We start from the raw sequence: 56,622 nt of genomic DNA on the forward strand, positions 1-56,622 counted from the left end.
AAGGTGTCCGACCAGTACCGCGAAGCCCGTCGCGACGAGATCGCGCAGGCGGCCATCCGCTGCCTCGAGCGCAATGGCGTCCGCGACACGTCGATCGCCGACATCGTCGCCGAGTCCGGACTCTCGACCGGCGCGATCTACTCGCACTTCTCGAACAAGGCCGAGCTCGCGCGCTACATCGTCGGCCGGTTCCTGATCGTGCGACTCGACGCGCTCGAAGCGCGCGGCCGCGCCGGCGAGGTCCTGCCCCCACGCGAGGTGCTCGAGTCGATGCTCGGCGCCTTCGCCGACCATGACCTCTCCCCTGCGCTCGTCGTGCAGTTCTGGGGCGAGGCGATGGTGGATGCCGACCTCAAGCGTGAGATGACCACGACGGCCGCTCGGCTCTTCGGCGCGCTGGCGACCGCGACCCTCCCGTGGGCGCGGAGCCGGACGGCGTCGGAGGATGCCGCCGCGGCGCTCGCACGGGAGTCCGCCCGGTCGCTCGCGGCTCTCGCGCAGGGCTACATCGCGAACACGGCCGTGTTCGGCCCGCGCGAGCCCGCCGAGTACGTCGCGGCCGCGGCATCCATCCTCTCGTCCTGAGGAAGGCAGCCGGTCAGACGGCGACGATCGCGCCGGGCCTGGGTCCGTGGAGTTCGCGGTGCAGGCGCTGCATGCGGTGGTCCAGCGCCGCGGCCGAGTCGGCGGCATCCTTCAGCTCGGCGAGCAGCCCCTCGGGTACCTGGCTCGCGTACTTGTAGTAGATCTTGTGCTCGAGGCTCGCCCAGAAGTCCATCGCGATCGTGCGGAACTGCACCTCGACGGGCACCGCGACGCGTCCGGTCGAGAGGAAGACGGGCACCTCGACGATCGCGTGCAGGCTCTGGTAGCCGTTCGGCTTGGGCTCGGCGATGTAGTCCTTGACCTGCAGCACCGTGATGTCGTCCTGGTGCGAGAGCAGGTCGAAGAGCCGGTAGACGTCGGTCACGAAGCTGCACGTGATGCGGACGCCGGCGATGTCGGTGATGCGGGCGCGGATCGTGTCGAAGTCGGGGTCGATGCCCTTGCGCGCGACCTTGTCGACGAGGCTGTCGGGCGACTTGAGCCGGCTCGTGACGTGCTCGATCGGGTTGTACGCGTGCGTGTGCTCGAACTCCTCGCGGAGGATGCCGATCTTCGTCTCGATCTCCTGCATGCCGAAGCGGTACTCGAGGAGGAACCGCTGCATCTCGTCACGGGCCGAGCGCAGTTCGGATGCGGAGATCGTGAAAGACGGGTCATCCGCGGGTATCGCCATGCCGTCGAACCTACGGGGCTCCCCTAGGCGACTCCTGTGAAACGCTCATGCCCGATCGATGCCGGGCCTGTGCGCGGAGGAGTGGATGCCTGAGCCCAGCGCGCTTGTCGTCCATAGCCCGTGCTCTCGCCGAACGCCCACGAAACGAACGGTGCGAAACACGGGCTCTCGGTCAGAGCACGGGCTATGGACAGGGAGGGGACGGGATGCCGCGGGCGGGCGTCCGGGTCAGGCGGCGACGCGCGCGGCCTGGCGGGCGGCGCCGAGCGCGACGTATTCGCCGGGCTCGGGAACCTCGACGGGGATGCCGAGCACGAGGGGCGCGATGAGGCGCACCGCCTCGGACTGAGCGCCGCCGCCGACGAGCAGGCCGCGCTCGAGCGGCACGCCGAGCCCGCGGAGGGCGTCGAGGCCCGCGCCGAGCCCCGACAGCATGCCCTCCACGGCAGCGCGGGCGAAGTTCTCGCGGGTCGTCGAGGCGAGGGTCATGCCGGTGAGGGACGCGGTCGCGTCGGGGAGGTTCGGGGTGCGCTCCCCCTCGAAGTACGGCACGAGGCCCAGGCCGCCGGCACCGGCCTCGGCGGCGAGCGCGAGGCGCGACAGCTCGGCGTGGTCGACGCCGAGCACACGGCCGATCGCGTCGAGCACGCGCGCCGCGTTGAGGGTCGCGACGAGCGGCAGGAACCGGCCGTCGGCATCGGCGAAGCCCGCGACGGTCCCTGTGGGGTCGATCGTGCGCGTCTCACTCACGGCGAAGACCGTGCCCGACGTGCCGATCGAGACGACGACGTCGCCCGGACCGGCGCCGAGACCGAGCGCCGCACCGGCGTTGTCGCCGGCGCCGGGTCCGACGCGGCGACCGGCCTCGTCCTGGACCCACTCGAGCGGTCCGAGCACGCGCGGCAGCACGGCGTCGTGCCCGAGAGCGGCCACGAGGAGGTCGCGGTCGTACCCATCGGTGCCGGGGTTCCAGTAACCCGTGCCCGAGGCATCCGACCGGTCCGTCACGAGTTCCTCGAGCACGGGACCGCGGGGCGACTCGCCCGCCGGGCCGAAGCCGCGCAGGCGCCACGTGAGCCAGTCGTGCGGCAGCGCGACGGCGGCGACGCGCGCGGCGTTGTCGGGCTCGTTGTCCCGCAGCCACCGGAGCTTCGTGATCGTGAACGAGGCGACGGGCACGAGGCCCGTGCGCTGCGCGAGCTCGTCGGCGCCGAACTCGGCGGTGAGGTCTGCCGCGGCGCCCGCCGAGCGGGTGTCGTTCCAGAGCAGGGCGGGGCGGATGACGCGTCCCTCGACGTCGAGCACGACCATGCCGTGCTGCTGCCCGCCGATCGCCCACGCTTCGACGTCGTCGAGGCCGCCGGCATCGGCGAGCGCCGCCTGGAGCGCGACCCACCAGGCAGCGGTGTCGACCTCGGTGCCGTCCGGGTGCGACGCGCGCCCCTGGCGCACGACGCTTCCGGTCGAAGCATCCATCACCACGACCTTGCACGACTGCGTCGACGAGTCGACTCCCACGACCAGGGTCATCCCTGCATTCCTTTCATCCGACCCTCGCGAGCCGATACATGCTCCGCGAGCCGATACGTCTCAGACGGGACGAGCCGTATCGGCTCGTGCGAAACGTATCGGCTCGCGGAGGGGGTGAGTCGGGTCAGCGAGCGCCGAGCAGGTGCTCGGTCGCGAGCTGCTGGAGCTTGACGAAGCCGAAGCCCTTGCCGCCGAGGTAGGCGGAGGTGTCGAAGTCCTCGTATGCGCTGCGGTCGGCGACGAAGTCGTCGTACGTCTCACCTTCGCCGAAGGTCGGCTGCGAGAGCTCCGTCACGCGGGCGGCCTCGAGCGCGGCCTGCACCTCGGGGTCGGCGCGGAAGGCCGCGGCGCGCTCCTTGAGCAGGAGGTAGGTCTGGATGTTGGCGCGGGCGGAGTCCCACACGCCGTTCTCGTCCTCGGTGCGCGACGGCTTGTAGTCGAAGTGGCGGGGACCCTCGTACGCGGGGCCACCGTTGAGGCCGCCGTTCTCGAGCAGATCGACGAGCGCGAAGGCGTTGTGCAGGTCGCCGTGGCCGAACACGAGGTCCTGGTCGTACTTGATGCCGCGCTGGCCGTTGAGGTCGATGTGGAAGAGCTTGCCGTGGTAGAGCGCCTGGGCGATGCCGGCGGCGAAGTTGAGGCCCGCCATCTGCTCGTGGCCGACCTCGGGGTTGAGGCCGACGAGCTCGGGGCGCTCGAGCGACTCGATGAAGGCGAGCGCGTGGCCGACCGTGGGGAGCAGGATGTCGCCGCGGGGCTCGTTGGGCTTGGGCTCGATCGCGAAGCGGAGGTTGTAGCCCTTCTCGACGACGTAGTCGCCCAGGAAGTTGACGGCCTCGCGGTAGCGCTCGAGCGCGGCGCGGATGTCCTTGGCCGAGTCGTACTCGGCGCCCTCGCGGCCACCCCACATGACGAACGTCTCGGCGCCGAGCTCGGCGCCCAGGTCGATCTGGCGCAGCACCTTGCGGATCGCGAAGCGGCGCACGGCGCGGTCGTTCGACGTGAAGCCGCCGTCCTTGAACACGGGGGCCGAGAAGAGGTTGGTCGTGACCATGGGGATCTTGAGACCCGTGGCCTCGAGCGCGCCCTTCAGGCGGTCGATCTGGCTCTGACGGTCGGCGTCGGACGAGCCGAAGGCGAACAGGTCGTCGTCGTGGAACGTCATGCCATAAGCGCCGACCTCGGCGAGCTTCTCGACGACGTGCACGACGTCCATCGACGGACGGGTCGGGCCGCCGAAGGGGTCCGCACCGTTGTAGTTGACGGTCCAGAGGCCGAACGTGAACTTGTCGGCGGGCGTGGGGGTGGGCATGGCGCTCCTTTGCGAACGACCGGAGGAAATTGTTGTTGAAGACAACGTATATCAGAATGACGGCGGCGTCCAGCCCTGTTCCGCCCGTCTCATCCTGTTTCGTGGCTCTGCCAACAAATAGCCGACACCGGGGCCATCCGTCTCGTAGGGTGGGTACGTGGCCGAAAACGGGGGCTCGATCGAGGGCGTGCGCCAGCGGAACCTGGCGCGGATCCTCCGGATCGTGCACGTCGACGGCCCCCAGTCCCGAGCGACCCTCACCGAGACGACAGGGCTCAACCGATCGACGATCGCCGATCTCGTCGGGGAGCTCGTCCGCAGCGGCCTCGTCGAGGAGCGCGCGCCCGATCCCTCCCGGCGGGTGGGTCGGCCTTCGCCCGTGGTGGCCGGGTCGCGGTCGATCGTCGCCATCGCCGCGAACCCCGAAGTCGACGCACTCGAACTTGCCGCGGTGGGCCTCGACGGCGGCATCCGCGTTCGCGAGCGCATCGAGGTGAACCACCTGCTCACCCCGCCGCAGACCGCGGAGCTCATCGCATCGACCATCGCAGCCTGGCGGGATGGACCACTCGCGGGCGCACGCATCGCCGCGGCCGGGGTCGCGGTACCGGGACTCGTCCGCACCTCGGACGGACTCGTCCGCAACGCCCCGCACCTGCGCTGGATCGACGAGCCGCTGCGAGACCTCGTCGCACAGGCGACGGGACTGCCGACGGTCGTCGGCAACGACGCCACCTACGGCACGCTCGCCGAGCACCTCTTCGGCGCGGCCCGCGGCCTCGACCACGTCGTCTACCTCAACGGCGGAGCCAGCGGCATCGGCGGAGGCCTGATCGTCCACGGCGCTCTCGTGGCAGGTGCCGGAGGCTACGCCGGCGAGTTCGGACAGAACCGCCCGGGCATCGCGGCCGAGACCGACCGCCGCGCCCACGACGGCGTGCTCGAGGACGAGGTCAGCCGTGCGCGTCTGCTGAGCGTCGCCGGGCTGACATCGGCGGACGATGCGACACTGGCGGCGGCACTCGCCGGCTCGGCCTCGCCGGAGGCCGCCGACGAGCTGGCGCGACAGCGCCGCATCCTCGCGACGGCGCTCGCCAACGCCGTCAACGTGCTGAACCCCTCGGCGGTCGTGCTCGGCGGGTTCCTCGCGACGATCTCCGAGCACGATCCGGACGAGCTGCGCGAGCTCGTCGCCCGCCAGGCGATGTGGGCGAACGTCGAGGAGCTCGAGATCCGCTCCGCCGCGCTCGCCCAGGACCGCCTCCTCATCGGGGCCGCCGAGGCGGCCTTCGACGAGCTGCTGCGCGACCCTGCCGGAGCGCTGCTGCGCTGAGTCGGCTCGGATCGCGCTGTCGCGAGTCCGCCGGGCGGATCACTTCGGCGGTGCGGTCGTTGCTCGCGGCACGAGACGCGTCGGCAGCGTGAGATGGGTCGCGGGGGGCGTTTCGCCCCGCATGAGCGACAGGAGGAGCCGGGCGGCCTCCGCGCCGAGGGTCTGCATGGGCTGGCGCACGGTCGACAGCGCCGGCGTCGACTTCGAGGCTTCGGGAACGTCGTCGAACCCGATGACCGACAGATCGGTCGGGATGTCCAGCCCGAGCTCGCCCGCGACCTTCACGATCTCCATCGCCGAGATGTCGTTCGCCGCGAAGATGGCCGTTGGACGGTCCGGCCGCTCCAGCATCTCCAGCGCAGCGACGCGCACAGCATCCTGCCGGTAGCTGCCCGACCCCACCAGGCGCGGATCGACGGCGATGCCGGCGTCGCCGAGCGCGCGGCGGTAGCCGGCATCGCGCGCGATCGACGAGCGCAGGTCGGGGCGGCCGGCGATGAAGCCGATGCGGGTGTGGCCGAGGTCGAGGAGGTGCCGCGTCGCCTGCAGGGCGCCGCCGAAGCTGTCGGCCTCCACCGTGGGGAGGTCGGCGGGTCCGGTGTGCGGATCGATCGCGACGACTGGGACCTCGGTGCCGACGTTGACGACGGTGGGGGTCACGATGATCGCGCCGTCGATGAGGGTGCCGCTGAGGCGCGACAGCGAGCGCCGCTCCCAGCCCTCGGCCGTGCCGTGCGTCCCGGAATAGGCCAGCAGGTCGTACGCGGAATCGCGCAGCGCCTGCCCGACGCCCTTGAGGATCTCGGCGCTGAACGGCTCGAAGTCGGCGACCAGCACGCCGATGACACCTGTCGTGCGGGAGCGCATGCTGCTCGCGATGAGGCTCGACTCGTAGCCCAGCTCGGCCACGACGGCCAGCACATGGTCCACCGTCTCGCTCGCCACGCCGTAGCGGCCGTTGACGGCTTTCGACACGGTCGAGACCGAGACGCCCGCCGCTTCGGCGACGTCGGTGATGGTGGGTCGGCGCTTCATGATCTCGAAAGCATAACGTCATTGAAACCGTTATTGAAAACGTTTGACAACGGATTTGTTGTTCGCGCAGACTTTTCCTGCTCGGACGCGCTCCGAGAGTGCGCGACATCCGAATCGCGCCACACCGCACCCCGGAGCAGAGGTGCTCCTCGAAGAAGAGAACGGGAATCACATGAAGGGCAACAGGATCCTCGCCGGTGCTGCCGCGCTCGTCGTCGGCGCCATGGCGCTGGCCGGCTGCAGCGCAGGCGGATCGACCAGCAACAGCGACGGCAAGGTCGAGATGACGCTGTGGCAGAACTCCACGACGGGCCCCGGCCAGCAGTTCTGGAAGGACGCCATCGCGGCGTTCGAGAAGGACAACCCGAACGTCACGATCAAGATGCAGTCCATCCAGAACGAGGACATGGACGGCAAGCTGCAGACGTCGCTCAACGCCGGCGACCCGCCGGACATCTTCCTGCAGCGCGGCGGCGGCAAGATGGCCGCGATGGTGCAGGCAGGCCAGCTCATGGACCTCACCGGCAAGATCGAGGGCGAAGCCAAGAAGAACATCTCGGAGGGCTCGTTCAAGGCCGAGACGTACCAGGACAAGGTCTGGGCGATGCCCCTCTCGGTGCTTCCGGGCGGCATCTTCTACAGCCAGGACCTCTACAACGCGGCCGGAGTCACCGAGACGCCCACGACGATCGATGACCTCGTCGCGGCCAACGACAAGCTCAAGGCGACCGGGGTCGCCCCCCTCGCGCTCGGCGCGAAGGACGCCTGGCCGGCAGCGCACTGGTTCTACTGGTTCGCGCTGCGCGAGTGCGCCCCGGCGACGATGGAGAAGACCGGCGACTCCAAGGACTTCAGCGACCCCTGCTGGCTCAAGGCCGCACAGGATCTGGAGGACTTCGCCAAGACCGAGCCCTTCAACGACGGCTTCCTCACGACGTCGGCCCAGCAGGGTGCCGGCAGCTCGGCCGGTCTCGTTGCCAACCACAAGGCCGGCGGCGAGCTGATGGGCGCGTGGGATCCCGGTGTGATCGCCTCGCTCACGCCCGACCAGAAGCCTCTCGCCGATCTCGCGTGGTACCCCTTCCCCGAGGTTTCGGGCGGCAAGGGTGAGCCGGGCTCGATCATGGGTGGCGTCGACGGGTACTCCTGCTCGGCGCAGGCGCCCAAGGAGTGCGTCGACTTCCTGAACTTCGTCGCAAGCGACGCTCAGCAGACGGCGTACTACAAGGCCTTCAACTCCCCGCCTGTCAACAGCGCGGCACAGGCGGCCGTCCAGGAGCCGTACCTCAAGCAGATCCTCGAGGCCTACAACAAGGCCCCGTTCGTCTCGCAGTGGCTCGACACCGTGCTCGGCCAGAACGTGGGCAACGCGCTCAACGTGGCCGTCGTCTCCATGCTCGCGGGGCAGAGCACGCCTCAGCAGATGATCGACGAGGCCAACAAGGCCGGGGCGAAGGGCTAGGAAGACCTCTCATGCAGACAAGCGAGACCCCGAAGACGGACGATCGCCCGGGGACGGATCTCGCGCAGCGTTCCGGGGGCGGCGGCGTCACACCGCCGCCCTCGGCATCGCGGCGCCGCCGACCCCGCGGGCTCGGCTGGATGGGCCGTCTGGAGATCGCGATCCTGGCCGGCCCGGCGATGCTCGTCTTCATCGGGTTCGTCATCCTTCCCGTGATCCTGGCGGCGTACTACGGCTTCTTCAACTGGCACGGCTACGGCCCGGCGACCGACTTCATCGGCCTGAAGAACTACGTCACGATCCTGACCGACCCGGACTTCCAGGAAGCGCTCGGTCACAACGCGTTCATCGTCGTGACCTCGCTCCTCATCCAGGGCCCCCTCGCGCTGCTCCTGGCGCTCCTGCTCAACCGCAAGATGCGCGGCCAGTCCGTCATCCGCGTGCTGATCTTCGTGCCCTACGTCATCGCCGAGGTCGTCGTGGGCACCGGGTTCAGCCTGCTGCTGGCGACCAACGGCGGCCTCAACGGCGTGCTGGAGAAGTGGGGCCTGTCCGGGCTCACCCACGACTGGCTCGCCGATCCGAACATCGCGATCTGGACGCTCGTCGGGATCATCACCTGGAAGTACGTGGGGTTCGCCGTCATCCTCTTCCTCGCCGGTCTCCAGGGCATCCCGGATGAGCTCTACGAGGCGGCCGCCATCGACGGCGCCACCTACTGGCAGATCCAGCGGCGCATCACGATCCCGCTGCTCGGACCGACCCTGCGCATCTGGGCGTTCCTGTCGATCATCGGCGCCCTGCAGCTGTTCGACCTCGTGTACATCATCTGGGGACAGTACGTCGCTCCCGTCGCGGGCACCTCCACGATGGCGACCTACATGGTCGCCAACGGTCGCAACGCAGGCAACTTCGGCTACGGCAGCGCGGTCGCCGTCGTCATCTTCCTCATCTCCTTGATCGTCGCCCTGATCTATCAGCGCTTCGTGCTGCGCCGCGACACCGCCGGCGCGCTCACCGAAAGGAACGCCCAATGACCACCGCGGCCCTCGCGACCATTGAGCTGCCGCCGCCCCGACGCCAGCGCATGCGGCGCGCCACGCCCGCCGTATGGTTCGTCGCGCTCGTCGTGATCGCACTGATGCTCGGGCCGGTCCTGTACATCATCCTCGGCGGGTTCCGCACGAACTCCCAGATCACGACCGACCCCGGGGGCCTGCCCGACCCGTGGGTCTTCACGAACTACCTCGACGTGCTGACCGGCGGCGTCTTCTGGCAGCTCGTGCTCAACTCCACGATCGTCGCGATCGCCACCTCGGTCGGCGTCATCGTGCTGGGACTTGCGGCGAGCTATGTGCTCGCGCGATACCGGTTCCGCGGTCGGGGAGCCATGTACGCGCTGTTCGCGGCCGGGCTGATGTTCCCGATCACGGTCGCGATCACGCCGCTGTACATCGTCGTGCGCGACATCGGACTCATCAACTCGCTCGGCGGTGTGATCCTGCCCCAGATCGCGTTCGCGCTGCCGACGACGATCATCATCCTGGTGCCGTTCCTCCGCGCGATCCCCGATGAGATCGAGGAGGCCGCGTTCATCGACGGGTGCAGCCGGCTGGGCTTCTTCTGGAGGATGGTGCTGCCCCTGGCCGTCCCCGGAGTCATCACCGTCGGAATCCTCGCCTTCATCGGAAGCTGGAACAGCTACCTCCTGCCGCTGTTCCTCCTGAACGACAACGCGAACTTCACGCTGCCTCTCGGTGTGCAGGCGTTCTCGTCGCAGTACTCCGTCGACACCGCGAAGGTCCTCGCGTTCACCTCCCTCTCGATGATTCCCGCGCTGGCGTTCTTCAGCCTGTTCGAGCGTCGCATCGTGGGCGGTCTCCAGGGGGCGGTCAAGGGATGAGCGACATCGGACTCCCGCCCGTATCCGAGCGGGTGCGGGCGCTCCACGCCCGCATGACGCTCGACGAGAAGCTCGCGCAGCTGGTCGGCTACTGGGTCGACCAGGGCGACGAGGTCGTGGCGCCGATGGCCGGAGAGATGGTGACCTCGACGAAGTACGAGGATGCCACCGCTCACGGCATCGGGCACCTGACCCGCGTGTACGGCACCCGGCCGGTCGAACCGGTCGAGCGCGCCGCGTGGCTCTGGGCCGAGCAGCGCCGCCTCCGCGACGAGACCAGGCTGGGCATCCCCGCCATCGTCCACGAGGAGTGCCTCACGGGCCTCGCGGCGTGGAAGGCCGCGACCTTCCCGACCCCCCTGGGGTGGGGCGCCTCCTTCGACCCCGAGCTCGTCGAAGAGATGGGACGCCTCATCGGCGGGTCGATGCGGCAGCTCGGCATCCATCAGGGCCTCGCACCCGTGCTCGACGTCATCCGCGACCCGAGGTGGGGCCGCGTCGACGAGTGCATCGCGGAAGATCCGTACGTCGTCGGCACCATCGGAACCGCGTATGTGCGGGGGCTCCAGGATGCCGGCATCCACGCGACTCTCAAGCACTTCGTCGGCTACTCGGCCTCGCAGGCGGGACGCAACCACGCGCCCGTGCATGCAGGCCCGCGCGAGCTCGCCGATGTGCTGCTGCCCCCCTTCGAGATGGCCGTTCGCGACGGCGGAGTGCGGTCCGTGATGAACTCGTACGCCGAGATCGACGGCGTGCCGGTCGCGGCGTCGGAGGAGCTGCTCACGGGTCTGTTGCGCGAGCGCTGGGGCTTCGACGGCGTCGTCGTCTCGGACTACTTCTCCGTCGCGTTCCTCCACACGATGCATGCGGTGGCAGCCGATCTCGGTGAGGCGGCCGCGCTCGCCCTTGCGGCGGGCATCGACGTCGAACTCCCGACGGGAGACGCCTTCACCGGCCCCCTCGCCGAGGCAGTGCGCGATGGAGCGGTGGATGCGGCGCTCATCGATCGCGCCGTGCTGCGCGTGCTCGCCGAGAAGGAGGAGCTGGGCCTGCTCGACGAGCGCTTCGACGACGCGCCCACCGAGATCGACCTCGACTCGGCGGCGCATCGCGCGCTCGCGCGAAAGCTCGCCACGGAGTCGATCGTCCTGCTCGCGAACGACGGGGTGCTCCCCTTGGCCCCCCGCGCGGGCGCGCGGATCGCGGTCGTCGGCCCCAACGCCGATTCCGCGGAGGCGCTCATGGGCTGCTATTCGTTCGTCAACCACGTGCTCGCGCACCATCCTGAGGTGCCCCTCGGCCTCGAGCTGCCGAGCCTCGCCGAGGCGCTTCGCGCCGAGCTGCCGGATGCCTCGATCGACGTGGTCGCCGGCTGTGATGTGTCCGGCGCGGACGACCGCGGCATCCCGGATGCCGTCGCCGCAGCGCGCGCCGCGGACGTGGCGATCGTCGTCGTGGGCGACCGCGCCGGTCTGTTCGGCCGCGGCACGGTGGGCGAGGGCAATGACGTCGACGATCTCGAGCTGCCGGGCATCCAGCGCCGGCTCGTCGAAGAGGTCGTCGCGACGGGAACGCCGACGGTCATGGTGGTACTCTCGGGTCGCCCGTACGCGATCGGGTGGGCGCTCAGCGGCGCGGATGACCCCGCCGCCGTCCTGCAGGCCTTCTTCCCGGGTGAAGAAGGCGGAGCGGCACTCGCGGGGATCATCTCCGGACGGGAGGCGCCCTCGGGCCGGCTCCCCGTGTCGCTTCCTCGGGCCGCCGGTGCTCAGCCGTACAGCTACCTGCACCCGATCCTCGGCGGACCGTCCGAGATCACGAGCGCCGACAGCAGCCCGACCCTTCCCTTCGGTCACGGACTGACCTACACGAGCTTCGAGCACACCCGTCTCAGCGCGCCCGCCGAGTCCGCGACGGGGTCCGACCTCGCTGTCGCGGTGGAGGTGCGCAACACCGGTCCGCGTTCCGGCGTCGACGTCGTGCAGCTGTATGCCCGCGACGTCTACGCGAGCGTCACGCGACCGGTGGCACAGCTCGTGGGCTACGCGAGAGTCGCGCTGGAGCCCGGCGAGCAGGCCGTCGTGGAGTTCTCGGTGCCTTCCGCACGCCTGTCCTTCACCGACCGGCGCGGGGTGCGGGTCGTCGAGCCCGGCGACGTCGAGCTCTGGGTGGGCGCCTCATGCGACCAGCGCGAGACCGAGGCGACTGTGCGCCTGACGGGCGCCGTGCACGAGGTCACCGCCGCCGACGGACGTCTGGTCTCGATCACGGTGACAGACGCCGTCCGCGCCTGACGCTCTGCCGCGGCCCGACGACCTGTCGGGCCGCGGCAGGCAGTCCGGTCAATCCGAACGCGGCCGAGCCTGGTCGGGCCCGATGGGCGGGGATAGTGTCGAGGAACACCGCCCGGGGAGGCTCACCCATGTCCACGACGACCGACAGCGCGGCGCGCACCGACCAGCAGGAGCTGCAGGACAAGGCGCGCGACCACCTCTGGATGCACTTCGCGCGCCAGTCCGTGATGACCGAGGGCCCTGGCGTCCCGATCATCGTGCGCGGCGAGGGCCATCACATCTGGGATGCTGCGGGCAAGCGCTACATCGACGGCCTGTCGGGTCTGTTCGTGGTCAACGCCGGGCACGGCCGCCGGCGTCTCGCCGAGGCCGCCGCGCGTCAGGCCGAGGAGCTCGCGTTCTTCCCCATCTGGTCGTACGCGCACCCGTCCGCGATCGAGCTGGCGGACCGGCTCGCGTCGTACGCGCCGGGCGACCTGAATCGCGTCTTCTTCTCGACGGGCGGAGGCGAGGCGGTCGAGACCGCCTTCAAGCTCGCGAAGCAGTACTGGAAGCTCATGGGCCGCCCCACCAAGCACAAGGTGATCTCGCGGGCGATCGCCTACCACGGCACGCCTCAGGGCGCTCTCGCGATCACGGGCCTGCCCGCCATGAAGGAGATGTTCGAGCCGGTCACGCCGGGCGGCTTCCGCGTGCCCAACACGAACTACTACCGCGCCGCCGAGATGGGCTTCCGCGGCTCGCTCGAGGAGTTCGGGGTGTGGGCCGCCGACCGCATCGAGGAGATGATCCTGTTCGAGGGTCCCGAGACGGTGGCGGCGGTCTTCCTCGAGCCGGTGCAGAACTCGGGGGGATGCTTCCCCCCGCCTCCCGGCTACTTCCAGCGCGTGCGCCAGATCTGCGACAAGTACGACGTGCTGCTCGTCAGCGACGAGGTCATCTGCGCGTTCGGCCGCATCGGCGAGTGGTTCGCGTGCGACGCGTACGGCTACGTGCCCGACATGATCACGTGCGCGAAGGCTATGACGAGCGGCTACTCGCCGCTCGGCGCGACGATCGTGAGCGACCGCATCCACGAGCCCTTCGCGCACGGACACGTCAGCTTCCCGCACGGCTACACGTTCGCGGGGCATCCCGTCTCGGCGGCGGTCGCCCTGGAGAACCTCGACATCTTCGAGGAGGAGGGCCTCAACGAGCGCGTGCGCGAGAACTCGCCCGTGTTCCGCTCGACGCTCGAGCGCCTGAACGACCTCCCGATCGTGGGCGACGTGCGCGGCGACGGGTACTTCTTCGGCATCGAGCTCGTGAAGGACAAGGCGACGCGCGAGACGTTCGACGACGACGAGTCGGAGCGCCTCCTGCGCGGATTCCTCTCCAAGGCACTGTTCGACGCGGGCCTGTACTGCCGCGCCGACGACCGCGGCGACCCCGTGATCCAGCTCGCCCCTCCGCTCACGATCGGCCCCGCGGAGTTCGACGAGATCGAGCAGATCCTGCGCGGCGTGCTGACGGAGGCATGGTCGCGGCTCTGACGCGACTCATCGCGTAACACGGAATACCCGCCGCGCCGGCGCGTTTGACCCCCGCATGACCACTGTGGGAATCATCGGAGCAGGACACATCGGATCGGCCGTCGCACGCGGGCTCGTCGAGCGCGGCTACGACGTCGTCATCGCCAACTCGCGCGGGCCTGAGACACTCTCGGACCTCGTCGACGACCTCGGTCCCCGCGCGACCGCAGCGACGGCGACGGATGCCGCGGCGGCCGGCGACTGGGTGCTGGTCACCGTGCCGCTCAAGGCGTACCAGGACGTCCCGGTCGACGAGCTCGCCGGCAAGGTCGTGCTCGACACGAACAACTACTACTGGGAGCGCGACGGTCGCATCTCCGAACTCGACGAGAAGCGCGCCACGACGAGCGGTCTCCTGCAGCAGCACCTGCCCGCCTCCAAGGTCGCGAAGGCGTTCAACCACATCATGGCGGGACAGATCAACAGCGACGGCGCTCCCGCGGGAACGCCGGGGCGCCGGGCCCTCGCGACGGCGAGCGACTTCCCCGAGGCGTCCACCCTCGTGACCGAGCTGTACGACGCGTTCGGGTTCGACACCGTCGACGTCGGCCCCCTCGCCGAGAGCTGGCGCGTGGAGCGCGATCAGCCCGCCTACGTCGTCCGCCAGGACCGCGAGGAACTCGTCGAGAATCTCTCGCGCGCACAGCGCTGAGCGGGGTTAAGGTGTCCGCATGGGCACGATCTACTACGGCGGCTCCGCCACCCCGATCCACATCGAAGACCGTGCCCTCGCGCACTTGAAAGTCGTCGTCGCGACGAAGCTCCGGCGCGGCGAGGCGTTCACGGTGTCATGGAAGCATCCCGACGATCAGCCGCGCGGGCGCAGCACGATCTGGCTGCACCCCTCGATCCCCTTGCGGTTCGTGTTCGACGACCCTGAGCCGACCGACCTCAGCCGCGAGTGGATCGAGGAACTCGCCAACTCGGCGAACTCCTCGGGCGGGATCATGCTCGTCCCCGAGCACATCGAGACGGGACCCATCCCGATCGCCGACGACGCTCCGCAGGTCGTGGAGGTCAGCGAGGAGCAGGACTGACGCCCCGCCGCTTCGCCGGACGGGCTCTCAGGCCTCTTCGCCCGAGGGCTCGTCGGGCTCCGGCACAATCGAGAGGCCGTTCGGACCGCTCGCCGACTGCATGAGCTCCTCGATCCACAGGCGGTTGATGCGCGGGTTCCGGCTGCCGAAGAAGTGGAACTGCAACGGCACCGAGGGGTGGATCCAGAAGCTCCGCCGCCCGCTGCCGTCGCCGACCTCGACGTCGAACATGAAGGCCTCGGAGCGGCGCAGCTTGTTCATCACCACGATGCGCAGGTGCGCGAGCGTGCGGTCGTCGATGTCGACCGAGTTCGCCATCGTGTCATAGATGAACCGACCCATCGGAGTACCCTTCCGTCGCTTCGAGGCTATCGCGTGGCGGGGCGGAAAGCGCTGTGCACGAGGCGACGCGCGCGTGCCGCGACATCCGCCCTGCCTTCGGGCGGCGTGCGGGCGATGACGGCGGCGAGCATGTCGGTCGCGACGAGGACGTCGTCGACGTCGAATCCCTCGGGAGTCCGGCCCGAGGCGGCCTGACGCTCCAGCAGGAGCTCGACCGCCTCCCGGTACCGTGCGCCGATGTGCTTCACCCGCGGGTCGGCGACGTCGGCCGACAGAAGCTCGATGAACGCGGTCGAGACGACGGCCTGGTCGGCGACGAGGTCGAGGAAGTCGTCGATCGTGCGCTCGGGGTCGGACGCGAACGCCTCGAGGTCGCCGATGTTCTCCTCGAAGACGGCGACGGCGAGCGCCGTGCGGTCGGGGAAATGGCGGTAGAGGCTGCCCTGTCCGACGCCGGCACGTTTGGCGACCTGGCTGAACGGCGCGCTCAGCCCCGCCTCGGCGTAGACCTCGCGGGCGGCGGCGATGAGCGCCCGGCGATTCTCAGGTCCGGCGGCGGGTCCGCGATTGACGCGCACGGACGGTTCCACGACGTTGGGCACGGGTATAACCTAGTACCGGACAATGTTGTCCGGTACTCGAAAGGACCCGAAAATGGCAACCGTGAAGCCGCTCACCGGCGACTCCTCCATCGCGACCTGGCTCGCCGACCCCGTCGGCGGGGCGATTCTGACCGACCTGCTGGCACAGGGCGGCCAGTCGCCCGACGTGTTCCGCCCCATCAACAAGCTCGCGATCAAGCGCCTCGTCAAGATGAGCCGCGGCGCCTTCACGCAGGACATGCTCGACGACCTCGTGCACCGCGCCGCCACTGCGGACGTGCCCGCCGGGGCGTCCGAGACGCCCGGTGCCACGGGTGAGGACGCCGATGCCGTGACGCTGCGCGAATGGGCCGAGCGCCTCGATCAGGGCCGCTTCACGGGACAGACCGTCATCGTCACGGGCGCCGGCTCGGGAATCGGCCGCGCGACGGCATCCCGCATCGCCCGTGAGGGCGGCCGCGTCGTCGCCGTCGACGTGAGCAAGGAGCGGCTGGACGAGTTCGCCTCGGAGCACGCCGGCGCCGACATCGTGACGATCGTCGCCGACATCACCGACGACGCCGGCGTCGCCGCCATCGTCGCAGCCGCGGGCGACACGATCGACGGCCTCGCGAACATCGCCGGGATCATGGACGACATGACGCCCGTCGGCGAGCTCAGCGACGCCGTGTGGGAGCGCGTCATGCGTGTCAACGTCACCGGCACGATGAAGCTCATGCGCGCCGTCATCCCCGCGATGCTCGCGCAGGGCGGCGGCTCGATCGTCAACACGGCGTCGGAGGCGGCCCTCCGCGGCTCGGCCGCCGGCGCTGCGTACACGGCCTCGAAGCACGCCGTCGTGGGTCTGACGAAGTCGACCGCGTTCATGTACGCGCCGAACCGCATCCGCGTCAACGCCGTCGCCCCCGGGCCGACCATCACCAACATCGAGGCGAGCTTCGGCTCGCCGCTCGGCGCCGAGCGCGTGCAGGGCGCCATGGCGATCCTGCCCGAGCCTGCCGAGGCGGAGGCCCTGGCGGCATCCATCACCTTCCTGCTGAGCGACGACGGCGTCAACGTGACCGGCGTCGTCCTCGCGAGCGACGGAGGCTGGTCGGCCACCTGACCCGCCTTCTCCCCGCGGCCTCGCAGCGATTCGCTGCGGGGCCGCCGTCGTCAGAAGTGCCAGATGAGCGGCACGTAGAAGACGCCGATCAGGAGGAAGAAGATCGCGAGCGGAAGGCCGAGCTTCCAGTAGTCGCCGAAACGGTAGCCCGCCGGCTCCATGACCATGAGGTTGGCGGGCGTCGCGACCGGAGTGAGCAACGCCGCCGCCGCGACGACGGCGAGAGCCATGAGGAACGGCAGGGGCGAGACGCCCATCGTCGCAGCGACCGACAGGGCGATGGGCGCGACGATGAGCACCGTCGCAGAATTGCTGATCAGCTGGCCGAGCACGAGCGTCAGGAGGCACAGCACGAGCAGCGCGACCGACGGGCTCGCGTCGCCGATGAGCCGGAGCAGCCAGCTCGCGATGAGGTCGGCGGCGCCGGTCTTCGTGAAAGCCGTCGACAGCGGGATCATGCCCGCGATGAGCACGATCGTCGTCCACGAGATCGACTGGTAGGCCTGCGGCACCCGCACGACGCGCAGCAGCACGAGCGCACAGGCCGCCAGGAGCGCCGCCACGGCGGGCGGCACGACCCCCGTCGCGAGGAGCACGACCATGGCCGCGACGACCCACAGCGTGCGCTTCGCGCCCTTGCCGAGCGGCACGGCGCGGCGCAGCTCCTGCGGAGAGTGCACGGGCAGGATGCCCGTCTCCTCCGCGTGCCGGGCGAGATCGTCCCATCCGCCCTGCATGAGCAGCGCGTCGCCCGCCTGCACGCGGATGTCCCCCTTCAGCAGCGTTTCGCCGCGGCGCGCCGCGAGCACGACGAGATCGCCCGTCGGCGTCGCCATGCCGGGGAAGATCTTCGCGCCGATGAGCGGCGAGCGCGGTGCGACGACGACCTCCGTGACGCCGTTCGTCGGACCGACGAGCATCGAGGTGTCGAGGCTCAGCGAGTACTGCTGGCGCAGAATGCGCGCGTGGCGCACGAGGTCGAGCGGCATCGTCGCGCTCTCGCGCTTGGGCAGCAGGCGATGCGAGAAGAGCGTGAGGTACAGCACGGTGACGATCACGAGCGGGATGCCGACGAGCGCGAACTCGAAGTACCCGAACTCGCGCCCGGCGCTGCTCGTCGCCGCGAACTCCGAGACGATGATGTTGACGGGCGTCCCGGTGAGCAGGAGCATCGAGCCCGCGCTGGCCGCGAAGGCGAGCGGCATGAGGAGGTGCGACGGCACGATCTCGGCGCGCGCGGCGACGACCACGACGAGCGGCAGCATCGCCGCGACCGCCCCGTTGACGCTGATCACGGCCGCGACGACGGCGACGAGGAGCCCCACGACGAGCAGCAGGGTGCGGCGCTTCGTGCCGGCGCGGGCGATGACCTTCTGCCCCGCCCACGCCGTGATGCCCGTCGCGTCGAGGGCCTCGCTCACGACGAACAGGCCCGCGATGAAGAGCACGGTCGGGTCGCCGAATCCGGCGAGTGCCTCGTTGATGGTGAGGACGCCCGTGAAGTAGAGGGCGAGCGAGACGCCGATGGCGACGATGCCGAGCGGTATGCGGTTGCTCACGAAGGCGATGACCGCGAGGACGAGGATCACCAGAGTCGCGACGATGGGGTCCACGAGGTCAGCGTACTGAGGGCTCCCCGGACAGAGTGTCGGGCTTCCCGCGACGGACTGCAGGTTCGTCTGTTCCCGCCCGCTCCCGGTTGCCGCGCGGGCTGTCCGACGTATTGACTGGCGAGACCGCCGATCGACCACGGGATGTGGCGACTCGGCATCCCTTCGCCGGATCTCCTGGCAACCCGCACGACCGACATCGCACAGGGAAGTGATAGCCGTGGGCACCACGGTCTTCGAACGACACCGGCCGCCGGCATCCCTCGTCCGTGAGAGCCTCGACGGCTCCCGGCATTCCGTCTTCTGGCTCGACGACCTGCCCCCGCAGCCCTCGCGGCCACCCGTGGCCGGCTCGCACACCGCCGACCTCGTGGTCGTCGGCGGCGGCTACACGGGACTGTGGACGGCGCTGCTCGCGAAGCGCCGCGACCCCGGGCGGCGCGTCGCGATCGTCGAGGCGCGCACCGTCGGCTGGGCCGCTTCGGGCCGGAACGGCGGCTTCTGCGAGTCGAGCCTGACGCACGGGCGCGAGAACGGCCAGAACCGCTGGCCCGGCGAGATCGATCAGCTCGAACGCCTGGGCCACGAGAACCTCGACGCCTTCGAAGCCGACGTCGCCGGCTGGGGGCTCGACGCCGACTTCGAGCGCACCGGCACCCTTTCGGTCGCGACCGAGCCGCACCAACTCGAGTGGCTCGACGACTGGGCCGCCGAGGCGGCATCGCACGGCGAAGAGGTCGTACGGCTCGACGAGGCCGCGATCCAGGCATCCATCGCGTCTCCGACCTATCTGGGCGCGGTGTGGGACACTCGCGCGGCCGCCCTCGTGCACCCCGGCAAGCTCGCCGCCGAGCTCGCCCGCGCCGCCGAGGCGCAGGGCGTCGAGATCTTCGAGCACTCGCTCGTGAAGCGGATCGACACGGCGGAGCCGGGGCGCGTGAAGGTCGTGACGGCGAGCGGCGAGATCACGGCGGCCCAGGCCGCGCTCGCGACGAACGTCTTCCCCTCGCTCCTGAAGCGCAACCGGCTGATGACGGTGCCGGTGTACGACTACGCGCTCATGACCGAGCCGCTCGATGCCGCCCAGCTCGACGCCATCGGGTGGCGCGACCGGCAGGGCGTCAGCGACCTCGCGAACCAGTTCCACTACTACCGGCTGAGCGCCGACAACCGGATCCTCTTCGGCGGCTACGCGGCGCTGTACCACTGGGGTCGCCGCGTGCGCCCGGGCTACGAGAACAACCCGCGGGTGTGGAACGAGCTTGCCAGCCACTTCTTCACGACGTTCCCGCAGCTCGAGGGCCTGCGGTTCTCGCACCGCTGGGCCGGCGCGATCGACACGTCGACGCGCTTCTGCGCCTTCTACGGCGTCGCCCGCGAAGGCCGCATCGCGTACGCCTCGGGGTTCACGGGACTCGGAGTCGGCTCGACCCGCTTCGCCGGCGAGGTCATGCTCGACTTCCTCGAGGGCCGCGAGACGGAGCGCACGCAGCTGCAGATGGTGCGCGAGCGCGGCCTGCCGTTCCCGCCCGAGCCCGCCGCGTCGATCGGCATCCAGGCGACGCGCTGGTCGCTCGATCAGGCCGACCACCGCGAGGGCCGTCGCAACGTGCTGCTGAAGACCCTCGACGCGCTGGGATTGGGCTTCGACTCGTGACCCTCGCACCCGGTGAAGAAGTGGATGCCACGACCCGCGCGCTCGCTCACGAGCCGGTGCCGGCCGACCAGGTCGTGTCGGGGCGGCCCTCGACGGGCTGGGTGGAGCTGGACGACAGCATCGGCGTGTGGGAGATGACCCCCGGCGCGATGCGCGACGTCGAGGCCGACGAGGTGTTCGTCGTGCTCGCCGGATCGGCGACGGTGGAGTTCGAGGAGCCGGCGCTGCCGCCGATCGAGCTGCGAGCGGGGTCGGTCGCGCGGCTCGCCGAGGGGATGCGCACGGTGTGGACCGTGCGCGAGACGCTGCGGAAGGTGTACATCGCAGGATGATGGCAGTGCTAGCATTGCTGGCATGGCGGCGATCACGGTGCGGAACCTCGACGACGGCGTCCAGCAGCGGTTGAAGGTGCGGGCGGCGGCGCACGGCCGGTCCATGGAAGCGGAGGCCCGGGAGATCCTCACGGCCGCCGTGTCGACGAGCAGCATGATCGTCGACTGGGTGGATGCCGCGTCCCGGCACGGCGTCGAACTCGAACTGCCGCAGCGCAGCGCTCCCCGTGAGCTCGACCTGTCGTGATCATCCTCGACACGAATGTGCTGTCGGAGCCGCTGCGCCCGTCGCCCGACGAGGCGGTCATCCGGTGGATGCGCGCTGAGGCCGACCTGGCCGTCACCGCCATATCGGTCGCGGAGCTTCTCGTCGGCGCACACCGGCTGCCTGCGGGTTCCCGGCGAGACCGGCTGATCACCGACATCGAGGCGATCCTCTCCGGGAACCGGGTCTTCGCCTTCGACGATCGGGCAGCACGGATCTACGCGGGCATGCAGGAGTCACGGCGCTCGGCCGGCCGCCCGCTCTCCGTCGAGGACGGAATGATCGCGGCCATCACCGCCGCACAAGGGGCGGTGCTCGCCACCCGCAACACGCCCGATTTCGAGGGCCTCGGGGTCGAGCTCATCGACCCGTGGTCGCGCTGACAGCTCGCTCCGCGAAGCGACAGGTCGATTCAGCGACCGGCCGACCGCCGCACCAGCAGAGCGAGGTGCAGGGCCGTCTGCGTCTCGCCGTCATCGAGGTCGACGCCGAGGAGCTCTTGGATGAGCGCGAGGCGCTGATAGAACACCGACCGCGACAAGTGCGACGCGGATGCCGCGGCCGTGCGGTTGCCCGGATGCGCGAGCATCGCACCGAGCACATCGAGGAGGTCGCCGCCGCGCGCGAGGTCGTGGTCGATGAGGGGCGCGAGCATCCGCTCGCCGTGGTCGAGCAGGCGATGGTCGTCGCGCAGCGTCGTGACGAGGCGCACGAGCGGCCGGAGCTCGGCGCGCCGCACCTGCGGACCCCGCACCCGGCCGGCCTGGCGGCCGCGGGCGAGGTCGATGGCCTCCTGCAGCGAGACGAGCCCCGCTTCGAGTCCGTCGGCGGACGAGCCGATCGACAGCGTCGCCGACGGCTCGCCGGCGAGGAGGGCGCGCAGGAACGCGAGCGCCGCGGCGTCGTCGAGCCGCGCGCGCGGCGGGAGCGACAGCAGCATCGCGACGGCCGGAGCGTCGACTCCCGCGGGGCCCGATCCGGCGAGCGCGCGCCCGCCGAGGGCGCGGGCCGCGGCATCCGCCCCCTCCGCCGTCGCGGGCGTGAGCCCGGGGCCCGACACGACGACCCCGACCAGCTGCTGCCCCTCGATGGGCAGGCCCGCCGCCTCGACGCGGGCGGCGGCTCCCCCGAGGGGGCCGTAGCGGCCGGCGAGCAGGCCGTCGACCAGCCGGCGGCGGCCGATGCGCGCCCACTCGTCGGCCGGTCCGTCGGCGAGGCGGCCGAGGGCCAGCGCGATCGCGCCCTGTTCGAGCACGCCGGCGCGCCCCGCGGGGTGATCGGGGCCGGGGAGGGCGATGAGGTGACCCCAGCGGATGCCGCGCGCCTCGACGGGCACGATGAGCCACGCGTCGGCTCGCCGCGAGCCGCCGGCGACGTCGTCTCGGCCCGCGACGTTCTCGCGGTGCGCGTGGCGCGACCGCGCCTCCCAGCGGGAGAAGAGCTCCTCCTCGGCGGCGGGCGGCACCTCGGCGGCGACGACCTCGTGGGCGAGGTTCTCGAGCACCACGGGCGATCCGAGCGTCTGGCCGAGCTGATGCACGATGAAATCGGCCGGCGAGCCGCGCAGGGCGAGGGCTGTGAAGCGCTCGCGCACCTCGTCGCGGGCACGCAGGGCCGCCGTCTGCTCCGAGATGATGCGGCTGTGCACGGCCTCGGTCAGCGCGACGAACTTGAGCTCCCGGTGCAGGACGATGAACGCGAGCCCGTGCGCGCGGGCCGCGGCGACGATGACGGCCGGGGCGTAGCGGAAGTGCGTGCCGAGTTCGAGGACGAGTCCCGCGAGCCCCGCCGCGACCAGCCCCTCGACGAAGGCCTGGAGCTCGACGGGCTCGGTCGGCCAGCCCGACCCCGTCGACAGCAGCAGCTCGCCGCCGTCGAGCAGGCGCGCGACGCCCGCGCTGTCGGACGTGTGCACCCACCGCACGCGCGCGTCGAGCGCGTCGTCGCCGACGAGCACTTCGGGCACGCCCGAGGCGAAGGCCTCGAGCTGCACCACCTCACGCACCGTGGGGAGGCTCTCATGGCCGCTCGGACGATCCGTCTGGATCATCTGCACTTCGCGACGATCAGCCATCGGGTTGGCCTCTTCTGCTCTGTCAGACTGGGATTCCGCACAGCCTAGACGATGCCGGTCGATCTGTCCGATCCGTGTCCACACGTGCTCCGTTCCGACAATGGCGAGGAACCATGACCGATACCCTGCTGCGCTCCGTCGCGCTTCCCGACCTCGATGCGGATGCGCGCGTGCGCGCCGACGACCGCTCGCATGTCTTCCACTCGTGGAGCGCGCAGGCGCTCATCGACCCGCTCCCCGTCGCCGCGGGCGAAGGGGCCACCTTCTGGGACTACGCCGGCAACGCCTACCTCGACTTCTCGTCGCAGCTCGTCAACCTCAACCTGGGGCACCAGCATCCCGATCTCGTGGAGGCGATTCAGCGGCAGGCGGGCCGCCTCGCGACGATCCAGCCGTCGATGGCCAGCGACGTGCGCGGCGAGCTCGCCCGCCGCATCGCCGACGTCGCGCCCGACGGGTTCGAGAAGGTGTTCTTCACGAACGGCGGCGCCGACGCCAACGAGAACGCCGTGCGCATGGCACGCGCCGTGACCGGCCGGCGCAAGGTGCTGTCGGCCTACCGCAGCTACCACGGCAACACGACGACGGCGATCTCGCTCACGGGCGACCCCCGCCGCTGGGCGAACGAGCCCGGCGACGGCTCCGTCGCGCACTTCTTCGGCCCCTACCCGTACCGCTCGGCGTTCCATGCGACGACGCCCGAGGAGGAGTCGCAGCGCGCGCTCGAGCACCTCGAGCAGGTGATCGTGCTCGAGGGCGCCTCGACGATCGCGGCGATCGTGCTCGAGACGATCGTCGGCACGAACGGCGTGCTCGTGCCGCCGGCCGGGTACCTCGCGGGCGTCCGGGCGCTGTGCGACAAGTACGGCATCGTGTGGATCGCCGACGAGGTCATGGTCGGCTTCGGCCGTGTCGGCGAGTGGTTCGCGTTCCAGGCCTTCGACGTCGCCCCCGACCTCATCACCTTCGCGAAGGGCGTCAACTCGGGCTACGTGCCGCTCGGCGGAGTCGTGATCTCCGAGCGCATCGCGGCGCACTTCGACACGGTGTCCTTCCCCGGCGGGCTCACGTACTCGGGGCACCCGCTCGCGTGCGCGGTGGGCGTCGCGACGTTCGAGGTGTTCGAGCGCGACGGCATCCTCGAGCGCGTGCGCGACCTCGGCAAGCGCGTCGTCGAGCCCCACCTGCGCGACATGGCCTCGCGGCATCCCTCCGTCGGCGACATCCGCGGAATGGGCCTCTTCTGGGCGATCGAGCTCGTGCGCGACCGCGGGACGCGCGAGCCGCTCGTCCCGTTCAATGCGAGCGGAGCGGATGCCGCGCCCGTCACCGCCGTCGCCGCGGCGTGCAAGCGGGGCGGCGTCTGGCCCTTCACGCATTTCAACCGCGTGCACGTCGCGCCGCCCCTCGTCATCTCGGAGGACGACCTCGGGCGCGGCCTCGACGTGATCGACGGCGCGCTCGACGAGGCCGACGCCGCGCTCGCCTGACCTTCCTCACTGCGAGTGTCCCGGGAGGAGATGTCGCCTCAGGAGGGCGCCGGGGCACGGCATCCACCTCCCCTGCCGCGATCTCCTCCCGAGGTGCGCTCCCGTGCGCCGTCGTGCACCCCGACCCGCCCGTGCCCGTAGCCCGTGCTCTCACCGAGCGCCCACGTTCTGCACGGTTCGGAACGGGTGCTTTCGGCGAGAGCACGGGCTATGGGCGAGCAGCCGAGGCTCAGTTACCTTGCAGTTCTAGGTACCTTGTAGTTCTATGTACCTAGAACATCGAGGTATGGAGGGCGCATGCGCATCGGCAAGGACCTCGTCGCGGCGACCGCGACACCGCTCGTGCTCGGCATCCTCGCGGAGGGCGAGTCGTACGGGTACGCGATCCTCCGCCGCATCGGCGAACTGTCCGACGGCGAGCTGGAGTGGAGCGACGGGATGCTGTACCCCCTCCTGCACCGCCTCGAGCGGCTCGGGCACATCGAGTCGGCCTGGAGTGCGGCGCCCAACGGCCGGCCGCGCAAGCACTACCGCCTGAGCCGCTCCGGTGAGGCCGCGTTCGCCGAGCAGCGCCGGCAGTGGGCCGTCGTGAGCCACACGCTGCAGCAGGTCTGGCGCGACCGCGGCGATTCGCGCGCGGCGCTCCCTCTCGGGAGCCCGGCATGACCCCGGCCGAGCACGACGCCGGGCGCGACGCCAAGCACAACGCCGACCGCGACGCAGCGATCGAGGCGCAGATCGAGCAGTGGCGGCGATACGTCTCGCGCAGCGAGGCGATCTCCCCCGGCGACGCGCGCGAGCTCGAAGGACACCTCCGCGACCAGATCGACGGGCTCGAGGCATCCGGTCTCTCGCCGGACGAGGCGTTCCTCGTCGCCGTGGGACGCCTGGGTAAGCTCGACGAGCTCTCGCGCGAGTTCGCGCGCGAGCACTCCGAGCGCCTGTGGAAGCAGCTCGTCGTCGGCGACGCCGACACGGCACCGAGAAGAGCGAACGGCCTCGCCCTCGCGGTCGGGCTCGCCGTCGCCGCGGCGGTCGTCGTCAAGATCCCGGCCCTGTTCGGCATCCGATTCGGAGCCGACCCCGAGTTCTACGCGCTCAACCTCGCGGTGCTCGTGCTCCCGTTCCTCGCCGCCTACTTCCTCGTGCGCCGGCACTCCGCCATCGCGACCGTCATCGCCGTCGGCGTGCCGTTCGTCATCGCCGCCGTGCTGCTCAATGCCTATCCCTTCGCCCCCGACGGCGCGACGATGATGCTCGCGGCGCTCCACGCGGCCGTCGCGCTGTGGCTCGTGACGGGCATCGCGTACGCGGACGGCGACTGGCGCTCCGATCGTGCGCGCATGGACTTCATCCGCTTCACGGGTGAATGGTTCATCTACCTCGTGCTCATCGCCCTCGGCGGAGGCGTCCTGGCGGCGCTCACGATGGGGGTGTTCAGCGCGATCGGCCTCGACGCTGGCTGGTTCGTGCAGGAGTGGCTCGTGCCGTGCGGCTTCGCCGGCGCCGTCGTCATCGCGGGATGGCTCGTCGAGGCCAAGCAGAGCGTCATCGAGAACATCGCACCGGTGCTGACGAAGCTCTTCACGCCCCTGTTCACGCTGCTGCTGCTCGCGCTCATCGTCGCGGGATTCGTGCAGTTCGGCAGGAGCGGCACGACGGGTGAGTCCGACATCGAGGTTTTCGGGCAGCGCGACCTCCTGATCATCTTCGACATCGTGCTCGTCGTCGTGCTGGGACTGCTCCTGTACTCGCTGTCGGCGCGCGATGCGACCCAGCCGCCGGGATGGTTCGAGCGACTGCAGCTGCTCATGCTCGTCGCGGCGCTCGTCGTCGACATCCTCGTGCTCGTCGCGATGATCAGCCGCATCAGCGAGTTCGGCGCGAGTCCCAACAAGCTCGCGTCGCTCGGCCTCAACCTCATCCTGCTCGTGAACCTGTCGGGGGCCGCGTGGCTGCAGGCCCGATTCGTCATGGGCAGGACGGCATTCGGCCGCGTCGAACGGTGGCAGACCGCCTACGTGCCGGTCTACCTCGCGTGGGCGACGATCGTCACCGTCGTGTTCCCGCCGCTCTTCGGGTTCGTGTGACGAAGAGCTCGCCGCGTCCGCGAACTCCTCCTCAGGCATCCTGATCGACGCGGACAGGGCCGATCCGGCGTTCGCATGAGAAGTCACGCCCCACGCGCCTCGCCGATCGGGCGACGGGCGTCGAGCGGGATGAACGGCGCGTCGACGCCGAGTCGCACATCGCCGTCGCCGACGGTCTCGACGCACTCCCACGGCACGATCCGCGATGCCCGGTGCATGCGGGTGATGATCGCGTTGATGAGCGCGGGGGCATTGACCCGGCCCCGCTCGTACCCGTAGAACGAGAGCCGGCTGTGCGGGCTCACGATGAGAGCGACAAGCTCGAGGTCGCCCTCCCGCCGACCCTGCCGCGCGCCTCGGCGGAAGCGCGCATCGACCACGACGCCGAGGTCGGCGCCGTCGAGGGCGTGCACGCGGCAGCCGAGGAGCTCACTCAGGAGCATGACGGCCTCCCGGGATGCGCGCGATGATGCGATCGCGCACCCAGCGCTCGACCCATGTCGCATCCAGATCGTCGGCCTTCACCGAGAGCTCGAGCGCCGAGCCCAATCGCTTCACGTCCTTCCACGGCAGACGGTCCCACTGGGACCGGGGGATGTGCCCGCCCGCGATCCGGGGCAGCACGGCGGCGCCCACGAGGATCGCCGTCACGACGGGCGGGCTCTCGGGATCCGGGGAGCCGCCGACCGCGACGCCGTCGAGCTCGATGTCGTCGACGGTGCTGACCGGCACGCCGTCGCGGTCGAGGATCTGCCGGTCGAGCAGGTGCAGGCGCGCGTCGACGCCGCGGCCATCGACGTCGCGGTACCACTCGAGCGGATGCTGCGGTTCTCGTGCATGCGTCATGAGCCCATCCCCGAGACGATGAGGAGCGGGATCGCCGCGATCGCGGCGATCAGGATGATGACGAGGAAGACCACGCCGAGCGCATTGCGCACGCGCCCGTTGACCTCGTCGCCCATGTAGTCGGGATCGTTCGCGACCACGAGGATCGGGAAGTACGTCAGGGGCAGCGCGACCGCCGAGAACACGACGGAGAGCTCGGTCACGGCGATCGGGTCGACGCCCGTGAGCAGGATGCCTCCCCCGACGAGCAGGCAGACGATCATCGCGAGGTGGAACCGGGCGGCCTGAGTCGGGCGCCGGAACTTTCCCCAGCTCCACCCGAAGAACTGGGCGAGGGTGTAGCCGCTGGACAGCGTCGTCTCCAGCGCCGCGCCGAACGTCGCCGCGAGGATGCCGACGATCGCGAAGGCGAGGGCGAGCTGCCCGCCCGCCTGCGAGACGGGCAGCACGATCTGCGACAGCGTCTCGACCTGGATCGCCTGCGGCATGAGCACGACCGCCGCGCACGCCGCGATCGCGACCGACAGGATGCCGCCGAGCGGGAAGCCGATGAAGACGTTGGCGCGCTCGGTGCCGAGGTCCTTCGTCGTCCAGTGCTCCTCGAGGGCGCCCGACGAGAAGAAGAACACCTCGTACGGGGTCATGGCGGCGCCGAACAGCGCGACCGCGAAGTACCAGTACGACAGCGGATTCGAGCCGCCCTGGGTCCAGGGCTGCACGACGTCCGTCGCGAGGCTCCCCCAGTCCGGCTTGAGCAGGAAGAGCGCGACGACGAAGACGATGAGCGAGAGCCCGAGCAGACCTGCGACGTTCTCCATGATCGAGAACTTCACGCGCCACAGGACGATCCAGACGCCGAACAGCGCGACGGGGATCCACATCCCGGGCCCGACGCCCGCGGCGAGCTGGAGCGCGAGCGCGATGCCGCCGATCTCGGCCGTCACGGTCAGCAGGTTGATGAGGAAAGACGCGCCGAGGTTGATGAGACCCGTGCGGGGACCGAGCCGCTCGCGGATGATCTCGAACGTCGCGCGGCCGCCGACGGCGGCGACCCGGCCCGCCATGTCGGCGTAGAGGCAGATGCCGACGACCCCGATCGCGACGACCCACACGAGACTCAGGCCGAACCGCGACCCGACGACGGAGTTGGTGACGAGGTCGCCGATGTCGACGAACCCGCCGATGGCGGTGAGGATGCCGAGGGCGACGGCGAAGATGCGCTTCATCCGGCGCTCCCGAGCTCCGCGAGGCGGTCCGCTGCGCGTTCGAGCCGCGCCTCGGCGCCGGAGCCGCCACGCACGGCGGCCTGCACGGCGTCGAGCGATGCCATGCTCGCGTCGAGCAGCTCGGTGCGGTAGGCGGCATCCTCCGCATCCGCGGGCCTGTGCAGCGCGACCTCCCGCGTGAGGTCGGCGAGCTTGGTCTCCATGTCGCCGAGCAGCGCGGTCGCCGTCGTCCGGAACATCAGCCCGTCCTTCTCCTGGTCGACGCCGAGGATTGCGGACCGCGTGTAGCTCAGGGCGTCCTGCGAGAGGCTGACCAGGGCGGGGTCGGGCGAGGGCGTCGGGGCGCACCCGGAGACGGCGAGCACGACGAGGAGCCCGCCGGCGAGCGCGGATCGACACCGGCCGCGGGCATGCCGGCGCCGCACGTCAGAGCTCCTTGCCGCCCGTCACGGGGAGCACGGCGGCCGAGACGTACGAGGCCTCCTCGGAGGCGAGGTACACGTACGCCCCGGCCAGCTCGGCCGGCTGCGCGGCGCGGCCGAGCGGTGTGTCGGTGCCGAACTCCTCGACCTTCTTCTGGTCCCAGCCGGTCGCCGGGATGAGCGGCGTCCACACGGGCCCGGGTGCGACGGCATTGACCCGCACGCCCTTCGGGCCGAACTCCTGGGCCATCGCCTTGACGAACGCGACCTGGGCGGCCTTCGTCATGGCGTAGTCGACGAGGCTCGGCGACGGATGGAACGCCTGGATCGACGCCGTCACGATGATCGACGATCCCGGTTCGAGGTGCGGCGCGGCCGCGCGCGCCGACCACAGCAGTCCGTAGAGGTTCGTGCGGAACACGCGATCGAACTCGTCGGTCTCGAGGGTCGCCAGGCCATCGCGGTCCTTCTGATAGGCGGCGTTGAGCACGAGGATGTCGAGACCGCCGAACTGCGCGATCGTGTCGGTGACGATCGACGTGGCGAACCGCTCCTCACGGAGGTCGCCGGCGAAGCTCACACCGCGTCGCCCCGCGTCGGCGATGAGACGCACGACCTCGTCGGCATCCTCCAGCTCCTCCGCCATGTGGGCGATCGCGACGTCGGCACCCTCGCGCGCGAACGCGATCGCGACGGCACGCCCGATGCCCGAATCGCCGCCCGTGATGAGCGCCTTGCGCCCCTCGAGGCGCCCCGAGCCGCGGTAGCTGTCCTCGCCGGCATCGGGCTTCGGCCTCACCTCGTCGCTCTTGCCGGGCTGGTCGCCCTGCGACTGCGGTGGGAACCGGTCTTGGTGCTTCTCGCGCGGGTCGGTCTGCTCGTCGCTCATCGTGCTCTCCTCGATCGGGGTCGGAAAGGGTCAGCCCGCCGGGCCGAGATCGGCGACCGCGGGACCTTCGAGCCGGCTGCCGTCCGCGGCGAAGCGGGAGCCGTGCAGCGGGCAGTCCCACGAACGCTCGGCGTCGTTCCACGAGACGATGCCGCCCAGGTGCGTGCAGACGGCGGACAGTCGGCACAGCGTGCCGTCGACGCGCGACTCGGCGACGGGCGAGATGCCGGATCGCACGATGCGCCCTTCGCCTTCGGCGGGCAGCTGCTTGGGGTTCGACGAGAGCTCGGCTCGCGTCCAGCCGCCGACGAGATGGCCGGCGACCTCGGCATTGGCGGTCACGGCCTCGCCCGCGTCGGGGAGGCTCGGCATCCCCGAGCGGAGCTGCTCCGCCCACACCGGCGGACTGTCGGCGATCGCGCCGCTGATGGCGAGGGCGGCGGCCGCCGCGTTCGCCATCCCCCACTTGTTGAAGCCCGTGGCGGTGTAGATGCGGCCGCTGCCGCGGGGCATGAGCCCCGCGAACGGCACGTGCGTCACCATGCGGTAGTCCTGCGCCGCCCACCACGTGAGCCGCTCGGCCCCGGGAAACCGGTCGAACACCCAGCCGTCGAGGTCGTCGCGGCGCGCCAGGACGCTCTCCTCGCGCCCAGGCACGAAGCCGCCGCCGCCGGCGATGAGCACGGTGCGATCCTCGGCATCCGTCGCCCCGCGCAGGGAGCGCGCCAACGGGTCGACCGACAGGTACATCCCGTCCGGAACGGCGACGCCGCCGGGCAGGCGATACGCGGCGGCGAGCGAGCGCGACGGTACGGCCTTCGCGAAGAACAGGCCGCGGTCGAGGATCGGGATGCCGGTGGCGAGCACGACGAGACGAGCGTCGATGTCGTGCCCCTCGGTGTGCACGCGGACGCCGTGCTCGACGACGTCGGCGCCCGTGACGCGGCATCCCGTGACGACGCGACCACCGAGCCGGCGCACCTCGATGACGAGGCGCACGAGAAGCCGCAGCGCGTGGAGCTGCCACTGACCCGGCAGGCGCAGAGCGCTCGTGACGGGGAACGGCAGACCGACGTCGGCGCCGGGGCCCTCGAGCTCGACGGGAAGTCCGCCCGCGACGAGCGCTTCGGCCTCGGCGCGCAGCGCGTCGTCGCCCTCGGGTGTCGTCGCATAGGTGAACGCGGTGCGAGGCTGGATGACGGCAGCGTCGTCACCGGCCTCCGCGCGGATCCACTCCGGACCCTCCCGATTCGCTTCGAGGTAGGCACGCAGCACGTCGTCGCCCGCGTGCGAGCGGATCCCGCTCGCGATCGACCCCTGCAGGAGGCTGAGCTTTCCGGTCGTGTTCCCCGTGGTCGCCGCGCCCACCGTCCGCGCCTCGAGCACCAGGACGCCCCGGCCCTGGCGGGCGAGCATCACCGCCGTCGCAAGGCCCGTCAAGCCCGCCCCGACCACCACGACGTCGGCGCGGTCGGGGCGGGGGTCTGATCGGACCGGCGTCGAGGTGCGCTCCCAGATGGACTGCGGCGGCGACGTCGGCGAGCTCATGGCTACCCGGTCGTGGCGGCGGGCATCGGGGGGAAGTGGGGGATCTCGATCGGGCGATGCCCCCGGCCGAAGGCGCCGCCGGGCGAGAGGTCGGCTGCTGCCGCACGCAGCACGTCGCCCAGCTCGGTGAAGTGCGACCAGCCGCTGCGACCGTGCAACCAGATGACCTCTACGCCATCTGCCGTCGCCTCGACGTACGCCACGACGCTCGCGGGGTCGTCCTCCTCGACATTGCGGTCGCACAGACGCCAGGCGTCCTCGCTGAGAGGCACCAGTTCGAGCTGGTGCACAGACCCTTCCGCCATCATCGTCATCGTCATCGCCTCACTCGTGCCGGTCCGCGGGGATGCGGTACGACCGGACGGGGATGTACCCCTTGCCGGCCGCGCGCCGATAGTCGTCACTGTCACCGCCGAAACGTCTGTTCGGTGCATAGCCGGGCTGCTGCGAGGGATCGACCGCCTCCTCACGGCGGTGATGCGTCCTGCTCTTGCTCATCCTCGTGCCTTACTCGATCCCGTCGTCGGCGCCGCGAAGCGGGCCGGCTCTTCCCACAGTTCGATGGTGCGCGCGGAATCCCGCCACGACGAGGGGCTTGACAGATCCGAGCCGACGCGTCCCTCACCGACGCGACGGAAGGCTCAGACGACGGCGCCGCCCTCCGGCGTGATCTGCAGCCAGCGGAACCCGTACCCCTCGAGTTGCACCTCTGTGGGCTGACCGCTCTCCATCGGGATCTCGCGCGGATTCAGGAGGTCGGTGAGGACTTCGCCCCCGAGCTGGTCGGCGGTGGGCAGCAGGACGGTCGCGGGCGCGGACAGCAGATTGTGCAGCGCGAGGAGGCCGCCGCCGCGGTCGGTGGCGATGAGGTGGGCCAGTACGCCCGGAGTCTCGTGCTCGATCACGCGCACGTCCCCCCAGCCGATCTCCGGAGTCGTCCGGTACCGGGCGATGAGCGCCCCGATGAAGTGGAAAAGCGATCCGCGGTCCATCTGCTGGTCACGCACGTTCACGTGCTCGGGGCCGTAGCCCCCTGTCGTGACGGGACCCGGCAGCCGCGACGGCCGGGCCGACGAGAAGCCGCCGTTGCGGGTGCGCGACCACTGCATCGGCGTGCGCACGGCCAGGCGGCCGCGCAGCTCGGGGTTCTCGCCCATGCCGATCTCCTCGCCGTAGAAGAGCACGGGGGCGCCGGGCAGCGAGAAGAGCAGGCTGTACGCCAGCCTGAGCCGGCGGGGGTCGCCCCCCAGCATCGGCGCGAGGCGGCGCACGATGCCGCGATCGTAGATGCGCTGGGCGGGATCGGGGGCGAACTCCTCGAAGACCCGTTCGCGCTCGTCGGGCTGCAGCAGGTGGAGGGTCAGCTCGTCGTGGTTGCGCAGGAAATTGCCCCACGTGGCGGGCTCGTGCGTCGTCGGCCTGGAGGCGAGCGCCTTCGCGATGGGCTCGGCCTCTCCGCTCGCGAGCGAGAGGTACACGGCGTTCATGAGCGTGAAGTCGAACTGCGCGTCGAGCTCGCCGCCGTCACCGCCTCCGAAGTAGGCGAACTGCCCGTCATGGGGCAGCGAGACCTCTCCGAGCAGCATCGCCTCGCTGGAGCGCCGGCGGATGAACCGCTTGAGGTCGCGAAGGAACTCGTGGGGGTCGGAGTCGATGGGCGCCCCCGGTCCCGAGAGCAGGAAGGGCACGGCGTCGACGCGGAACCCCGCGATTCCGAGCGAAAGCCAGAAGGCGACGATCTTGGACACCTCGTCGCGCACGCGCGGCTCGGCGAGGTTGAGGTCGGGCTGATGGCGATAGAAGGAATGCAGGAAGTACTGCTCGGTGCGCGGCTCCCATTCCCAGATGCTCTGCTCCTCGCCGGGGAAGACCTCGTTCTTGGAGTTCTTCGTGGGGCGGTCGCGCCAGACGTAGTAGTCGCGGTAGCGCGAATTGCGCGAGCGCTTCGCCTCGCGGAACCAGTGGTGCTTGTCCGAGGTGTGGTTGACGACCAGGTCGATGATCGTGCGGATGCCGCGGCTGCGAGCCGTCCGCACGAACTCGACGACGTCGCCGAGGCTGCCCAGGCGCGGATCGACGCCGTAGAAGTCGCTGATGTCGTACCCGTCGTCGCGGTCGGGCGTCGGGTAGAAGGGCATGAGCCACACGCACGTGACCCCGAGCTGCTCGAGGTAGCCGATCGACTCCGTGAGCCCCTGGAAGTCGCCGATGCCGTCGCCGTCGCCGTCGCGGAAGGTCTCCACGTCGAGGCAGTAGTACACGGCGTTGCGCCACCACAGATCGCCGGTGTCGGACATCCTCATGCGAGCGCCTTCCGCAGGGCCGGCAGCAGCTGGGAGGCCGCACGCGCGAGGAACGCATCCTGGTCGAGCCCGACGTGGTGCACGTAGAGCTCGTCGAAGCCGACCGCCGCGATCCGGGCGAGCCGCTCGGCCATCCCGCGGGGGTCGGAGCCGATCAGCACGGCCGCGCGGAGCGCGTCCTCGTCGCCCGGATCGGACAGGCGATCGAAGTCCTCGGGCTGCTCGAGGTCCCACACGACGTCGCCCGGCGCGGTGGCCTGGCGCCACTGGTCGGCTGCTGCGCCGAGCGCCGCGTCGTCGCCGGCGCGCTCGGCGTCGCGCACGAGGGCCAGCAGCCGCGACGGGGCGAACTGCTCGTGAGAGGCGTGGAATCCGATCCGAGTCATGCTCACTCCGACGACACGGCGCTCTCGTGGTGCGGAGCCCCGACGGGCTTGGACTCACTCGACCCCCGCTGCCGCAGGTAGATCGCGAACGCCACCATGCATCCGACCGCGAGGAACTCGGACTGCCAGTTCTGCAACGTCCGGTTCCAGAACTCGGGCGAGACGACGTACTGCGCCCATGACTCGGCCGGCATCCCGTGCTGGGCGTTCTCCTGGTTGGCGACGACGACGCCTCCGAGCGACTGCGCGAGCCACGACAGGAGGAAGATCGTGCCCATCACCAGGAGCAGCGAGTTGGAGTAGACCCAGCCTCGCAGCCCGGTGCTGCGCGCCCAGCGCGGCGAGTCGGCGAGCGCGTATCGGCCCAGGTACTGCTCCTTGTCGGATTCCACCCCCTCGTCGCCCGGCTTCTTCGACTCCGGGGAGCCTCGCTGGACGAGCCAGATCGTCGCGAGGATGAACAGGAAGAACTGCAGGAACTCGGACTGCCAGTTCTCGGCGACGTCGACGAGGAAGCTCGACGACGTCACGAACTCGCCGAATCCCACGGGTGGCTGCCCATGCATCGCGAGCTCCTCGTTCTCGTTGGCGAAGCCCGCGACCGACTGACCGACCAGCGCGAGCACGAAGATCACGAGGAAGAACAGGCTCAGGCCCGCGTCGCGAGCGAACCGCTTCATGGGGTCACCTCCCGGTGAGCGGGAGGACGATCATGATGGCGAGTCCCACGACGATCACGGCCATCCAGGTCCAGAACATCGCGCGCCGTGCGAGTCGGCCGGCTGCGGGCTCCATGTCGCTCCCCTCTCCGGCTTCCGGTTCCAACGACCGTAGGCGCGGGCCGTGCGGGTCGGCAGGGGCTTGACGGCCTCCGCGCGCGCATGGCACCGGGACTGAAGCACCTCGCGTTATCCCACACCTTCCCCCGCGGGCGCAAGCCCCGCGTCCCGCGGGGATCGTCGGGTTTCACTGGGACGACCGCGGCCGATCAGCCGCGCGACATGAAGGGAGTGGCGATGTCGGACACTCGTGACACGCTGCCAACGGGCGGGTCGTCGTACCCGACCACTACCTCGCCAACCGAAAACACCTCCACGACGGGAAAGCCGTCCGCCGGTGATGTCGTCGACACTGCGAAGCAGGAAGCAGCGGGCGTCGCCGACACCGCGAAGGAGCAGGCGAAGGAGGTCGGGCGCGAAGCGAAGACGCAGCTGAAGAGCCTGTACCACCAGACCCGCGACGAGGTGAGCGACCAGGCGGCCCACCGCCAGCAGCGGCTCGCCGACGGACTGCGCTCCGCAGGCGACGAACTGCGCGGCATGGCCGACTCGAGCTCGCAGAACGGCGTCGCGTCCGATGTCGTGCGCCAGGTCTCGCACCGGCTCGACCACGCCGGCTCGTGGCTCTCCTCGCGCGACCCCGGCCAGGTGCTCGACGAGGTCAAGCGCTATGCGCGCCGTCGCCCCGTCGTCTTCCTCGCGGCCGCGGCCGTCGCGGGAATCGTCGTCGGACGCCTTACTCGCTCGCTCGCGGCGGGTTCGCCGTCATCGCCGTCGCGCTACACGGGCACCGGCTACACGGGCTCCGGCTATCCCGGCGCCACGGGTTCCGGCTACCCCGGCACGAACGGCCGCATGGGCGCCTACGACTCCGGTGATGGCTACCGCGCCCCCGACACGGGCGGGTCGGGGACGCCGATCTACGACGCGACCTCGTCGTCGCCGACGCTGCGGTCCACGGCGGCAGACGGCACCCGAGCGGACCAGGAGCCGGACGACGCCCTGTACCGCCAGGGGGAGGTGTCGGGGGATGACCGACCAGACACCCTCTGAACGTCAGGCGGCGAACAGCTCGCTGGGCGAGCTGGTCGGCGAGGTGACGCATGACATGTCGCTGCTCATGCGCCAGGAGCTCGAGCTCGCCAAGGCCGAGCTGCGCGAGTCGGCCAAGACGACCGCCAAGGCGGGGGCCATGTTGGGCGCCGGCGCGTATGCCGGCCACCTGACCGTCCTCTTCCTGTCGATCGCACTGTGGTGGGGCCTCGGATCGCTCTTCGACAACGGATGGCTGGGGGCACTCGTCGTCGCCATCCTCTGGGGGATCGCCGCGGCGATCCTCATCGTGGTCGGCCGCAACAAAATCAAGGAAGTCCAGGGCGTGCCCCAGACGGTGGACACGCTGAGGGAGATTCCGGGAACGCTCAAGCGAAACGAGGAGAACCGATGAGCAACCAATCACCCGAGGAGATCCGGGCGAACATCGAGACGACCCGGCGCGATCTGGGCCAGGACGTCGACGCGCTGGCCGACAAGGTCACGCCGTCGAAGATCGTCGAGCGTCAGACGGACAAGGTGCGGCACGGCATGCACCGCCTGCGCGAGCACATCATGGGCGCCGCCGACGACGCGACGTCGTCGGTCGCCGACGCGGGCCACTCCGTGGCGAACGGCGTCGGGGACGCGGGCCACGCGATCAAGGTCAAGACCCAGGGCAACCCGCTGGCCGCAGGGCTCATCGCCTTCGGCGCGGGCCTGCTCGTGGCATCCCTCATCCCCGCCTCCGACAAGGAGCGCGAGCTCGCCGCGAAGGTGGAGCAGAAGGCGCAGCCCTTGATGGACGAGGTGAAGGACGCCGCGCGCGAAGTGGGCCAGAACCTCAAGGAGCCGGCACAGGATGCCGTCGACTCGGTCAAGACGACGGCGCAGGATGCCGCGCAGACCGTCGCCGACGACGCGAAGGCAAGCGGTCAGACGGTCGCCGACCAGACGAAGCAGGCCGCCGGCGCCGACGGCTCGTCCGCGAGCGGCACGGGCGCCTCCACGACCGGAACGTCGTGGGGCTCCGACTCCGGAGTCAGCTGAGCTCGTCGTCGATGCCGATCGGGCCGTCCTCCTCGGGAAGCGCGAGGTTCGTCGCCGAGAGGCGGCGGATGCGCTTCCTGAGGTCGGCCTCGACCCCGACGTCGGTCGGCGGTCTCATGGCGGAGTCCGCGGACTCCGCCATGAGCACCGTCGCTGGAGTGAGCAGGAAGGTCGCGACGACCTCATGGCCGTCGCTTCCGACAGCGGGGAGGTCGACCGTATCGCCCTCGCCTGCGCTCGCGACGAGTCGTGCGTACTCCATGAGGAGCGCGACCAGCGTGTCATCCATCAGGAGCGACTTCTCGGCGTACGTCACGTGCTTCATGCCCGCAGAGTAACCCCCGGCACCGGACATCCGGCCACAGGGTTGACACCGGCTCCGCCGGCTGAGTGAACCGCACGAACGAAAGGAATGATCGTGCAGATCGTAGAGAAGATCGACGTCGACGTCCCCGTGACGACGGCGTACAACCAGTGGACGCAGTTCGAGAGCTTCCCGCACTTCCTGCAGGAGGTCGAGTCGATCAGGCAGATCGACGCGACGCACCTGCACTGGAAGGTCAAGGTGGGCGGCGCCGAGCGCGAGTTCGACGCCGAGATCACGGAGCAGCATCCCGACGAGCGCGTCGCATGGCGCAGCACCGGGGGAGACACAGAGCACGCGGGCGTCGTGACGTTCCACCGGCTCGGCGACACGCAGACGCGGGTCACCGTGCAGATCGACTGGGATCCGGACGGATTCCTCGAGACGGTGGGCTCGCTCGTGGGCGTGCCTCAGCACGCCGTGAAGAAGGACCTCGAGAACTTCAAGGAGTTCATCGAGGAGCGAGGCGGCGAGACGGGCAGCTGGCGCGGCGACGTCGAGCCCGGAGCGGGCGCCTCGCCCGGGAAGAGCGACACTCCCGGAACCAGCAGCACGAGCGGCACTGCCGACGAGACGGGCGCGACCGGTGACACGGCCACGACGGGCGGCTCGTCCTTCGTCACGGGGTCCGGCGGCGTGACAGAGGCCGGCGACTTCTCGCACGCCTCCGACTCCGGCGGAGTCGTGGGCACGAGCGAGCAGACCGACGATCGACCCTGATCGATCGACTCGTCGCACCGAAGAACCCGGCGTCCCCACGGGGGCGCCGGCTTCGTCTGCGCGGCGCTTTTACTCCCCCTCGGCGCCGACCTCAACCCCCTCACAGATTCGGGCCCGCAGGCGGCACAATTCTCGCAGCGCGGCGACGTGCGGGCGTTGCCCCTGCGAGCGGACAGGAGATCCGTCATGCGAGTGCTCCTCTGGAACGTGCACACCGCGTACACCGACGCCTTCGTACGCGGCGACCACGACTACCTCATCCCGGTCGACGAAGCACGGGATGCCTGGGGCCTCGGCGTCGCCGGACGGCCGTGGGTCAGAGCGCGCGAAGTCGAACTCGGATCCCTCCGTGAGGAGGAGATCGACGTCGTGGTGCTGCAGCGGCCTGAGGAGCTGCAGCTCGTCGAACGGCTCACGGGCCGCCGTGTCGGACGGGAGCTTCCCGCCGTCTACCTCGAGCATCATGCGCCGCCACCCGACTCGATCCGGAGCAGGCATCCGCTCTCCGATCAGGACGCCATCCCGGTCGTCCATATCACGCACTTCAACGACCTCTTCTGGGACAGCGGACGAGCTCGCACGCTGGTGGTCGAACACGGCCTGCCCGACCCGGGTGATCACTACACGGGAGGGCTGGCGCACTTCGGCGCCGTCGTCAACGAGCCCGCCCGCCGTGGCCGCGTCACGGGGACCGACCTGCTCCCCTCATTCGCGCGCATCGCGCCCGTCGACGTCTTCGGCAGCGGTGGTGTCGAGCTCGAGGAGACGTATCCGCCTGAGGAGACGGGCATCGTCGCGGCGGGCGACCTCTCGCCCGAACTCCTGCGCAGAGAACTCGGAGAGCGGCGGGTGTACCTGCATCCCCATCGCTGGACCTCGCTCGGACTCGCCCTCATCGAGGCCATGATGATCGGGATGCCGGTGGTCGCCGTGGCCGCGACGGAGGCGCCTCGCGCCGTCCCGCACGGCGCCGGAGTCGTCTCGACCGACCTCGACGAGCTGCTGCGCGCCTCGATCGCCTACATCGTCGATCCGGGGCTCGCCTTCGAGGCGGGGCAGCGGGCGCGCCATCATGCCCTGCATCGCTTCAGCCACGCCACTTTCCTGCGGGGGTGGGATGCCGTGCTGGGCGACGTCGTCGCCTCGGGCGCTCGAGGCAGACCCGTCGGCGTCGGCGCCCGCTGACGGTCAGGCCCGGACGACGACGGCCTCCCAGGGCCGCAGCGTCACGATGGCCGACTCGGGCGCGGCGCTGTCGGCGTAGTTGCCGAGCACGAGCTCGGCGCCGTGCAGGTCGATGCCGAGATCCACCGTGCGCGACTCGCCGCGGAAGTTCGCCGCGACGACGAGCCGCTCGTCTCCGAGCGTGCGCGTGAACGCGTAGACGTCGGGGTCCTCCGGCAGCAGCAGGGTGAAGTCGCCGAAGCGCACGACGGCCTCGTCGTGGCGCAGCGCGATGAGCCGCCGGTAATGGTGGAAGACCGACTCGGGATCGGCGCGCTGCGCCTCGGCGTTGATGCTGCGGTGGTTGGGGTTGACCGCGATCCAGGGCGTGCCGGTCGTGAATCCGGCCTGGGGCGAGGCATCCCACTGCACGGGCGTGCGCGCGTTGTCGCGGCTGCCGTCCTGGAGGCCCTTGAGCAGCTGGTCGTCGCTGAGGTGTCCGATCGTGCGCGCCTGCGCCACGTAGCGCAGCGACTCGATGTCGCGGTATGACTCGAACGAGGTGAAGTGCGCGTTCGTCATGCCGAGCTCTTCACCCTGATAGACGTACGGCGTGCCGCGGTGCAGGTGCAGCACGGTGCCGAGCATCGTCGCCGACTCGCGGCGGAACTCGCCGTCGTCGCCGAAGCGCGACACGATGCGGGGCTGGTCGTGGTTCTCCCAGTAGAGCGAGTTCCAGCCCGCATCCTGCAGTCCCGCCTGCCAGCGCGACATGGTCGCCTTGAGTTCGCGCAGGTCGAGGGGCTTGATGTCGAAGCGCCCGGCCGGTCCGTGATCGAGACCCATGTGCTCGAACGTGAAGATCATGCCGAGTTCGTCGCGCGCGGGGTCGGTGAGAAGCTTGCCCTCCTCGATCGTGGCGCCCGGGGTCTCGCCGACGAGGAGGAGTTCGCCGTCGCGCCCGTCGAAGACCGCATGGTGCATCTCCTGGAGGAACTCGTGCAGCCGCGGGCCGTTGGTCGTGATGGGGCCGGCATCTCCGTACGGGCCGACCGACACGAGCCCGTCCGCGAGCTCGCCGTCGGGGCCGGTGCGCTTGGAGATCAGGTTGATGACGTCCATGCGGAAGCCGTCGATGCCGCGGTCGAGCCACCAGCGCATCATGTCGTAGACGGCCTTGCGCACCTCGGGGTTCTCCCAGTTGAGGTCGGGCTGCTTCCGACTGAACAGGTGCAGGTAGTACTCGCCCGTCGCCTCGTCGAACGCCCAGGTCGGACCGGAGAAGAACGAGCCCCAGTTCGTGGGCTCGGCGCCGGGCTCGCCCGCCTGCATGCCGGCGCGCGCCGGTCGCCACCAGTACCAGTCGCGCTTCGGGTTGTCGGCCGACGACCGCGACTCGACGAACCACGGATGCTCGTCGCTCGTGTGGTTGACGACGAGGTCCATGACGACCTTGATGCCGCGCTCGTGCAGCGCCTGCACGACCTCGTCGAGATCGGCGAGCGTGCCGAACAGCGGATCGACGTCCTGGTAGTCGCTGATGTCGTAGCCGTTGTCGTCCTGCGGACTGCGGTACACGGGCGAGAACCACACGACGTCGACGCCGAGCTCGGCGAGGTGGTCGACGCGCTGCAGGACACCGCGCAGGTCGCCGATGCCGTTGCCGTCGGAGTCCTGGAACGACCGGGGATAGATCTGGTACACGACGGCCCCGGTCCACCACGGGGTGGTGGCGGGGTCGGTCAGCGGATTGCTCATGAGGTCCTTTCAGTCCAGGGCCAGCCGGTCGACGGCGGCCTGGATCGCCACGGCGGCGGCGCCGCGCGCCCACGCCGTGAAGCCGGATTCGTCGATGTAGAGCTCGATCGGGTCGGCGCGCGGGTCACGCTCGCCCGCGATCGCCCTGCGCACGCGGTCCTCCGCGACGGCGAACAGCCCGATCCCTTCGCCCGCGAGCACCGTCGCGGGCTGCATCGTGAGGTTGGCGGCGAGCGCGACGAATCGCGCGAGGGCATCGGCGGCGGCATCCACGACGGCCCGCGCCGCGGGATCGCCCGCGGCTGCGAGCGCGAGGGCTTCGTCGTAGCCGACGGATCTCTGGAGGGATGCCGACACCTGGGCGGCGATCGAGCCCGACGTGAGCATCGCCTCGGCGCAGCCGCGGTGGCCCATATGGCACACGGGGCCGACGGCGCTGAGCGGCAGGTGCCCGCCCAGCCCGAGTCCCGCCTCGCGCGAGCGGACGACCTCGCCGTGCACGACGAGCCCGTACCCGACGCCGGCGCCGATGGTGATGACGGAGAAGCCCGGGATGCCGCGCCCGAGCCCGAACCAGCGTTCGGCCTCGGCGAGCGCGACGAGGTCGTTCTCGAGCGAGACGGGCGATCCGACGAGCCGTTCGAGGAGGGGCGCGAAGGCCACGTCCTCCCAGCCGAGGAACGGCGCGAACTCGACGACGTCGTCGCGCACCGAGCCGCCGAGCGATACCCCGACGCCGCTCGGGCTCAGGAGGCCGAGCTCGGCGACGGCTGCCGCGACCTCGGCCGCGACGGCCTCCGGCCGGCGATCGCGCAGTGGGCGCTGCGTCACCCCGAGGAGCGTCGCGCGCACGTCTGTCGCGACGACGTGCAGGGCGTCGCCGGTGAGCTTGACGCCGACGAACCGGCCGATGTCGGGCGCCACGTCGAGCGGGCGCACGGGCCGCCCGACCGTGCCGTCGGCGGTGTCATCGAGCTCGATGAGCAGCCCGCGGTCGAGGAAGGGCTTGGCGAGCCGCGTGAGGCTCGCGGGCGAGAGGCCGAGCCGTGTCGTGAGGGCGCTGCGCGAGATCGGCCCGTGGATGAGCACGGCCCGAGCGAGCGCCTTCTCGCTGTCGGTCAGCATGAAGCGGATCCTCTCATTCGTTCCATATTGGCATGAATACCCGCCATCACAACCCGTCAAGTTTCTCGAAACCCCCTCTTGTCGTGGGTATTATTTCCGTGCTAGAACTAATGCATGCACTCCACCGATAGGGCGCTCGACGCCGACGCCTCCTCGACCGGCACTTCGCAGCACGTGCTCCACCTTCGCCGAGGCGGCACGAGCGTCGTCGTCGACCTCACCGCCGCCCCCGCTCCCGCGATCGTCCACTGGGGCGAGGAGCTGACCGAGTCGAACGACGCGTCGCTCGCGTCGCTCGCCGTCGCGGCCCGGCCTCAGCGCGTCTCGGGCGGCCTCGATGAGACGGCACGGCTCACGGTGCTGCCGACGCCCGCCGGGGGATGGCTCGGCACCCCCGCACTCGAGGGCCACCGCAGCGGCGCCGGGTTCAGCGCCCGCTTCGAGGTGGCGGGCATCCAGGCGAACGACCACCGCGCCACCCTCGCGCTGGTCGACGCGGAATCCCGGCTGGCGGCGCAGCTCGAGCTGCGGATCGGCCCGAGCGGCCTCTTCCACCAGCGCGTGACCCTCCGCAACACGGGAGAGACGCCGTACACGGTGCAGGCGCTGCAGCTGTTCTTCCCCGTCCCGTGGGACGCGACGGAGCTCCTCGACACGACCGGACGCCACCTGCGTGAGCGCAGCCCGCAGCGACGTCCCTTCACGTTCGGCACCCACCTGCGCGAGAGCCGGCGCGGGCGCCCCGGCGCCGACGCGACACTGCTCCTCGCGGCGGGGCGCCCCGGTTTCGGCTTCGAACGGGGTCGCGTGCACGGCATCCACGTCGCGTGGAGCGGCAACCACCGCGTGCTCGCCGAGCGCGTCGTCACGGGAGAGGCCTTCCTCGCCGGCGGCGAGCTGCTCGGCCCGGGCGAGGTCGTGCTGGCACCCGGCGACTCGGTCGGCTCGCCGTGGGTCATCGGCTCGTGGGGCGACGGGCTCACGGAGCTGTCGCATCGCTTCCACACCGAGTGGCGCCGACGTCCGCAGCACCCGCGCCGCGCCCGCCCCGTGACTCTCAACACGTGGGAGGCCGTCTACTTCGACCACTCGCTCGACAAGCTCACCGAGCTCGCGGATGCCGCGGCAGCGGTCGGCGTCGAGCGCTTCGTGCTCGACGACGGGTGGTTCGCGGGCCGGCGCGACGACACGAAGGGTCTCGGCGACTGGTACGTCGACGCGACGGTGTGGCCCGACGGGCTGCACCCCCTCATCCGCCACGTCCGGCGTCTCGGGCTCGAGTTCGGCCTCTGGGTCGAGCCCGAGATGATCAACCCCGACAGCGACCTCGCGCGCACCCACCCCGACTGGATCCTCCGCGGCCGCATGCAGCTGCCGCCCTCGGCCCGGCAGCAGCAGGTGCTCGACCTCGCCCACCCCGAGGCCTACGCGTACATCGCCGAGCGGCTGCACGCGATCCTCGACGAGCACGACATCGCGTACCTCAAGTGGGACCACAACCGCGACCTCGTCGACGCGGGCTCCGGCCCAGAAGGGGTCGCCCGCGTGCACGACCACACGCTCGCCGTGTACCGCCTCATCGACGAGCTCAAGGCCGCGCATCCCGGCCTCGAGATCGAGAGCTGCGCCTCGGGCGGCGCGCGCGTCGACCTCGGCATCCTCGACCGCACAGACCGCATCTGGACGAGCGACAGCCTCGACCCGCTCGAGCGCCTGGCGAACCAGCGCCACACCGCCCTCGTCGTGCCGCCCGAGCTCATGGGCATGCACCTCACGAGCCCCGTCGTGCACTCGTCGGGCCGCGCCGTCGGCCTCGGCCTCAGCGCGGCCGTGGCCCTCTTCGGCCACTTCGGCGTCGAGTGGGATCTCACGTCGGCCGACACCGAGACGCGCTCCCGCGTCGCCGAGTGGGTCGCCCTCGCCAAGCGCGTGCGGCCGCTCGTCGCGACCGGCCGCACGGTCGACGTCGACGGCACCGACCCCGGCATCGACGTGCGCGGCATCGTCGCGGAGGACGCGGCATCCGCCTTCTTCACGATCACGCAGGTCGAGACCACGGTCGCCTATCCGCCGGGACGGGTCAGGATGCCGGGCCTCGATCCCGCTCGCCGGTACCGCGTGCAGGTGCTCTCCCCCGGGAAGCCCTACGAGGACGCCGGGCAGTCCGCCCTGGAATGGGCGGCGCAGGGCGTCGTGCTGACGGGTCGCGAGCTCGCGACCATCGGCCTGCGCCCGCCCGTCCAGCTCCCGCAGCGCTCGACCGTCGTCGAGCTCACCGCCCTCTCCTGACACTCCCCACGCGCAAGGAGGCGCACACATGAAACCCACTCGCGGCCGTATCGGCCGAGCGGCAGCGGTGCTGGCCATCGCAGGCATCGCCGTCATGATCGGCGGCTGCGCCGCCAATCCCTCGAACGGGGTCACGACCCTCAACTTCTTCCAGTTCAAGGGAGAGGCGCTCGAGGACTTCGACAAGATCATCAAGGACTTCGAGGCCGAGAACCCCGACATCAAGGTCGTGCAGAACCAGGTGGCCGACGCCGACACGACCATCCGGACGCTTCTCGTCAAGGACAAGGTCCCCGACGTCATCACCCTGAACGCGAACGGCGGCTTCGGCAAGCTCGCGCAGGCGGGAGTCTTCTACGACTTCTCCAAGGAGCCCGTCCTGCAGACGATCAACCCCGCCGTGCAGGAGATCCTCGCCAAGCTCGGCAACAAGAAGGGCGAGGTCAACGGCCTCGGCTACGTCAACAACGCCAACGGCGTGATCTACAACGAGGACATCTTCGAGAAGCTGGGGCTTCAGGTTCCCACGACGTGGGATGAGTTCATCGCCGTCTGCGACAAGCTCAAGGCCGCCGGAATCACGCCCTTCTACGGCACGCTCGCCGACTCGTGGACGGGGCTGCCCTCGTTCAACGCGCTCGGTGCGTACCCCTCGCAGGGCGACTTCTGGGACAAGATGCGCGCGGAGGGCGAGAACGTCGGCCCCGACTCGGAGGTGTCGTTCCAGAAGGACTTCCCCGAGGCGCTCGACCAGCAGTACGAGCTGTACTCGAAGTACATGCAGGACGGCTACCGGGGCAAGACGTACGACGACGGCAACGCCGCCTTCGCGAAGGGCGAGGTCGCGATGCTCCTCCAGGGCATCTGGGCCACCAACCCCATCAAGCAGATCAATCCCGAGATCCGCGCGGGGATCTTCCCCTATCCGGCAGCCGCCAACCCCGACGACCGCCTGCTGGTGTCGGGCGTCGACGTCGTCGTGACGATGGGCAAGAACCCGCCGCACAAGAAGGAGGCGATGCGCTTCATCGACTACATGTTCCAGAAGGGCGTCATCGAGGAGTTCGCGGCCTCCCAGAACATGGTCCCGTCGGTGAAGGGCGCCAAGCTCGGCGACGACCCGGCACTGCAGTCGGTCAAGCCCTACTTCGACCAGGGCAAGATCACGGGCTTCATCGACCACCAGATCCCGCCCAGCATCCCGCTCGCCGCGATCATCCAGCAGTTCCTCTTCAGCGGCGACACCCACGCGGCGCTCGCCACCCTCGACAGCGAGTGGGCCAAGGTGGCCGCCCGCACGATCCCCGTGAAGGGAGAGTAGTCATGACGACCATGACTGAGGCCGTGCGCGCCTCGTCGACGGGGGGCGCCGCGAAGAAGCGTGCCACCCGCACCCGGACGGCGACCAAGCGTGCGCCGAGTGCCTACTACTGGATGGTGTGGCCGGCGGTCATCGCCTTCGCGTTCTTCCATACGCTGCCCGTGATCATCGGCATCTTCTTCAGCTTCACGAACTACCCCGGGTACGGGGACTGGAACTTCATCGGGCTGTCGAACTACATCAATCTGTTCAAGGACGACCGGGTCCTCCACGCGTATGGGTTCTCGTTCCTCTTCGCGATCGTGGCGACGATCCTCACGAACGTCATCTCGCTCGCGATCGCGATCGGGCTCAACGCCAAGATCAAGGCGCGCAACCTCTGGCGGGGCGTCTACTTCGTCCCCTATGTGCTCGCGATCCTCGTCATCGGCTACGTGTTCCAGTTCTTCTTCTCGAACTCACTGCCGAAGATCCTGTCGGGCATCCCGCTGTTCGCCGACAACATCCTGACGAACGAGACGTGGGCGTGGACGGCGATCGTCGGGCTCGGTGTGTGGCAGGCGTGCGCGTTCGCGATCATCATCTATCTCTCCGGGCTCCAGACGATCCCCTCCGAGTTGTACGAGGCGGCGTCGATCGACGGCGCAAGCGCTGGCCGGCAGTTCTGGTCGATCACCTTCCCGCTCATCAGCGCCTTCTTCACGATCAACATCGTGCTGAGCCTGAAGGGCTTCCTCCAGGTGTTCGAGCAGGTCGTCGCCCTCACCAACGGCGGACCGGGCACCGCGACCGAATCCGTCACGCTGCTCATCTTCCGCGGCGGGTTCTCCGGTGGGGAGTTCGCCTACCAATCCGCGAACGCCGTGGTCTTCTTCATCGTGATCACGATCGTCTCGCTCCTGCAGTTCCGGGTCCTTCAGCGCAGAGAGGCCGATTTCTGATGACCACCACGACCAACACCTCGATCCAGTTCGAGCAGCCCGCCGAGGCTGTGGAGCCTCGCCGACGGATCCTGCGCCGGCGTCCCGAGGACCTCGACACCCGCAAGACGAACTGGTGGGCGACCGCGCTCATCGCCGTCTGCTCGCTCACCGTCCTGATCCCGCTCTACCTCGCGGTCGTCGTCGCCCTGAAGACCCCCGACCAGCTGACCGAGGGCACCGGATTCGAATGGCCGAACCCGGTCAACTGGGCCAACTTCCCCGAAGCCTGGCAGCGGACGAACTTCCCGCAGGCGCTGATGAACACCGCGATCATCACCGTCGGCGCCGTGGCCTTCACGCTGCTGACGAGCTCGATCGTCGCCTACGCGATCGCGCGGAACATCCACCGGCCGTTCTTCAAGGGTGTGTTCTTCTACCTGCTGGCGGCGCTGTTCATCCCGTTCCCGATCATCATGCTCCCGCTTGTGAAGCAGACGGCGCTTCTCGGGCTCGACAACCAGGCAGGCCTGATCATCCTGTACACGGTGTACGGGCTGTCGCTGAACATCTTCATCTACACCGCGTACATCCGCTCGATCCCGATCGAGCTCGAAGAGGCGGCACGGATTGACGGTGCGAGCACGTGGCGCGTCTTCTGGTCGGTGATCTTCCCCCTGCTCATGCCGATGAACGCCACGGTCGGCATCCTCACGTGCGTGTGGGCCTGGAACGACTTCATCATGCCGCTCGTCGTGCTGACCGATCCCTCGTCGCGGACACTGACCCTCGCACAGTTCGTGTTCCAGGGGCAGTTCAACACCGACTACACGGTGGCCTTCGCGTCGTACCTCATGGCGATGGCGCCGCTGCTGATCGTCTACATCTTCAGCCAGCGCTGGGTCATCTCGGGCGTCACGCGGGGCTCGATCAAGTAACCCCACCCGGCCGAACCCCGGTCCCCGAGCTATCGGGGACCGGGGTTTCGGCTATCCGCAGGACTTCGCGGGGTACGCCACCTGCGACGTCGAGGTGCCGGACCCGTCGGCCGCGGTCACTTGGATGCTTCCCGCCGCCACCTGCGCCTGCTTCGTCGTCGAGGCGACCGAGACCGTCTTGCCGGGCTGCACCGCCGTGAACGACTTCGCGCCGAAGGGCGACGACACGTCGACCGCGAGGACGGTGTCGTCCGTGTTGGTCACGGAGGTCACGAGCACGACCTTCCCGGCTGCGCAGCGCTGCTCCACCGACGCCTCGACCACGGGAAGGGCGGGCGGGGCTGCCGCGAGCGTGCCCATCACCGAGATCTCGGGGATCTTGAGGTACGTCGACGGCGTCGCGAACGTCAGCCGCACGGCCGTCGCGACGACGGGCGTGAAGCCCACCGTGGTCTGCGTGCCCGCCGCGGCGATCGGCGCGGCCGTCGCCGACGTGTCGCGCCAGACCCCGTCGACGCCGCGGTAGCGGACGCCGACGGTCTTCGGCGAACCCTCGCCGTTGGTGAAGGCGACGCTGGACACCTCGTACGCCGTCCCGGGCAGGAGCGTGAAGGTCACGGGGTTCGGACCGCCCGCGATCGCCCACGTCGACCACGGCGTGCTCGTCGACCCGTCGCACGCGTTCGTCGCCGGGAAAGCGGAGTAGTCGGTCTGCGAGAACGAGGCGGAGACGCTCGCCCCCGGCACCCGGCAGACGTTGCCGCCCTGCGATGCGTCGCCCCAGATCTGCACCTCCGAGATCGACTGCCACACGTTGGTCGCGGTCTGCAGCTGCACCCGGATGCCGGTCGTCGCGGGCAGGCTCGAGACGTCGAGCGTCGCCACGGGCGCGACAGTGGCCGTCTGGTCGAGCGTCGCGCTCACCTGCGTGTCGACCCACGCGCCGTTCGCCTTGTACTGCACCTTGACCGTCGACGGCCACGAGGCCGTGCCGTCGCGGTAGGTGTGCACGAGGATCGTGCGCGGCCGCTGCGTGCTCGTCCAGTCGAACGCGAGCCAGCTGCTCTTGGGGTAGACCCCGCCCGACAGCCAGTCGTCCCAGCCCTTGCCCTTCACGTTGAGGTCGACGACGGTGCGGGCGAGGTCGGAGCGGCTCGACGCCGTCACTGCCGCGCCGGGGGCGAGGTTCGTGACGCCGTAGTCCCACACGTCGACCGTGCGGGTCACGCGCCGACCCGGACCGAAGTCGGCGTCACCGGCGAGGATGCCGGTGATCGTCGCGCTGCCGAGGGCCGTGAACGAGGCATCCCACGTCACCGCGACGTCGTGCGTCTGGCCGTCGACCGTCACCGGCAGGGTCGCCGGCAGCGCCTTCGCGGGCGTGGCGCCGAGCCGCACGGCGGACGGGATCGCAGCATCCGAGACGCTCCAGATCTTGCCGCCGACGCCCTTGTCGTCCCAGTACGAGGGTCCCCAGCCAGAGCCCCAGCGCGCCGGATCCTCCGTCGCGGGGTTGCGCATCTCGAGGACGCCGTTCGCCGCGACCGTGATGGGCAGCCAGACGTAGGTCGAGTCGGACTTGCCCTCGTTCCACCGGTCGCCCATGTAGACGTACTTGCCGTCGCCGAGCGTCAGCACGTTGGTCGACTGCGAGCCGAAAGTCGTGCGCCGCACATCGCCGACCGAGAGGAGCCCGTCGCCGCCCTCGGGGATCGAGCTGTACGAGACGTTCTCGTACGCGTCGCCTGACTGCACGCCCCGGATCCAGCCGCCGAGGATGTCGTCGGCGCTGTAGTACGTCTGCGGGTTGGGTGCCCAGCTCGTCGCCCCGGAGGCCAGCACGTAGTACTTGCCGCCGTGCGTGAACATCGCGGGCGCCTCGAGGTGGCCGCACTCCTTGACGATCTGGAAGTCGGTGCCGCGCACGGGTGCGTCGGCCGTGCCGTCGGCGAAGAGGTGCGGGTACTGCCCGCTCTCCGAGTACTGGAACGTGTAGCTCGCCGACCCGCCGAACGACCCCGTGCGCACCGGGTCGGTCGTCGTCGTGTGCTCGACGTTCGTGTAGTCCTCGTTGAGCTTCGAGACGTAGAGGGAGTTGTTCTCCTCCGACGAGTAGACGATGTAGGCCGTGCCGTCGGCATCCTGGAACACCGTCATGTCCCGCGCCTGCCCCGGCACCGCGCTCGTCGTACACGCCTGGTAGTTCGACCGGTTGTACATCCGGTACGCGCCCGTCATCTTGAAGGGGCCGGCAGGGCTGTCGGCGACGGCGACCGCCGCCATCGACCGGGCGTACATCGACCCGCCCGCCGACGTGCGGCCGTCGGCGTGCCACCACATGACCCACTTGCCCGTCTTGGCGTTGTAGAGCACCTTGGGCCGCTCGAAGATCGCCGAGTACGTCCAGTTCTGGTCGGTGTTGAGGTAGTACGACAGCGACTGCACCAGGTCGGTCTTGGGCTGCCCGGCACCGTCGAGCGTGCCGTACAGGTCGACGAAGTACGGGTCGGTCGTCAGCTCCGCGTTGTCCGAGACGCCGCGGAGCGCGTCGCCCAGGTTCTCCCAGTTGTAGGTGTCGGTCGAGCGGTAGACCGCGACGCCGGGGCTGCCGTAGTAGCCGTTCGTGCGGTCCTCGCCGTACCAGTAGTAGACCGTCTGGCCGTTCTCCTGCGTCGTGACGATCTGTCCGCCGTGCGCCTGGATGTGGCGGCCCTGCGTGTCGTACCAGTACGGCTGGAAGTAGCCGGCCGCGCTCGCACCGGGGTCGGCCAGTGCCTGGTAGTCGTCGTACAGGGGCACCGGGTCGGTGCGCGGCACGCCGTCGGCGGGGTCGGTGACGACGGCGACGACGGCCGCCGCCGCCGGGAGTGCCGAGGCGGGGGTGGATGCCGCGACCAGCGCGGCCGCCACGAGCGCCCCGATGATCCCGAGGCCGGCTTTCACTCGCATGTCTGGGCTCCGTAGTTCGTCGTCTTGGTGAGCTGCGCCCCGCTCGCGGGGTCGGTCGTGGTCAGCGTCACGGTGCCGGCGGGCACCGAGGCGGCCTTGCTCGAGAAGGCGAGCGTCGTCGACTTCCCGGCGGCGAGGTCGCTCACGGCCGAAGTGCCGAACGGCGTCGCGACGGATCCCTTGAGTGCGGCGGTGCCCGTGTTGGTGACGCCCACCGTCAGGACGACCTTGCCGACGACGCACCGCTTGGCGACCGTGACGTCTGCCGTCGGTGCGGGCGGCGTCGCGTCGGTGACGGCGAGCCACGAGATGACGGGCTTCTCACTGCCCGCGCCCTCGTTCGTGACGACGTACTCGACCGTGGTCGGCGCCGCGAGCGTGAACGTGAGCGGTGCCGTCAGGGGCGTGTTCGATCCGGAGAGCGGTACGTTGCCCTTCGCGAGCTCGACCCCGCCGGCCGAGACAGTCTGGTTCATCGTGCGGTTCAGGCCCCACCACTCGGTGAACCCGCCGGTCAGCGTGTAGGTGCCGGCCGCGAGGGGCAGACGGTAGATCAGCTTCGTCGTGTCCTGGTACAGACCCGTCGAGTACTTCTCGTTGATGTCGGTCGTCGCCTTCACCTTCATGCCGTCGGCGACGTAGCCCCACTGATCGGCCGCCGCCGAGACCTGGTCGACCTTGTCGTTGCGCAGCGTCGGCACGGCCTTCTTGACGGCGAGGTACTGCGGCGAGTCCACACCGCTCGTGCCCGAGTCGATGAAGTACACGAGCTTCGCCGGGATGATCTCGAACGAGGCGACGACGGGGTTGCCGCTCGCCGTGACCTTTCCGGTGACGGTGAGCTTCGCGTACTCGGCGCGCGGCTGCGCGGCGGATGCGGCATCCCACGTCACCGGCGTCGCGGTGCCCTTGATGTCGACCGTCGCGGGCAGTGCGTCGTTCACGCCGAGGGCGCCCTGCACTCCGACGTCGCGCGGCAGCGACTGCACGTAGACGAGCGCGAGACGCGCGTTGTAGCCGCTCGTGCCGTTGGTGCCGAATTCGAGGTCGACGACAGTGGCGGCATCCAGTGTCACCGTCTGCGACACGGCAGTCGCCGCGCCGGTCGAGGTGGCCGTCTTGGTCGCGCTCGTGAGGCCCGTGCCCTTGACCGTCGAGTAGACGTTGGTGGTGAGGCCCGCGCGCGGAGCCTGCACGCCGACGAGGTTGTACGTGCCGGCGGGCAGCGTCAGGTGGTACGTGATCGGCTTGCTGTAGTCGGCGCCGACGTACGACGAGCCCCAGTCCCCCGCCGTCCCGGCCGCGATGGTCGTGGCCGTCGTGGAGTAGCCCCACGTCGAGCCGGCCGCCGCGCCGTCCCACTTCTGGTCGGTCGATCCGTTGAGCAGGCCCGGGAAGGCGGCCTTGACCCCCGCGTACACGGAGCCCGCCGCCGAGGTGGAGGAGCCGGAGTCGATGAAGTAGTTCAGGGCGGGCGGCACGACGAGCACCGTCGCGCTGAATCGCTGGTACAGGCCCGACGCGTTCTTCTGCGTCGAGCGTCCCGTGGCGGCGAAGCTCGCGAGCTCCGCTGTCGACTTCGCCGCGTCGGCGGCGCTGAGGCTCCACGTCACGGGCGCGTCGGCCCCGACGAGAGTGAGGTGCGAGGGCAGCGCACGATCGCGCGACGTGATCGTGACGACGCCGAGGTCGACGACGTCGGCGCTCACGTCCACCGGGGTGAGCCCGTCGGCGGCCGTCTTGAGACGCGCCGTGAGGGCGGTCGCGCCCTCCGCGTCGAGCCCGTAGCCGACCGGATCGGCGACGGCGGCCTTCGCGTCGGCGAGCACGGCGGCGAACACGGTCCACGAGTCGGCGCTGTAGTCGCTCTGGGCGAGGCCCTTCACGGAGTCGACCAGCGCCGCGAGCGCCGTCGTGTCGACCTTGGTCGCATCGGCGTTGGCCTTGACGACGCCGACGGCGTCGACGTTGATCGACTCCGCGTTGGCGGTCTTGATGACGACCGAGTGCGCGGCGCTCTTGAGGCCACGCAGCATGAATGCGGTCCGCTCGCTGCCGGCGCTGTAGGTGGGGGCGGATGCCACGACCTGCACGCCGTCGACGATCACGTCGAGCGTCGGGGTGCCGGAGTTGGTGCCGATGATGTCCAGGCCCGTGCCGGTGAAGGCGTAGGTCAGTGCCGCGCCCTTCGCCGTGCTCTTGGAGGCGGAGCGCTGCCATTCGAACATGCCCTGTCCGTTGACGTGGCTCCAGTTCGCGTCGAAGCTCAGGACCTTCGTCGAGGTGTCGGCCCAGCTGGTCTGGTGCATGCCGTCGATGACGTCAGAGTAGTACGGCGTGTAGCCGGGCACGGTCTCGACCTTGAGGTTGTCGAACTGCACGAAGTTGAAGCTCGATCCGAGCTGGATGCGGCCCGTCGCCTGCGGCGTCGGGTCGGTGAAGGTCGCGACCTGCACGCCGTTGATCGAGGCGGTGTAGACGGCGCCTGCGACCTTCACGGCGATGTTGTTCCACACGCCCGCGCCGGCCTTGAAGCCTGCCGGTGCGGTGCCGGACGACAGGGTGCTGCCGAAGCGCATGAACGTCCAGGCGCCGGCGGCGTCGACCTTGAGCTCGGCGGCCGAGACGCTCTGGCCGTTGGCCGTGCCGCCCTGCTCACGGGCGCCGATCGTCGCGTACTGCGTGCCGGCCGCCTCGAAGAGCACGTCGGCCGAGACGGTGTAGTTGGCCCAGCGGGCGTCGCCGATCGTGGTCTTGGGGTCGCCGCTGTTCCAGGCGCTGCCGGCCATGCCTGGGCCCACCTGCTGGCGGAGCACACGGCCGTGCGCGGCATCCGCTGTCGTGACCGATTCGAACGCGCCGTTCGTGTCGTTCGTGTAGCGCGGGATCGCACCGTCGTCCTCGGCCTGCACGCTCGGGGTGCCCGCGGGCTTGGCCTTGCTGCCGCGCGCGTCGACGAACGACTGGCCCGAGTCCACGAGCTGACCCGTCGCGGGGTCGTAGCCCTTGATGTTCGCGAGGCCGCTGTAGTCGAAGTCGTCCGCGTAGATCGTGGCGTCGTCCGTCACGCCGTTGACGCTGCCGGTCGGGTCGGTGTCGAGCACGTCCCGGCCGCCGCCCTGAGCCGTGTACTCCCTCGAGCTCGGCAGCGCGCTGCCGTTGCCGGCCTTCGCCGTGAGGGTGCCGTCGGCGGCCTTGGTCGCCTGGTCGAGCGTCGTGAGGGTCAGGGCCGACCACGGCTTGACCGAGATCGTGTAGGTGCCCGTTCCGTCGGGGGTGACCTCGCCGACCGGCTGCAGGTAGTTCGCGTCGTAGGCCTCGCCGGCGTCGGCGGCGCGGGTCTCCCAGAGCTCGGCCGTCTGGTCGGCGCCGAGGCTCAGGTTCTTCGCGACGATCTTGTACGTCTTGGTGAACTTCGAGTCGTTGACGATGACGGTCGAGAAGTCGGAGGCGTCGGGGGCGGCGAGCGTCGTGTACGACGCTCCGCCCGCGCGCGCGCCGCTCGGCGGGTTGCCCGTGCCGAGCTCGCTGCCCGAGGCCTTCGGGATGGCGCGCCAGATGCCGGCGGTGTTGTCGGAGTTCTCCCACCCGAGCTTCGCGAACTGCGTGAACTGCTCGAGCACGGCGAGGCCGCCGTCGTAGTAGATCCAGCCCGACCACGGGTCGCGGGCGTTCACGAGCTCCTTCGAGGAGTACTGGAACCCGTCGTAGAACGACCCGATCGCCGGCTGGAAGATGTTCATCGTGCGCCGGGACGCGTTGAACCCGGTCGTGATCCAGTTGCCCATCTCGAGGGCGCTGTTGGTGCCGCCGAACTGCGTGCCGAAGCCGCCCTGCTCGTCGCTCGCGTTGTTGTTCGGGCGGTCGGCCGAGCTCGAGAAGGTCGACTGGCCCTCCGAGTTCCAGACCTCCTTGTCGAGCTGCTCGGCGATCTTCTTCATGTTGCCGGCGCTGTCGTCGGCGCTGGAGTAGTGGAAGCCCACGATGTCGACGGCGTCGCGCAGCGACGAGTCGGTCGTCGAGGTCATCGCGTTGCCGAACGCGACGGGCGGCGTGCCGACCGTGTCGGCGGCGATCGTCTCGATGCTCGTGAAGAGCTTCTTCTCCTCGGCGGTCTTGAAGCCGTTGTTCGGGTCGCCCGCGGTCGCGCCCTCGTAGCCCTTCGTGTCGGCGCTCACCCAGCCGGAGAAGTCCTTGTAGAGCTGCTGGTCGGGGGTGCTCGTCTCGTTCGTGTCGGGGTTGATCGAGTCGACCATGATCCCGTACTCGCGGTACGCCGCGAGCACGGTGTTCTTGAACCAGATGTACTGGTCGGCATTGCTCGTGACCCACGTCGGGCGGTTCCACCGGAGCAGGCTCAGATGGATGTCGCCGTGCGCGACCTTCTGCGCGTCGGCGGCGAGCTGGAAGCCGGGCTCGCGCAGCACGTTGGGGTACTCGTCGCGCGTGCGCATCGAGGCGGCGTTGGGACCCGTCGAGGTGTTGCGGTCGTTGCCCATCTCGATCTTGACCGTGTTCATGATCGGGTGGTCGCCGCCGAACAGCGTCTCGACGAGCTCCCAGTACTTGTCGGGATGCTGCGACTTGTAGTCCATCAGCAGGGCGCTGGTCGAGTTGGCCGACAGCACGCCGAAGCCCTTGAAGGTCAGGCCGTTCTTGTTGAGCGCCGCCGCGGCGACATCGGCCCCGTCCACGGTCACCGTGACGGAGTCCGCCCCAGCGGCCTGTGCCGCGATCGGCACCGCGAGCGGAGCCGCGATGACCGCCGCACTCACCGCCGTCGCCAGCGCCATCCGCATCCGACGTGAAACCCGGTCGTCCTTCGGACGAGGCATCCTTGCCTCCGACATCGGCGCTCTCCGTTTCCGTGTGACTGCGGGCACGACAACGTACCCGTAAGCGCGATTGTGCCGTGTTACCGCGAACTGTGGAACAAAACGAACACATTCGCTCATCATTGAATCGATCCGAACTTCGGAGTAGCCTTTCCGCGATGGAATCCGGAGACCCCGCACCGTTCGGCCTGTCGCGCCGGGAGCGGATCCTCGACGAGCTGCGCCGCACCGGCGCGGTGCGCGTCGCCGACCTCGCGCGAGAGCTCGGGGTCGCGGAGCTCACGATCCGCCGCGACATCAGCCATCTCGCCGACCGCGGCCTGCTCACACGCGTGCACGGCGGCGCGACGCTGCGCAGCCGCCTCGACACGACCGTGCCGACGGCGTCGGCCGCAACCGCGCCGATCCGGTTCCGGGTCGGCATGGTCACGCCGTCGCTGAGCTACTACTGGCCGCACATCATCGTCGGCGCCCGCGCCGCCGCGACCGAGCTCGGCGTGCAGCTCGTGCTGCGCGGCGCGAGCTACTCGGTCGACGACCAGCGCCGGCAGATCGCGTCGCTCGTCGAGTCGGGGAGCCTGCACGGCCTCATCGCCGCCCCCGAGACGCTCGGGGCCGACGGCCGGGCGTTCCTGCATTGGCTCGAGTCGCTGCCGATCCCCGTCGTGCTCGCCGAGCGCCGCGCGCCGTCGGCGCTCGCGCTCACGAGCCTCGAGTGGGTCACGACCGACCACGTCTTCGGCGGTTCGCTCGCCGCCGACCACCTCGCCGCGCTCGGCCACCGCCGCGTCGGCATCCTGACCTCCGCCGGATCGCCCACGTCGTGGCAGCTGCGCCGCGGCTGGGACCGCGCCGTCGCCGACCTTGGCCTCGAGGCTCCCGTCGACGTCGAGGCGACGCTCGACGCGATGGACGGCATCGCCCGCGAGGCGCTCATCGCCGACATCCTGGAACGCTGCCGCAAGACCTCGACGACGGCGCTCCTGATCCACTCCGATCCCCAGGCCGTGCTCGTGCAGCAGTACGCGCGCGACCACGGCTGGTCGATCCCGGCCGACCTCGCGATCATCGCCTACGACGACGAGGTCGCCGAGAGCGCCGAGCCGCCGATCACGGCCCTCCGCCCGCCCAAGCAGCACGTGGGCCGCCTCGCGGTCGAGACGATGGTCGCGCGTCTGGTCGACGGCACCCGCCGTCCCGTGCAGCGCACGTACGTGCTGCCCGTGCTCCACCCCCGCGAGTCCACCGCACCGTAGCGCGGGCTCGGCGCCGGCGGGGCACAACTGAGGGGAATTCGCGCGACACGCCGGCGCCCGCCCGCGCGTCGCGCGGGATCCCCGCGGATGTGCACGAAAACGGCGGCGCGGGATGCCTCACCCGTGGCCCCTCGCGGGTTCACGTTCGACGCTTCGACAAGCTCAGCGACCGGATG

General features: G+C 70.1%; 49 protein-coding genes and 2 pseudogenes (1 of these 51 running past the window's edge). 27 read left to right on the forward strand and 24 right to left on the reverse strand.

Annotated elements, in window-relative coordinates; all coding sequences use genetic code 11:
• On the forward strand, positions 1-585 hold the 3' portion of the coding sequence (locus ACH3VR_RS17835) for a TetR/AcrR family transcriptional regulator (RefSeq protein ID WP_397557664.1). It extends 6 nt beyond the left edge of the window; 585 of the gene's 591 nt are visible here — the last part of the coding sequence; the start codon falls outside the window, past its left edge; the stop codon is at positions 583-585.
• Positions 586-598: 13 nt separating this feature from the next.
• Here ACH3VR_RS17835 and ACH3VR_RS17840 read toward each other — a convergent pair whose 3' ends face one another.
• The 3 genes from ACH3VR_RS17840 to xylA all read right to left on the reverse strand — a co-directional run bounded on the left by ACH3VR_RS17840 (position 599) and on the right by xylA (position 4,121).
• Positions 599-1,279, reverse strand: coding sequence for a GTP pyrophosphokinase (locus ACH3VR_RS17840; RefSeq protein ID WP_397557665.1), 681 nt, complete (start codon positions 1,277-1,279; stop codon positions 599-601).
• Positions 1,280-1,507: 228 nt separating this feature from the next.
• Positions 1,508-2,809, reverse strand: a complete 1,302-nt coding sequence (locus ACH3VR_RS17845; RefSeq protein WP_397557666.1) for a xylulokinase — start codon at positions 2,807-2,809, stop codon at positions 1,508-1,510.
• A 124-nt stretch (positions 2,810-2,933) separates the two neighbouring features.
• Positions 2,934-4,121, reverse strand: a complete 1,188-nt coding sequence (xylA, locus tag ACH3VR_RS17850) for a xylose isomerase (RefSeq protein ID WP_397557667.1) — start codon at positions 4,119-4,121, stop codon at positions 2,934-2,936.
• A 157-nt stretch (positions 4,122-4,278) separates the two neighbouring features.
• Here xylA and ACH3VR_RS17855 point away from each other — a divergent pair, with 157 nt between their 5' ends.
• Positions 4,279-5,454, forward strand: coding sequence for an ROK family transcriptional regulator (locus ACH3VR_RS17855; protein WP_397557668.1), 1,176 nt, complete (start codon positions 4,279-4,281; stop codon positions 5,452-5,454).
• Between the two features lie 39 nt (positions 5,455-5,493).
• On the opposite strand, the gene ACH3VR_RS17860 is transcribed toward ACH3VR_RS17855, so the two are convergent.
• The gene (locus ACH3VR_RS17860) at positions 5,494-6,489 is read right to left on the reverse strand and encodes a LacI family DNA-binding transcriptional regulator (protein ID WP_397557669.1); all 996 of its coding nucleotides are present in this window, start codon (positions 6,487-6,489) and stop codon (positions 5,494-5,496) included.
• 172 nt (positions 6,490-6,661) lie between these two features.
• Here ACH3VR_RS17860 and ACH3VR_RS17865 point away from each other — a divergent pair, with 172 nt between their 5' ends.
• The 7 genes and pseudogenes from ACH3VR_RS17865 (at position 6,662) to ACH3VR_RS17895 (ending at position 14,759) form a co-directional block, all read left to right on the forward strand.
• Complete coding sequence (locus ACH3VR_RS17865; protein ID WP_397557670.1) at positions 6,662-7,951, forward strand: ABC transporter substrate-binding protein; 1,290 nt, start codon at positions 6,662-6,664, stop codon at positions 7,949-7,951.
• 11 nt (positions 7,952-7,962) lie between these two features.
• A complete protein-coding gene (locus ACH3VR_RS17870; RefSeq protein WP_397557671.1) occupies positions 7,963-8,988 on the forward strand; it encodes a carbohydrate ABC transporter permease in 1,026 nt (341 codons plus the stop codon).
• Between the two features lie 50 nt (positions 8,989-9,038).
• Positions 9,039-9,854, forward strand: a complete 816-nt coding sequence (locus tag ACH3VR_RS17875; protein WP_397557756.1) for a carbohydrate ABC transporter permease — start codon at positions 9,039-9,041, stop codon at positions 9,852-9,854.
• Positions 9,851-12,151, forward strand: coding sequence for a beta-xylosidase/alpha-l-arabinosidase (locus ACH3VR_RS17880; protein WP_397557672.1), 2,301 nt, complete (start codon positions 9,851-9,853; stop codon positions 12,149-12,151). Before ACH3VR_RS17875 ends, ACH3VR_RS17880 begins: the two co-directional genes overlap by 4 nt.
• Before the next feature lie 128 nt (positions 12,152-12,279).
• Positions 12,280-13,683, forward strand: a complete 1,404-nt coding sequence (locus ACH3VR_RS17885) for an aspartate aminotransferase family protein (RefSeq protein ID WP_397557673.1) — start codon at positions 12,280-12,282, stop codon at positions 13,681-13,683.
• 40 nt (positions 13,684-13,723) lie between these two features.
• Positions 13,724-14,374: pseudogene (locus ACH3VR_RS17890) on the forward strand (NADPH-dependent F420 reductase); the annotation flags it as partial.
• A 19-nt stretch (positions 14,375-14,393) separates the two neighbouring features.
• Positions 14,394-14,759: a DUF7882 family protein gene (locus ACH3VR_RS17895; protein WP_397557674.1), complete on the forward strand. Its 366-nt coding sequence runs from the start codon at positions 14,394-14,396 to the stop codon at positions 14,757-14,759.
• 27 nt (positions 14,760-14,786) lie between these two features.
• Here ACH3VR_RS17895 and ACH3VR_RS17900 read toward each other — a convergent pair whose 3' ends face one another.
• Together ACH3VR_RS17900 and ACH3VR_RS17905 are read right to left on the reverse strand one after the other, a co-directional pair.
• Positions 14,787-15,101, reverse strand: coding sequence for a DUF7882 family protein (locus ACH3VR_RS17900; protein WP_397557675.1), 315 nt, complete (start codon positions 15,099-15,101; stop codon positions 14,787-14,789).
• A gap of 26 nt (positions 15,102-15,127) precedes the next feature.
• Positions 15,128-15,703, reverse strand: coding sequence for a TetR/AcrR family transcriptional regulator (locus ACH3VR_RS17905; protein WP_397557676.1), 576 nt, complete (start codon positions 15,701-15,703; stop codon positions 15,128-15,130).
• A 52-nt stretch (positions 15,704-15,755) separates the two neighbouring features.
• On the opposite strand from ACH3VR_RS17905, the gene ACH3VR_RS17910 reads away from it, so the two are divergent.
• The gene (locus tag ACH3VR_RS17910; RefSeq protein ID WP_397557677.1) at positions 15,756-16,808 is read left to right on the forward strand and encodes an SDR family NAD(P)-dependent oxidoreductase; all 1,053 of its coding nucleotides are present in this window, start codon (positions 15,756-15,758) and stop codon (positions 16,806-16,808) included.
• A 50-nt stretch (positions 16,809-16,858) separates the two neighbouring features.
• On the opposite strand, the gene ACH3VR_RS17915 is transcribed toward ACH3VR_RS17910, so the two are convergent.
• Complete coding sequence (locus ACH3VR_RS17915) at positions 16,859-18,421, reverse strand: SLC13 family permease (RefSeq protein ID WP_397557678.1); 1,563 nt, start codon at positions 18,419-18,421, stop codon at positions 16,859-16,861.
• 217 nt (positions 18,422-18,638) lie between these two features.
• Here ACH3VR_RS17915 and ACH3VR_RS17920 point away from each other — a divergent pair, with 217 nt between their 5' ends.
• The 4 genes from ACH3VR_RS17920 to ACH3VR_RS17935 are packed head-to-tail and all read left to right on the forward strand — an operon-like array spanning position 18,639 to position 21,055.
• Complete coding sequence (locus ACH3VR_RS17920; protein WP_397557679.1) at positions 18,639-20,075, forward strand: NAD(P)/FAD-dependent oxidoreductase; 1,437 nt, start codon at positions 18,639-18,641, stop codon at positions 20,073-20,075.
• A complete protein-coding gene (locus ACH3VR_RS17925; RefSeq protein WP_397557680.1) occupies positions 20,072-20,407 on the forward strand; it encodes a cupin domain-containing protein in 336 nt (111 codons plus the stop codon). Before ACH3VR_RS17920 ends, ACH3VR_RS17925 begins: the two co-directional genes overlap by 4 nt.
• Positions 20,408-20,429: 22 nt before the next feature.
• Positions 20,430-20,654 carry a FitA-like ribbon-helix-helix domain-containing protein gene (locus ACH3VR_RS17930; protein WP_397557681.1) on the forward strand — a complete coding sequence of 75 codons (225 nt, stop codon included), beginning with the start codon at positions 20,430-20,432 and terminating at the stop codon, positions 20,652-20,654.
• A complete protein-coding gene (locus ACH3VR_RS17935) occupies positions 20,651-21,055 on the forward strand; it encodes a type II toxin-antitoxin system VapC family toxin (protein WP_397557682.1) in 405 nt (134 codons plus the stop codon). Before ACH3VR_RS17930 ends, ACH3VR_RS17935 begins: the two co-directional genes overlap by 4 nt.
• A 29-nt stretch (positions 21,056-21,084) precedes the next feature.
• Here ACH3VR_RS17935 and ACH3VR_RS17940 read toward each other — a convergent pair whose 3' ends face one another.
• A complete protein-coding gene (locus tag ACH3VR_RS17940) occupies positions 21,085-22,746 on the reverse strand; it encodes a PucR family transcriptional regulator (RefSeq protein WP_397557683.1) in 1,662 nt (553 codons plus the stop codon).
• Positions 22,747-22,859: 113 nt separating this feature from the next.
• Between ACH3VR_RS17940 and ACH3VR_RS17945 the strand changes: the two genes are divergently transcribed.
• From ACH3VR_RS17945 to ACH3VR_RS17955, 3 genes are all read left to right on the forward strand, one after another.
• Positions 22,860-24,236: an aspartate aminotransferase family protein gene (locus ACH3VR_RS17945; RefSeq protein ID WP_397557684.1), complete on the forward strand. Its 1,377-nt coding sequence runs from the start codon at positions 22,860-22,862 to the stop codon at positions 24,234-24,236.
• 297 nt (positions 24,237-24,533) lie between these two features.
• Positions 24,534-24,902, forward strand: coding sequence for a PadR family transcriptional regulator (locus ACH3VR_RS17950; protein WP_397557685.1), 369 nt, complete (start codon positions 24,534-24,536; stop codon positions 24,900-24,902).
• Positions 24,899-26,326, forward strand: a complete 1,428-nt coding sequence (locus ACH3VR_RS17955; RefSeq protein ID WP_397557686.1) for a permease prefix domain 1-containing protein — start codon at positions 24,899-24,901, stop codon at positions 26,324-26,326. Before ACH3VR_RS17950 ends, ACH3VR_RS17955 begins: the two co-directional genes overlap by 4 nt.
• Positions 26,327-26,409: 83 nt before the next feature.
• On the opposite strand, the gene ACH3VR_RS17960 is transcribed toward ACH3VR_RS17955, so the two are convergent.
• From ACH3VR_RS17960 to ACH3VR_RS18010, 11 genes are all read right to left on the reverse strand, one after another.
• Positions 26,410-26,769: a PRC-barrel domain-containing protein gene (locus ACH3VR_RS17960; protein ID WP_397557687.1), complete on the reverse strand. Its 360-nt coding sequence runs from the start codon at positions 26,767-26,769 to the stop codon at positions 26,410-26,412.
• Positions 26,756-27,172, reverse strand: a complete 417-nt coding sequence (locus tag ACH3VR_RS17965) for a hypothetical protein (RefSeq protein WP_397557688.1) — start codon at positions 27,170-27,172, stop codon at positions 26,756-26,758. The genes ACH3VR_RS17960 and ACH3VR_RS17965 overlap by 14 nt, the downstream gene beginning before the upstream one ends.
• On the reverse strand, positions 27,169-28,398 hold the full coding sequence (locus ACH3VR_RS17970; RefSeq protein ID WP_397557689.1) for an NRAMP family divalent metal transporter: 1,230 nt from the start codon (positions 28,396-28,398) through the stop codon (positions 27,169-27,171). The genes ACH3VR_RS17965 and ACH3VR_RS17970 overlap by 4 nt, the downstream gene beginning before the upstream one ends.
• Positions 28,395-28,823, reverse strand: a complete 429-nt coding sequence (locus ACH3VR_RS17975) for a hypothetical protein (RefSeq protein ID WP_397557690.1) — start codon at positions 28,821-28,823, stop codon at positions 28,395-28,397. The genes ACH3VR_RS17970 and ACH3VR_RS17975 overlap by 4 nt, the downstream gene beginning before the upstream one ends.
• Position 28,824: 1 nt before the next feature.
• On the reverse strand, positions 28,825-29,709 hold the full coding sequence (locus ACH3VR_RS17980; RefSeq protein ID WP_397557691.1) for an SDR family oxidoreductase: 885 nt from the start codon (positions 29,707-29,709) through the stop codon (positions 28,825-28,827).
• A gap of 30 nt (positions 29,710-29,739) precedes the next feature.
• Complete coding sequence (locus ACH3VR_RS17985; RefSeq protein ID WP_397557692.1) at positions 29,740-31,257, reverse strand: FAD-dependent oxidoreductase; 1,518 nt, start codon at positions 31,255-31,257, stop codon at positions 29,740-29,742.
• A gap of 2 nt (positions 31,258-31,259) precedes the next feature.
• Positions 31,260-31,571 (reverse strand): hypothetical protein, encoded by a 312-nt coding sequence (locus ACH3VR_RS17990; protein ID WP_397557693.1) that lies wholly within the window; start codon positions 31,569-31,571, stop codon positions 31,260-31,262.
• A 10-nt stretch (positions 31,572-31,581) separates the two neighbouring features.
• Complete coding sequence (locus ACH3VR_RS17995) at positions 31,582-31,755, reverse strand: hypothetical protein (protein WP_397557694.1); 174 nt, start codon at positions 31,753-31,755, stop codon at positions 31,582-31,584.
• Positions 31,756-31,898: 143 nt separating this feature from the next.
• Positions 31,899-33,560, reverse strand: a complete 1,662-nt coding sequence (locus tag ACH3VR_RS18000; protein ID WP_397557695.1) for an alpha-amylase family protein — start codon at positions 33,558-33,560, stop codon at positions 31,899-31,901.
• Positions 33,557-33,946: a hypothetical protein gene (locus tag ACH3VR_RS18005; protein WP_397557696.1), complete on the reverse strand. Its 390-nt coding sequence runs from the start codon at positions 33,944-33,946 to the stop codon at positions 33,557-33,559. The genes ACH3VR_RS18000 and ACH3VR_RS18005 overlap by 4 nt, the downstream gene beginning before the upstream one ends.
• A gap of 2 nt (positions 33,947-33,948) precedes the next feature.
• Positions 33,949-34,626: a DUF6766 family protein gene (locus tag ACH3VR_RS18010; RefSeq protein ID WP_397557697.1), complete on the reverse strand. Its 678-nt coding sequence runs from the start codon at positions 34,624-34,626 to the stop codon at positions 33,949-33,951.
• A 336-nt stretch (positions 34,627-34,962) separates the two neighbouring features.
• Between ACH3VR_RS18010 and ACH3VR_RS18015 the strand changes: the two genes are divergently transcribed.
• The 3 genes from ACH3VR_RS18015 to ACH3VR_RS18025 are packed head-to-tail and all read left to right on the forward strand — an operon-like array spanning position 34,963 to position 36,807.
• Positions 34,963-35,778, forward strand: a complete 816-nt coding sequence (locus ACH3VR_RS18015) for a hypothetical protein (RefSeq protein ID WP_397557698.1) — start codon at positions 34,963-34,965, stop codon at positions 35,776-35,778.
• On the forward strand, positions 35,756-36,172 hold the full coding sequence (locus tag ACH3VR_RS18020) for a phage holin family protein (protein WP_397557699.1): 417 nt from the start codon (positions 35,756-35,758) through the stop codon (positions 36,170-36,172). Before ACH3VR_RS18015 ends, ACH3VR_RS18020 begins: the two co-directional genes overlap by 23 nt.
• Entirely contained in the window at positions 36,169-36,807 is a 639-nt protein-coding gene (locus ACH3VR_RS18025) for a DUF3618 domain-containing protein (protein ID WP_397557700.1), read from the forward strand. Before ACH3VR_RS18020 ends, ACH3VR_RS18025 begins: the two co-directional genes overlap by 4 nt.
• On the opposite strand, the gene ACH3VR_RS18030 is transcribed toward ACH3VR_RS18025, so the two are convergent.
• A complete protein-coding gene (locus tag ACH3VR_RS18030; RefSeq protein WP_397557701.1) occupies positions 36,800-37,132 on the reverse strand; it encodes a hypothetical protein in 333 nt (110 codons plus the stop codon). The genes ACH3VR_RS18025 and ACH3VR_RS18030 overlap by 8 nt on opposite strands.
• Before the next feature lie 90 nt (positions 37,133-37,222).
• Here ACH3VR_RS18030 and ACH3VR_RS18035 point away from each other — a divergent pair.
• Positions 37,223-37,672 (forward strand): annotated as a pseudogene (locus tag ACH3VR_RS18035) (SRPBCC family protein); the annotation flags it as partial.
• A gap of 405 nt (positions 37,673-38,077) precedes the next feature.
• Positions 38,078-39,076, forward strand: a complete 999-nt coding sequence (locus tag ACH3VR_RS18040; RefSeq protein ID WP_397557702.1) for a glycosyltransferase — start codon at positions 38,078-38,080, stop codon at positions 39,074-39,076.
• A gap of 3 nt (positions 39,077-39,079) precedes the next feature.
• On the opposite strand, the gene ACH3VR_RS18045 is transcribed toward ACH3VR_RS18040, so the two are convergent.
• A complete protein-coding gene (locus ACH3VR_RS18045) occupies positions 39,080-40,813 on the reverse strand; it encodes a glycoside hydrolase family 13 protein (protein ID WP_397557703.1) in 1,734 nt (577 codons plus the stop codon).
• A gap of 9 nt (positions 40,814-40,822) precedes the next feature.
• The gene (locus ACH3VR_RS18050; RefSeq protein ID WP_397557704.1) at positions 40,823-41,938 is read right to left on the reverse strand and encodes an ROK family protein; all 1,116 of its coding nucleotides are present in this window, start codon (positions 41,936-41,938) and stop codon (positions 40,823-40,825) included.
• Positions 41,939-42,052: 114 nt separating this feature from the next.
• Here ACH3VR_RS18050 and ACH3VR_RS18055 point away from each other — a divergent pair, with 114 nt between their 5' ends.
• Genes ACH3VR_RS18055 through ACH3VR_RS18070 form a run of 4 tightly spaced genes read left to right on the forward strand, consistent with a single transcriptional unit; the run spans position 42,053 to position 47,406 of the window.
• Positions 42,053-44,227, forward strand: coding sequence for an alpha-galactosidase (locus ACH3VR_RS18055; protein WP_397557705.1), 2,175 nt, complete (start codon positions 42,053-42,055; stop codon positions 44,225-44,227).
• Positions 44,228-44,255: 28 nt separating this feature from the next.
• Positions 44,256-45,548 (forward strand): ABC transporter substrate-binding protein, encoded by a 1,293-nt coding sequence (locus tag ACH3VR_RS18060; RefSeq protein ID WP_397557706.1) that lies wholly within the window; start codon positions 44,256-44,258, stop codon positions 45,546-45,548.
• Between the two features lie 2 nt (positions 45,549-45,550).
• Positions 45,551-46,489: a carbohydrate ABC transporter permease gene (locus tag ACH3VR_RS18065; protein ID WP_449566855.1), complete on the forward strand. Its 939-nt coding sequence runs from the start codon at positions 45,551-45,553 to the stop codon at positions 46,487-46,489.
• A complete protein-coding gene (locus ACH3VR_RS18070) occupies positions 46,489-47,406 on the forward strand; it encodes a carbohydrate ABC transporter permease (RefSeq protein WP_397557707.1) in 918 nt (305 codons plus the stop codon). The genes ACH3VR_RS18065 and ACH3VR_RS18070 overlap by 1 nt, the downstream gene beginning before the upstream one ends.
• A gap of 51 nt (positions 47,407-47,457) precedes the next feature.
• Here ACH3VR_RS18070 and ACH3VR_RS18075 read toward each other — a convergent pair whose 3' ends face one another.
• The gene (locus ACH3VR_RS18075) at positions 47,458-50,355 is read right to left on the reverse strand and encodes a glycoside hydrolase family 43 protein (RefSeq protein ID WP_397557708.1); all 2,898 of its coding nucleotides are present in this window, start codon (positions 50,353-50,355) and stop codon (positions 47,458-47,460) included.
• Entirely contained in the window at positions 50,346-55,190 is a 4,845-nt protein-coding gene (locus ACH3VR_RS18080) for a family 16 glycoside hydrolase (RefSeq protein WP_397557709.1), read from the reverse strand. The genes ACH3VR_RS18075 and ACH3VR_RS18080 overlap by 10 nt, the downstream gene beginning before the upstream one ends.
• Positions 55,191-55,348: 158 nt before the next feature.
• On the opposite strand from ACH3VR_RS18080, the gene ACH3VR_RS18085 reads away from it, so the two are divergent.
• Positions 55,349-56,446: a substrate-binding domain-containing protein gene (locus ACH3VR_RS18085; protein WP_397557710.1), complete on the forward strand. Its 1,098-nt coding sequence runs from the start codon at positions 55,349-55,351 to the stop codon at positions 56,444-56,446.
• Positions 56,447-56,622: the final 176 nt, after the last annotated feature.

The sequence above is a fragment of the Microbacterium alkaliflavum genome (assembly GCF_044325405.1).
Lineage (GTDB): Bacteria > Actinomycetota > Actinomycetes > Actinomycetales > Microbacteriaceae > Microbacterium > Microbacterium alkaliflavum.

Excerpts from the sequence above, each read along its gene's own strand:
- ACH3VR_RS17840 (WP_397557665.1), bottom strand. The coding sequence starts at position 1,279 with ATGGCGATACCCGCGGATGACCCGTCTTTCACGATCTCCGCATCCGAA.
- ACH3VR_RS17950 (WP_397557685.1), top strand. The coding sequence starts at position 24,534 with ATGCGCATCGGCAAGGACCTCGTCGCGGCGACCGCGACACCGCTCGTG.
- ACH3VR_RS18070 (WP_397557707.1), top strand. The coding sequence starts at position 46,489 with ATGACCACCACGACCAACACCTCGATCCAGTTCGAGCAGCCCGCCGAG.
- ACH3VR_RS17900 (WP_397557675.1), bottom strand. The coding sequence starts at position 15,101 with ATGGGTCGGTTCATCTATGACACGATGGCGAACTCGGTCGACATCGAC.
- ACH3VR_RS17880 (WP_397557672.1), top strand. The coding sequence starts at position 9,851 with ATGAGCGACATCGGACTCCCGCCCGTATCCGAGCGGGTGCGGGCGCTC.
- ACH3VR_RS17965 (WP_397557688.1), bottom strand. The coding sequence starts at position 27,172 with ATGACGCATGCACGAGAACCGCAGCATCCGCTCGAGTGGTACCGCGAC.
- ACH3VR_RS18025 (WP_397557700.1), top strand. The coding sequence starts at position 36,169 with ATGAGCAACCAATCACCCGAGGAGATCCGGGCGAACATCGAGACGACC.
- ACH3VR_RS17860 (WP_397557669.1), bottom strand. The coding sequence starts at position 6,489 with ATGAAGCGCCGACCCACCATCACCGACGTCGCCGAAGCGGCGGGCGTC.
- ACH3VR_RS18045 (WP_397557703.1), bottom strand. The coding sequence starts at position 40,813 with ATGAGCAATCCGCTGACCGACCCCGCCACCACCCCGTGGTGGACCGGG.
- ACH3VR_RS17870 (WP_397557671.1), top strand. The coding sequence starts at position 7,963 with ATGCAGACAAGCGAGACCCCGAAGACGGACGATCGCCCGGGGACGGAT.
- ACH3VR_RS18085 (WP_397557710.1), top strand. The coding sequence starts at position 55,349 with ATGGAATCCGGAGACCCCGCACCGTTCGGCCTGTCGCGCCGGGAGCGG.
- ACH3VR_RS17980 (WP_397557691.1), bottom strand. The coding sequence starts at position 29,709 with ATGAGCGACGAGCAGACCGACCCGCGCGAGAAGCACCAAGACCGGTTC.
- ACH3VR_RS17885 (WP_397557673.1), top strand. The coding sequence starts at position 12,280 with ATGTCCACGACGACCGACAGCGCGGCGCGCACCGACCAGCAGGAGCTG.
- ACH3VR_RS17895 (WP_397557674.1), top strand. The coding sequence starts at position 14,394 with ATGGGCACGATCTACTACGGCGGCTCCGCCACCCCGATCCACATCGAA.
- ACH3VR_RS17985 (WP_397557692.1), bottom strand. The coding sequence starts at position 31,257 with ATGAGCTCGCCGACGTCGCCGCCGCAGTCCATCTGGGAGCGCACCTCG.
- ACH3VR_RS18000 (WP_397557695.1), bottom strand. The coding sequence starts at position 33,560 with ATGAGGATGTCCGACACCGGCGATCTGTGGTGGCGCAACGCCGTGTAC.
- ACH3VR_RS17990 (WP_397557693.1), bottom strand. The coding sequence starts at position 31,571 with ATGACGATGATGGCGGAAGGGTCTGTGCACCAGCTCGAACTGGTGCCT.
- ACH3VR_RS18060 (WP_397557706.1), top strand. The coding sequence starts at position 44,256 with ATGAAACCCACTCGCGGCCGTATCGGCCGAGCGGCAGCGGTGCTGGCC.
- ACH3VR_RS18010 (WP_397557697.1), bottom strand. The coding sequence starts at position 34,626 with ATGAAGCGGTTCGCTCGCGACGCGGGCCTGAGCCTGTTCTTCCTCGTG.
- ACH3VR_RS17960 (WP_397557687.1), bottom strand. The coding sequence starts at position 26,769 with ATGCTCCTGAGTGAGCTCCTCGGCTGCCGCGTGCACGCCCTCGACGGC.
- ACH3VR_RS18055 (WP_397557705.1), top strand. The coding sequence starts at position 42,053 with ATGCACTCCACCGATAGGGCGCTCGACGCCGACGCCTCCTCGACCGGC.
- ACH3VR_RS18005 (WP_397557696.1), bottom strand. The coding sequence starts at position 33,946 with ATGACTCGGATCGGATTCCACGCCTCTCACGAGCAGTTCGCCCCGTCG.
- ACH3VR_RS17845 (WP_397557666.1), bottom strand. The coding sequence starts at position 2,809 with ATGACCCTGGTCGTGGGAGTCGACTCGTCGACGCAGTCGTGCAAGGTC.
- ACH3VR_RS18030 (WP_397557701.1), bottom strand. The coding sequence starts at position 37,132 with ATGAAGCACGTGACGTACGCCGAGAAGTCGCTCCTGATGGATGACACG.
- ACH3VR_RS18080 (WP_397557709.1), bottom strand. The coding sequence starts at position 55,190 with ATGCCTCGTCCGAAGGACGACCGGGTTTCACGTCGGATGCGGATGGCG.
- ACH3VR_RS18075 (WP_397557708.1), bottom strand. The coding sequence starts at position 50,355 with ATGCGAGTGAAAGCCGGCCTCGGGATCATCGGGGCGCTCGTGGCGGCC.
- ACH3VR_RS18020 (WP_397557699.1), top strand. The coding sequence starts at position 35,756 with ATGACCGACCAGACACCCTCTGAACGTCAGGCGGCGAACAGCTCGCTG.
- ACH3VR_RS17995 (WP_397557694.1), bottom strand. The coding sequence starts at position 31,755 with ATGAGCAAGAGCAGGACGCATCACCGCCGTGAGGAGGCGGTCGATCCC.
- ACH3VR_RS18065 (WP_449566855.1), top strand. The coding sequence starts at position 45,551 with ATGACGACCATGACTGAGGCCGTGCGCGCCTCGTCGACGGGGGGCGCC.
- ACH3VR_RS17875 (WP_397557756.1), top strand. The coding sequence starts at position 9,039 with ATGCGGCGCGCCACGCCCGCCGTATGGTTCGTCGCGCTCGTCGTGATC.
- ACH3VR_RS18015 (WP_397557698.1), top strand. The coding sequence starts at position 34,963 with ATGTCGGACACTCGTGACACGCTGCCAACGGGCGGGTCGTCGTACCCG.
- ACH3VR_RS18050 (WP_397557704.1), bottom strand. The coding sequence starts at position 41,938 with ATGCTGACCGACAGCGAGAAGGCGCTCGCTCGGGCCGTGCTCATCCAC.
- ACH3VR_RS17910 (WP_397557677.1), top strand. The coding sequence starts at position 15,756 with ATGGCAACCGTGAAGCCGCTCACCGGCGACTCCTCCATCGCGACCTGG.
- ACH3VR_RS17865 (WP_397557670.1), top strand. The coding sequence starts at position 6,662 with ATGAAGGGCAACAGGATCCTCGCCGGTGCTGCCGCGCTCGTCGTCGGC.
- ACH3VR_RS18040 (WP_397557702.1), top strand. The coding sequence starts at position 38,078 with ATGCGAGTGCTCCTCTGGAACGTGCACACCGCGTACACCGACGCCTTC.
- ACH3VR_RS17930 (WP_397557681.1), top strand. The coding sequence starts at position 20,430 with ATGGCGGCGATCACGGTGCGGAACCTCGACGACGGCGTCCAGCAGCGG.
- ACH3VR_RS17970 (WP_397557689.1), bottom strand. The coding sequence starts at position 28,398 with ATGAAGCGCATCTTCGCCGTCGCCCTCGGCATCCTCACCGCCATCGGC.
- xylA (WP_397557667.1), bottom strand. The coding sequence starts at position 4,121 with ATGCCCACCCCCACGCCCGCCGACAAGTTCACGTTCGGCCTCTGGACC.
- ACH3VR_RS17955 (WP_397557686.1), top strand. The coding sequence starts at position 24,899 with ATGACCCCGGCCGAGCACGACGCCGGGCGCGACGCCAAGCACAACGCC.
- ACH3VR_RS17940 (WP_397557683.1), bottom strand. The coding sequence starts at position 22,746 with ATGGCTGATCGTCGCGAAGTGCAGATGATCCAGACGGATCGTCCGAGC.
- ACH3VR_RS17945 (WP_397557684.1), top strand. The coding sequence starts at position 22,860 with ATGACCGATACCCTGCTGCGCTCCGTCGCGCTTCCCGACCTCGATGCG.